Source organism: Streptomyces sp. SudanB5_2050 (genome assembly GCF_964272335.1).
GTDB classification, from domain to species: Bacteria; Actinomycetota; Actinomycetes; order Streptomycetales; family Streptomycetaceae; genus Streptomyces; species Streptomyces rochei.
In genome coordinates this window covers 7,833,319-7,874,837 of record NZ_OZ186760.1, presented here as the reverse complement: position 1 = coordinate 7,874,837, position 41,519 = coordinate 7,833,319, and the positions used below count along the sequence as shown (strand labels likewise).

General features: G+C 69.6%; 32 protein-coding genes, 5 pseudogenes and 1 CRISPR repeat array (1 of these 38 running past the window's edge). Of the genes and pseudogenes, 16 read left to right on the top strand and 21 right to left on the bottom strand.

Annotated elements, in window-relative coordinates:
- The first annotated feature begins 366 nt into the window (after positions 1-366).
- Complete coding sequence (locus tag ACFZP7_RS34545; RefSeq protein ID WP_046249269.1) at positions 367-603, top strand: DUF6059 family protein; 237 nt, start codon at positions 367-369, stop codon at positions 601-603.
- A gap of 407 nt (positions 604-1,010) precedes the next feature.
- On the opposite strand, the gene ACFZP7_RS34540 is transcribed toward ACFZP7_RS34545, so the two are convergent.
- From ACFZP7_RS34540 to ACFZP7_RS34525, 4 genes are all read right to left on the bottom strand, one after another.
- Positions 1,011-2,276, bottom strand: coding sequence for a beta-ketoacyl synthase N-terminal-like domain-containing protein (locus ACFZP7_RS34540; protein ID WP_385633381.1), 1,266 nt, complete (start codon positions 2,274-2,276; stop codon positions 1,011-1,013).
- A complete protein-coding gene (locus tag ACFZP7_RS34535; RefSeq protein ID WP_385633383.1) occupies positions 2,273-3,544 on the bottom strand; it encodes a beta-ketoacyl-[acyl-carrier-protein] synthase family protein in 1,272 nt (423 codons plus the stop codon). Before ACFZP7_RS34535 ends, ACFZP7_RS34540 begins: the two co-directional genes overlap by 4 nt.
- Positions 3,541-4,320, bottom strand: a complete 780-nt coding sequence (locus ACFZP7_RS34530) for a thioesterase II family protein (protein WP_019330961.1) — start codon at positions 4,318-4,320, stop codon at positions 3,541-3,543. Before ACFZP7_RS34530 ends, ACFZP7_RS34535 begins: the two co-directional genes overlap by 4 nt.
- A gap of 257 nt (positions 4,321-4,577) precedes the next feature.
- Entirely contained in the window at positions 4,578-5,399 is an 822-nt protein-coding gene (locus ACFZP7_RS34525; RefSeq protein ID WP_031022570.1) for an AfsR/SARP family transcriptional regulator, read from the bottom strand.
- A 766-nt stretch (positions 5,400-6,165) separates the two neighbouring features.
- Here ACFZP7_RS34525 and ACFZP7_RS34520 point away from each other — a divergent pair.
- The gene (locus ACFZP7_RS34520; RefSeq protein WP_308123184.1) at positions 6,166-7,080 is read left to right on the top strand and encodes an AfsR/SARP family transcriptional regulator; all 915 of its coding nucleotides are present in this window, start codon (positions 6,166-6,168) and stop codon (positions 7,078-7,080) included.
- A 15-nt stretch (positions 7,081-7,095) separates the two neighbouring features.
- On the opposite strand, the gene ACFZP7_RS34515 is transcribed toward ACFZP7_RS34520, so the two are convergent.
- The 4 genes from ACFZP7_RS34515 to ACFZP7_RS34500 all read right to left on the bottom strand — a co-directional run bounded on the left by ACFZP7_RS34515 (position 7,096) and on the right by ACFZP7_RS34500 (position 10,883).
- The gene (locus ACFZP7_RS34515) at positions 7,096-7,911 is read right to left on the bottom strand and encodes an AfsR/SARP family transcriptional regulator (protein ID WP_031022565.1); all 816 of its coding nucleotides are present in this window, start codon (positions 7,909-7,911) and stop codon (positions 7,096-7,098) included.
- A 401-nt stretch (positions 7,912-8,312) separates the two neighbouring features.
- The gene (locus ACFZP7_RS34510; RefSeq protein ID WP_234331695.1) at positions 8,313-8,924 is read right to left on the bottom strand and encodes a ScbR family autoregulator-binding transcription factor; all 612 of its coding nucleotides are present in this window, start codon (positions 8,922-8,924) and stop codon (positions 8,313-8,315) included.
- 32 nt (positions 8,925-8,956) lie between these two features.
- Positions 8,957-10,549 (bottom strand): acyl-CoA carboxylase subunit beta, encoded by a 1,593-nt coding sequence (locus ACFZP7_RS34505; protein ID WP_385638259.1) that lies wholly within the window; start codon positions 10,547-10,549, stop codon positions 8,957-8,959.
- A gap of 127 nt (positions 10,550-10,676) precedes the next feature.
- A complete protein-coding gene (locus ACFZP7_RS34500; protein ID WP_385633386.1) occupies positions 10,677-10,883 on the bottom strand; it encodes an acyl-CoA carboxylase epsilon subunit in 207 nt (68 codons plus the stop codon).
- Between the two features lie 296 nt (positions 10,884-11,179).
- Here ACFZP7_RS34500 and ACFZP7_RS34495 point away from each other — a divergent pair, with 296 nt between their 5' ends.
- Complete coding sequence (locus ACFZP7_RS34495; protein WP_385633388.1) at positions 11,180-12,175, top strand: ScbA/BarX family gamma-butyrolactone biosynthesis protein; 996 nt, start codon at positions 11,180-11,182, stop codon at positions 12,173-12,175.
- Between the two features lie 33 nt (positions 12,176-12,208).
- Here the strand turns inward: ACFZP7_RS34495 and ACFZP7_RS34490 are convergent, their stop codons facing one another.
- On the bottom strand, positions 12,209-13,054 hold the full coding sequence (locus tag ACFZP7_RS34490) for an NAD(P)H-binding protein (protein ID WP_385638262.1): 846 nt from the start codon (positions 13,052-13,054) through the stop codon (positions 12,209-12,211).
- Between the two features lie 157 nt (positions 13,055-13,211).
- Here ACFZP7_RS34490 and ACFZP7_RS34485 point away from each other — a divergent pair, with 157 nt between their 5' ends.
- The 4 genes and pseudogenes from ACFZP7_RS34485 to ACFZP7_RS34470 all read left to right on the top strand — a co-directional run bounded on the left by ACFZP7_RS34485 (position 13,212) and on the right by ACFZP7_RS34470 (position 17,202).
- A complete protein-coding gene (locus tag ACFZP7_RS34485) occupies positions 13,212-13,898 on the top strand; it encodes a ScbR family autoregulator-binding transcription factor (RefSeq protein WP_385638257.1) in 687 nt (228 codons plus the stop codon).
- A gap of 662 nt (positions 13,899-14,560) precedes the next feature.
- Positions 14,561-15,634 carry a Gfo/Idh/MocA family protein gene (locus tag ACFZP7_RS34480; protein WP_385638255.1) on the top strand — a complete coding sequence of 358 codons (1,074 nt, stop codon included), beginning with the start codon at positions 14,561-14,563 and terminating at the stop codon, positions 15,632-15,634.
- Positions 15,635-15,745: 111 nt separating this feature from the next.
- Positions 15,746-16,540, top strand: a pseudogene (locus tag ACFZP7_RS34475) (IS5 family transposase).
- A 62-nt stretch (positions 16,541-16,602) separates the two neighbouring features.
- Positions 16,603-17,202, top strand: a complete 600-nt coding sequence (locus ACFZP7_RS34470) for an SMI1/KNR4 family protein (RefSeq protein ID WP_385638252.1) — start codon at positions 16,603-16,605, stop codon at positions 17,200-17,202.
- Between the two features lie 34 nt (positions 17,203-17,236).
- On the opposite strand, the gene ACFZP7_RS34465 is transcribed toward ACFZP7_RS34470, so the two are convergent.
- The 3 genes from ACFZP7_RS34465 to ACFZP7_RS34455 form a co-directional block, all read right to left on the bottom strand.
- The gene (locus tag ACFZP7_RS34465; protein WP_385638583.1) at positions 17,237-17,992 is read right to left on the bottom strand and encodes a transposase family protein; all 756 of its coding nucleotides are present in this window, start codon (positions 17,990-17,992) and stop codon (positions 17,237-17,239) included.
- A 146-nt stretch (positions 17,993-18,138) separates the two neighbouring features.
- Positions 18,139-18,963, bottom strand: a complete 825-nt coding sequence (locus ACFZP7_RS34460) for an MBL fold metallo-hydrolase (protein WP_272590263.1) — start codon at positions 18,961-18,963, stop codon at positions 18,139-18,141.
- 113 nt (positions 18,964-19,076) lie between these two features.
- Complete coding sequence (locus tag ACFZP7_RS34455; protein ID WP_385638251.1) at positions 19,077-19,316, bottom strand: hypothetical protein; 240 nt, start codon at positions 19,314-19,316, stop codon at positions 19,077-19,079.
- 286 nt (positions 19,317-19,602) lie between these two features.
- On the opposite strand from ACFZP7_RS34455, the pseudogene ACFZP7_RS34450 reads away from it, so the two are divergent.
- Positions 19,603-19,719: pseudogene (locus ACFZP7_RS34450) on the top strand (SigE family RNA polymerase sigma factor); the annotation flags it as partial.
- A gap of 26 nt (positions 19,720-19,745) precedes the next feature.
- On the opposite strand, the pseudogene ACFZP7_RS34445 reads toward ACFZP7_RS34450, so the two are convergent.
- From ACFZP7_RS34445 to ACFZP7_RS34435, 3 genes and pseudogenes are all read right to left on the bottom strand, one after another.
- Positions 19,746-19,946, bottom strand: a pseudogene (locus tag ACFZP7_RS34445) (hypothetical protein); the annotation flags it as partial.
- A gap of 436 nt (positions 19,947-20,382) precedes the next feature.
- Positions 20,383-20,760, bottom strand: coding sequence for a hypothetical protein (locus tag ACFZP7_RS34440; RefSeq protein WP_385638249.1), 378 nt, complete (start codon positions 20,758-20,760; stop codon positions 20,383-20,385).
- 28 nt (positions 20,761-20,788) lie between these two features.
- Positions 20,789-21,190 carry a copper chaperone PCu(A)C gene (locus tag ACFZP7_RS34435; RefSeq protein WP_210952321.1) on the bottom strand — a complete coding sequence of 134 codons (402 nt, stop codon included), beginning with the start codon at positions 21,188-21,190 and terminating at the stop codon, positions 20,789-20,791.
- Positions 21,191-21,922: 732 nt separating this feature from the next.
- On the opposite strand from ACFZP7_RS34435, the gene ACFZP7_RS34430 reads away from it, so the two are divergent.
- Positions 21,923-22,105: a hypothetical protein gene (locus ACFZP7_RS34430; protein WP_385638247.1), complete on the top strand. Its 183-nt coding sequence runs from the start codon at positions 21,923-21,925 to the stop codon at positions 22,103-22,105.
- Between the two features lie 270 nt (positions 22,106-22,375).
- On the opposite strand, the gene ACFZP7_RS34425 is transcribed toward ACFZP7_RS34430, so the two are convergent.
- Positions 22,376-22,780, bottom strand: a complete 405-nt coding sequence (locus tag ACFZP7_RS34425) for an SgcJ/EcaC family oxidoreductase (protein WP_210952322.1) — start codon at positions 22,778-22,780, stop codon at positions 22,376-22,378.
- 245 nt (positions 22,781-23,025) lie between these two features.
- Between ACFZP7_RS34425 and ACFZP7_RS34420 the strand changes: the two genes are divergently transcribed.
- Together ACFZP7_RS34420 and ACFZP7_RS34415 are read left to right on the top strand one after the other, a co-directional pair.
- Entirely contained in the window at positions 23,026-23,448 is a 423-nt protein-coding gene (locus ACFZP7_RS34420) for a VOC family protein (RefSeq protein ID WP_385638244.1), read from the top strand.
- Between the two features lie 160 nt (positions 23,449-23,608).
- Positions 23,609-25,049: pseudogene (locus tag ACFZP7_RS34415) on the top strand (NF041680 family putative transposase).
- Between the two features lie 7 nt (positions 25,050-25,056).
- Here the strand turns inward: ACFZP7_RS34415 and ACFZP7_RS34410 are convergent.
- The 4 genes from ACFZP7_RS34410 to ACFZP7_RS34395 form a co-directional block, all read right to left on the bottom strand.
- Complete coding sequence (locus ACFZP7_RS34410) at positions 25,057-25,620, bottom strand: CbrC family protein (protein WP_385638242.1); 564 nt, start codon at positions 25,618-25,620, stop codon at positions 25,057-25,059.
- 165 nt (positions 25,621-25,785) lie between these two features.
- Positions 25,786-28,296 (bottom strand): Helicase associated domain protein, encoded by a 2,511-nt coding sequence (locus ACFZP7_RS34405; protein ID WP_385638239.1) that lies wholly within the window; start codon positions 28,294-28,296, stop codon positions 25,786-25,788.
- 168 nt (positions 28,297-28,464) lie between these two features.
- A complete protein-coding gene (locus ACFZP7_RS34400) occupies positions 28,465-28,836 on the bottom strand; it encodes a fic family toxin-antitoxin system, toxin component (RefSeq protein WP_125773931.1) in 372 nt (123 codons plus the stop codon).
- Complete coding sequence (locus ACFZP7_RS34395) at positions 28,833-29,090, bottom strand: hypothetical protein (RefSeq protein ID WP_223779431.1); 258 nt, start codon at positions 29,088-29,090, stop codon at positions 28,833-28,835. Before ACFZP7_RS34395 ends, ACFZP7_RS34400 begins: the two co-directional genes overlap by 4 nt.
- A 331-nt stretch (positions 29,091-29,421) precedes the next feature.
- On the opposite strand from ACFZP7_RS34395, the gene ACFZP7_RS34390 reads away from it, so the two are divergent.
- Complete coding sequence (locus tag ACFZP7_RS34390) at positions 29,422-30,843, top strand: hypothetical protein (RefSeq protein ID WP_385638235.1); 1,422 nt, start codon at positions 29,422-29,424, stop codon at positions 30,841-30,843.
- A 215-nt stretch (positions 30,844-31,058) separates the two neighbouring features.
- Positions 31,059-31,714, top strand: a pseudogene (locus ACFZP7_RS34385) (hypothetical protein).
- 79 nt (positions 31,715-31,793) lie between these two features.
- Here the strand turns inward: ACFZP7_RS34385 and ACFZP7_RS34380 are convergent.
- Positions 31,794-32,816: a hypothetical protein gene (locus ACFZP7_RS34380; RefSeq protein ID WP_385638232.1), complete on the bottom strand. Its 1,023-nt coding sequence runs from the start codon at positions 32,814-32,816 to the stop codon at positions 31,794-31,796.
- 554 nt (positions 32,817-33,370) lie between these two features.
- Between ACFZP7_RS34380 and ACFZP7_RS34375 the strand changes: the two genes are divergently transcribed.
- From ACFZP7_RS34375 to casA, 3 genes are all read left to right on the top strand, one after another.
- On the top strand, positions 33,371-35,233 hold the full coding sequence (locus ACFZP7_RS34375; protein ID WP_385638230.1) for a hypothetical protein: 1,863 nt from the start codon (positions 33,371-33,373) through the stop codon (positions 35,231-35,233).
- Positions 35,234-36,044: 811 nt separating this feature from the next.
- Positions 36,045-37,655: direct repeats of the CRISPR family, unit length 29 nt; unit sequence GGGACCATCCCCGCGGGTGCGGGGAGCAG.
- Positions 37,656-37,864: 209 nt separating this feature from the next.
- Entirely contained in the window at positions 37,865-40,795 is a 2,931-nt protein-coding gene (gene cas3, locus ACFZP7_RS34370) for a CRISPR-associated helicase Cas3' (RefSeq protein WP_385638227.1), read from the top strand.
- On the top strand, positions 40,779-41,519 hold the 5' portion of the coding sequence (casA, locus tag ACFZP7_RS34365) for a type I-E CRISPR-associated protein Cse1/CasA (protein WP_385638224.1). It continues 1,029 nt past the right edge of the window; the window shows 741 of its 1,770 coding nt (coding positions 1-741); it begins with the start codon at positions 40,779-40,781; its stop codon lies beyond the right edge, outside the window. The genes cas3 and casA overlap by 17 nt, the downstream gene beginning before the upstream one ends.

The following is a 41,519-nucleotide window of genomic DNA, read 5'->3' as shown; positions in this document are numbered from 1 at the left end:
GTGGCGTCCGCGATCAGGCCGTAGAGCACTCCGCTCGGGGCCGGGGCCGTCATCTCACAGGCAGTACGGTGCACTCGCGCATCCGGCATCGTCCACACCCTCCGTCGTCCAAGGCGTCGCCGCCGGGCCGGTCCCCGCTGGGCCGCACGCGTGCCGGGTCCACCGGGGCGGGCCGGTGCGGCCGGGCCCGTCGTACTGCGGCTTTTCTCGACCCTGTCCGGAACCGCTAGGGATGTGCCGGTAGCGCGCTCGTGTCGCGCTGGAGCGGCGCCCGGGGGCACGCGCTCCAGCGGGAACCGTCGGGTCCTCGAGCCCGGTGACCGACGGTGGCCTGCGGCCCCAGAAGCGATCCGGGAGGTGGCAGGGATGAGACGCTTCCGCCCGCGCCGATGCGTCCGTGGCCTGTGGGAGGGTCTGGTCGCCTACGGGCGGCTCTGCCTGGCCGGCGAGACGGACCGGTACGACCACCCTCCGCGCCCGCGCATCCGGTGGCACCGGCCGCCGCCGGGACACCCGGAACGGGTGCGCGACGACATGCCTCTGACCGACCTGGAGCGGCGCCTGGCCCGCGAACTGACCGACGAGGACCACGACGTCCGCTAGGCGGGGACGCCACCACGCGTGCCGCGGGCGGGACGGCGGAACGCCGGGCAACCGGGAGAGACGGACGGCCGAAAGGCCAGGAGCCGGAAGGCCGGGCAGCCAGGAGACCGGGAAGGCCGGGGAGCCAGGAGGGCCAAGAGCCCAGGAGCCCGGGAGGCCGGAAGGCCGGAAGGCCGGAAGGCCAGGAGACCGGAAGGCCGGAAGGCCAGGAGGGCCAAGAGCCCAGGAGCCCGGGAGGCCGGAAGGCCGGAAGGCCGGAAGGCCAGGAGACCGGAAGGCCGGAAGGCCAGGAGGGCCAGGAGGCCGGGGAGTCGGCGCCGGGGGTGTTTCCCTTTGCGCGGCCCGCGGGGCCGCGGGCCGTTCCTGGCCGCCCGTGTGTTCCGCTCCGTCTCGCTAGGGGCGGTCCGTCACTCCGTCTGAGGGGCCCGGAGCACCGCGGCGGAGTTGAAGCCGCCCCGTCCGCGGGCCAGCACCAGCGCCACCCGTAGCCGGGGCAGTTCCCGTGGGGCCCCGGTGACCAGGTCCAGCGGGCAGTCGTCGGCGACGCGTCCGGTTCCGGTGGTCGGGGGTACGACCTTCTCGCGCAGGGCGAGCAGCGCGGCTGCCACGTCCAGGGCCGAGCCGCCCGCGCCCAGCCGCCCGGTCATCGTCTTCGGCACGGTGACCGGTACTCCGTAGGGTCCGAACAGCGCGCACAGCGCCTGGCTCTCGACGAGGTCGGCGCGCCGCTCGGCGGCGCCGTCGGCGAAGACCACGTCCACGTGTTCGGGGGCCAGGCCGGCGTCGGCCAGGGCGAGTTCCGCGGCCTGGCGCAGTGTAGGGCGGTCGGGTCCGTCGAAGGTGGCGGCGCAGCCGGCGATGACGCCGTAGCCGGTGGCGCCCCGGCGGGCGGCGGCCCGGGCGTCCTCCAGGACGAGCAGGGCGCCGCCCTCGCCGACCGCGTGGCCGTCGGCCGTGGCCGCGAAGGGCCGGTAGGCCCGGGCGGGTTCGGTGGCCGGGCTGAGCCGGCCGTCCGCCAGGTGCGCGGCCCAGCCCCATGCGCACAGTGTGGAGTCGATCCCGCCGGTGACCATGAGGCATGCCCCGTCGCGGATCCGCCGCCGGGCGCGGGCGAGTGCGTCGATGCCGCCGGCCTGTTCGCTGACGACGGTCGAGCCGTGGCCGCGCAGTCGGTGCCGGATGGAGATCTGTGCGGGGGCTGCCGCGTGGAAGGACGCGAAGGACTGGTAGGCGCTGACGTGCTGGGCGCCTTTGCTCCACAGTGCGGCCAGTCCCCGTTCGCCGAATTCGGCGCCGCCCGCGGAGCTGGCGGTGATCACGCCGGCGCCGTATGCGGGCAGGTCGGCCGGGCTCACGTTAGCGTCGCGCAGGGCTTCTTCGGCCGCGACCAGGGCGATGCGGGTGCCGCGGTCGGTGGAGGGCAGCAGTCTGCTGGGGATGTGGTCCTCGTCGACGAAGCCGGGGATCTCGCCGGCGATGCGTACGGGGTAGCCGGAGGCGTCGAAGCGGGTGATGGGGCCCAGTCCGGTGCGCCCGCACAGCACGGCGTCCCACCAGGCTCTGGTGCCCAGGCCGTTGGGTGCGGCGACTCCGATGCCGGTGACCAGGGTCTGGCGGGGGCCTCCGGCGCCGGCGGGTCGGGCCGGTTCGGGGGCCTGGGTCGCCTTGGTCATGCGGCCTCCTTGAGCCGTGGCCGGGTGAGGACGGCGGCCGTGTGGAAGCCGCCGAAGCCGCTGGCGACGGTGAGGACGGTGCTGGTGCGCTGTTCCCGGGCGAACAGGGGGGTGTAGTCGAGGTCGCAGGTGGGGTCGGGTTCGTGGAGGTTGGCGGTGGGCGGGACGGTGTCGTGCCGGATGGCCAGGGCGCTGGCGGCCAGGTCCAGGGCGCCGGCGGCGCCCAGGGCGTGCCCGATCATCGACTTGATGGAGCTGACGGGCACGCGGTGGGCGCTGCCGCCCAGGCTTTCCTTGAGGGCGTGTGTCTCGTGCCGGTCGTTGTGCCGGGTTCCCGCGCCGTGGGCGCTGATGTAGTCGACGTCGGCGGGGTTCAGCCGTGCCTGGTCGAGGGCGGCGCGGATGGCGTCGGCCATCTCCAGTGCCCCGGGGCGCAGTCCCGTCATGTGGTGGGCGCTGCTGTGGGCGGCGATGGCGGACAGTTCCGCGTAGGGGCGGGCGCCGCGGCGGCGGGCGTGTTCGAGTTCTTCCAGGACCAGGACGGCGGCGCCCTCGCCGAGCACGAATCCGTCGCGGGTGCGGTCGAAGGGGCGGCTGGCGGTGGCGGGGTCGTCGTTGCGGGAGCTGGTGAGGCGCAGGCGGTCGAAGCAGGCCATGGCGATGGGCACGATGGGTGCTTCCGTTCCGCCGGCGACGACGATGTCGGCGCTGCCTTCCCGGATCAGGTCGGCGCCGTGGCCGACGGCGTCCAGGCCGGAGGTGCAGCCGCTGGAGACGAGGGCGACGGGGCCCTGTGCGCCCCGGTCGCGGGCGACGGTGGCGGCCAGGGAGCTGGGGACGAAGTAGTCGTAGAGGGATTCGGCGGCCTCGGTGTGGTCGAGGGTCCAGGTGGTGCCGCAGTCGCTGAGGATGGCGTACTGGGTGGCCAGGCTCGTGGTGCAGCCGATGGCGCTGCCCAGGCTGACGCCGGTGCGCAGGGGGTTGCGGCCGATGCGGTCCGCGACGCCGCTGTCGGCGACGGCTTCGCGTGCGGCGACCAGCGCGAACTGTGCCGCGCGGTCCAGGCGTTCGGTGTCGGCGAGGTCGAATCCGTGGGCGGCGGGGGTGAAGTCGACCTCGGCGGCGACGCGGGAGCGGTAGCCGCAGGCGTCGAAGAGGGTGACGCGGCGGGTGGCGGTGCGGCCGACGGTGAGCAGGTCCCAGAAGCCGGCGGTGCCCACCGCGCCGGGGGCGACGACGCCGATCCCGGTGATCACGACGCGGTTCACCGGCCGCCTCCCGTGGGCAGCGCGGTCACGTGGCCGCGGCAGGCCCGGCCGACGTGCTGGGCCAGGCTCGAGGAGCTTGCGAAGAAGTGTCCCCCGGCGACGGTGTGCAGTTCGATCAGGTTGGTGGTCCACTGCTGCCAGTGGCGCAGGGCGGCGGGTGCGGCGAGCGGGTCGTCGCGGCCCGCGAAGACCAGGACGGGCACGTCCAGCGGCCCTCCGGTGACCGGGTCCAGGGCGGCGTTGCGCAGCGATCGGGCCAGGCGCAGGTCGTCGCGCAGGACGGGCAGGAAGGTGCGCCGCCACAGTCCGCCGGGGGAGGCGGAGGCGCCCGGCGGCAGGGAGCCGATCTCGTCGAGCAGCGGCAGCAGGTCCTCGTCGGGCAGGTCCGCCGCGTCCGCCAGGACGGTGGTGGTGTGCGGGGGCGGGCAGGCGCCGACGGCCAGGAACAGCGGGGGCAGGCCGGAGTCGGCCAGGGCCCGGGTGAGCGTGTAGCCGACGAGGGCTCCCATGCTGTGTCCGTAGAGCGCGTAGGGGCCGCGGCGTGCCGTCTGAAGCAGGGTCGGCAGGAAGTCGGCGAGCAGGCCGGCGCGTTCGGTCAGGCGTGGTTCGCGGCGGCGGCTGTCGCGGCCCGGGAGCGGCAGGGCGGCCACGTCGATGCCGGGTCCGACCGCCGCGGACCAGCCGCGGTAGCTCGCCACGCCCGCTCCGGCGTGGGCGAGGCAGGTGAGTGTGATCCGTGCGGTGCCCGCCTCACGGTCCCTGGAGCGGGAAGCCATGCGTCGCCCTCCTTGTGAACGGTCCGGTCCGGCCCCATCCGGGCGGGCGCCGCCGGCGTGGCGCGTGCCACGCGGTGCCGTCCCGGCGCCGGTCCGGGGGGTGGGTGCCCCTGGGCACCGAGCGTCGCCCGCGCGGCTCGTGCGGCGCTCAACCCCGCGGCGAGGCGGGCGGCGGCCCCGGCCGGCGGCCGCGGCGGCCGCCGCCCCTGCGGGGGCCGGCGTGCCGGGTCCGGCCGGGCGGCGAGGGCACCGGCGCCTCATGCTGCGTACAGGTCGAACGTGGAGGTGCGCCGGGGGCCCGCCACGATGTCCAGGCGCGGGTCGACGGCGAGCATCGCCTGGTGCAGCCGCTGCAGTTGCGGGGAGGGTTCGACGCCGAGTTCGTCGATGAGCCGCTGGCGGAGCCTGCGGTAGACGTCGAGGGCGGCGGCCTGCCTGCCGGAGCGGTAGAGCGCCACCATGGCCTGGGAGTGCAGCCCTTCGTGCTGGGGGTGGCGGGCGATCAGGTCGGTGAGTTCGGCGATGAGTTCGACGTGCCGGCCCAGCCGCAGGTCGGCGTCGATGCGGCGCTCGCGGGCCACCAGCCGGCTCTGCTCCAGGCGCATCGCCTCGATCTCCAGGACGGGCCCGACCCGCACGTCGACCAGGGCGGGGCCGTCCCACAGGTCGAGCGCCCGGCGCAGCACCGTGGCCGCCCGCTCGTCCTCGCCGTCCTCGTAGGCCTGTCGTCCTTCGGTCACGAGCCGCTCGTAGGTGAACGCGTCGACCGCCTCGGCGGGTATCTGCAGCAGGTACCCGCCGTAGCGGGTGGCCAGGACGTCCTTGGCCGAGCCCGGCACGTCGGGGCCCATGGCCGTGCCCAGCAGGCGGCGCAGCTGGAGGATGTACGTCTGCAGCGTGGTCATCGAACTCTGCGGCAGGTCGGTGCCCCAGATCTCCTCCATGAGGGTGGGCACCGGCACCACCCGGCCGGGGTACAGGGCGAGCAGCGCCAGGATCTGCCGGGGCTTGCCCGCACTGGGGACGACCGAGATTCCCTCGAATTCGGCGTTCAACGCACCCAGGACTTTTATTTCCATAATTCCCTCCGCAATGTTTCGGGGCGACTGGTTCTGAGCCGTTGACGGAGCTACTTGATACTGCCTCCTTGCGCCTGTCCGCGTCATTCCCGCCACTCCGCGGCAAGAGGAACCGGACGGTTCTCTGATCGGCGCGCGAGGGCGGCTCTAGTTATTCTTGACCCGTCCCTGGAAGACAGGAGGCTGCGGCTTTGTCCGGGCTGTCTCCGGGTTACCGCTCACGGGTGGTGATTTTGCGCCCGGTACGGTCGGGGGCGTATTCGTTTCGGTTGTTTTTCCGGCCACGGCGAGAGCCGCGGCGAGGGCCGCGGTGACGGCGCCGGGCGGCGCGTGCGGGGGCCGGGGAGCGGTGCCGGCCGTCCGGGGACGGTCGTGGCCGGCCGTCCGGCAGCGGAGGATGCCCTGTCCCGGCCGGTGACGGAGGGTCCCCTGTCCTGGCCGGCGGTACCGGGTTTCCTGTCCTGGCCGGCGGCGGCGGGCGTGTGTCACCGGCTGTCCGGGCGGGGCGGGCTTTTCGGTCGCGGTGTCCTGTCCTTTTCGGGCGGGCCGGGGCCGCGGGGGCTGAAGAACTCTCGAGGAATCGCCCACGCCGGTACGGGGCCGGCTGGAGAATAGCGTGCCGGAAACCATGGGCGGCTAGAGTCCGTGCGGAAGGAAGTGCACCTGCTATTCGTGAGGGAATACCGGGGCCGTGATCCGGGCCGGCGGATGCGGAATCGGGTGCTTCCCGGGCAAGGGCGAGATGGAGTTCCGGATTCTTGGTTCCGTGCAGATCCACGACGAGCGTTTCGGCGTACGGATCGTTCCCGCGGGTGCGAAGCAGCGTGCGCTGCTGGGCGCGCTGCTGGTGAGGGCCGGGCAGGCGGTGCCCGCCGAGTGCCTCGTGGAGGAGCTGTGGGGCGGGCACCCTCCGGTCAACGCCGCCAACGCGCTGCAGGCCCATGTGGCCCGGCTGCGGCGGCTGCTGCCGGCCCCGGGCCCGGGCGGGCCGCGCCACGTGTGGCTGCGGACCTCCCCGCTGGGCTACACCCTGAGCCTGGGGCCGGCGGCGACGGACGCGCAGCGCTTCCACCGTCTGGTGGGCCAGGGGCGCGAGCTGGCCGCCACCGCCCCGGGCCGGGCGGTGGAGGTGCTGCGCGAGGGTCTGGCGCTGTGGCGCGGGCCCGCTCTGCAGGGCAGCGGCCAGGGGCCCATCTGTTCGGCCGAGGCGGCGCTGCTGGAGGAGAGCCGGCTGCGTGCCCTGGAGGTGCTCTACGACGTCTGTCTGCGGGCGGACCGCTGTGCGGAGATCACCGGTGAGCTGGAGGAGCTGGTCGCCGTGCACCCGCTGCGTGAGCGGTTCCACGAGCAGCTGATGACGGCGCTGCACCGCTGCGGCCGCCGGGCCGAGGCGCTGAGCACCTACGACAGGGCGCGCCGGCGGCTGGCCCGTGATCTGGGTATCGGGCCGGGCCAGGTGCTCAGCCGTCGCAGGGAAGCGATTCTGCGCTCCTGTGAGCCGGCGGCGGACTCCGCCGACCGGGCGGGGGCCGGGACGGCCGGGCAGGGCGGGGACGAACTCGGGGTGCTCCGGGAGGAGCTGGTGCGGCTGCGCGGCCACGTGGAGCTGCTGCGCCGGCAGCAGCGGGAGCTGTCCGAGCAGGTCGCCCGGCTCACGGCACACCATCCGTGCGGCCCGTGAGGAACGGCGGCCGGGTCAGCGGGTGACGAGGCGGCCGCTGCCGCCGGCGGCGGCGGGCGTCTCGGGGCGGGCCATGAGGATGGAGCGCTGCAGGCGGCTGAGCGCGGCGGAGGGTTCCAGGCCCAGTTCGTGCACGAGTGTGCTGCGCAGCCGCTGGTAGACGTTGAGGGCCTCACCGCGCCGGCCCGAGCGGTGCAGGGCCAGCATGAACTGGCCGTGCAGGCTCTCGTGCATGCGGTACTGGTTGACCAGGACCGTCAGTTCCGACAGCAGTTCCCGGTGGCGTCCGAGCCGCAGGTCGGCCTCGATGCGCTGGTCGAGCGCGCACAGCCGGGCCTCCTCCAGCCGCTTGACCTCCGTGTCGATGCGCAGGCCGGCCTGGATGTCGGTCAGGGCCTGCCCGTTCCACAGCGCGAGCGCGTCGGCCAGCCGGCGGGCCGCGCCGGCGTAGTCCTCGGCGTCCATGGCCCGGTAGCCGAGGCCGGCGCGCTGGTCGAACTCGCGGTAGTCGACGTGGCCGCCGCGTGTCTGCAGGCGGTAGCCGCCGGGAACCGTGGCGAGGATGTCCTTGGCGGTGCAGCGTTCGTCGGGGCCGTGGGCCAGCGCCTGGGCCATCAGCTCGCGCAGCTGCAGGACGTAGGTCTGCAGGGTGGTCCGCGCGCTGCGCGGCGGGTTCTCCCCCCACAGTTCGTCGACGAGCGCGGCCACCGGGACCACCTGGTCGGCGTTGAGCGCGAGCAGGGCCAGGACCTGGCGCGGCTTGGGCGCGGTCGGCACGACCGACACCCCGTGCTCGCGCACCGACAGCGCACCCAGCACTTCGATGTCCACGTTTCCCCCATGTTTTCAAGGCCGCAGGCCGGTGGCCGGCCTGCGCGTCTCCCGCTGACCGGGACCCGGCGCGGCTGCAGTCCCGATAAAAAAACAGCTCAGTCGGTTTGTCAATGTGGACTCGACGCGCCGCCCCGGCATCGCCCAGATCCAGTCAAACCCTGATCGAACATCTGCCCACAACCCGGCTCCGAACAGGCCCTTCACCACTCAACCCGCCCATGATTCGCCAGGGTTGCGCGAAACCGCGCCCTGTACAGCACCGGAGCGATTGACTGGAAACCATCGGCGCGGATCGCGCGGCACGGGGAAGCCCCGCACAGGGAAAAGGGGCGCCGTTTCCCGAATGCCCGATTCGGGCGTCCGGTCGGCGCCCCCAAAGGAGACCGTACGGTCTTTAATTATCCGGTGGCGGTCCCGGTCCAGGAGCCCTCGGCCTGCCAGAGCCCGGCGTGCGGCGCCGGCGCGAGCGCGGGCAGGAGCAGCAGCCAGAACTGGGCGACCGTACTGCGTGACAGCCACGCCTGGTTGCGCATGCCGAGCACCTCGAAGCCGCTGGTGGCGGCGACCACGGCGGCCACGGCGCTCTCCGGCGCCACGCTCTCGCGCAGCTCGCCGCCGCGCCCGGCCCGGCCGACCATGTCGGTGACCCAGTTCTGCCAGCACAGCCGCAGGTCGGTCCGCGGCTGCCGGCCGGCCTCCCGGCTCAGCTCGAAACCCGCCCGCAGCACCACGTCGTTCTGCAGGGCGCAGGCCAGCTCATGGGTGGCGTTCACCAGGCACTGCAGAACCCCGGGCGGTCCCCCGTCCCACCGGCCGACGACGGCCCGCAGCACGTCTGCGGCCGCTTCCTCCACCGCGTCCGCCAGCGCCGCCTTGCTGGCGAAGTGGAAGTGCAGTGCGCCGTTGCTCACCCCCGCCCTGGAGCTGATCGTGGTGAGCGCCGCGGCGTGGAAGCCCTCGTCGTGGAAGATCTCGGCCGCAGACCTGATCAGGGCTTCCCGCGTACGCACCGCACGTTCCTGTCTGACCATCGATCACTCCGTCACTGCGGGGGGTTGCCGTGCTTGCGGGAGGGCACGTCGGCGTCCTTGGTGCGCAGCATCGCCAGGGACTCGATCAGCACCTCGCGGGTCCCGGCGGGGTCGATGACGTCGTCGACCAGGCCGCGTTCGGCCGCGTAGTAGGGGTGCATCAGCTCGGCCCTGTACTCCTTGACCATGCGGGCGCGCACCGCGTCGGGGTCCTCGGCCTCGGCGATCTGCCGGCGGAAGATGACGTTGGCGGCGCCCTCGGCGCCCATCACGGCGATCTCGTTGGTCGGCCAGGCGTAGGTGAGGTCGGCGCCGATGGACTGGGAGTCCATCACGATGTAGGCGCCGCCGTAGGCCTTGCGCAGGATCAGGGAGATCCGCGGGACGGTGGCGTTGCAGTACGCGTACAGCAGCTTGGCGCCGTGACGGATGATCCCGCCGTGCTCCTGGTCGACGCCCGGCAGGAAGCCGGGGACGTCCAGGAAGGTGACGAGGGGAATGTTGAAGGCGTCGCACATCTGGACGAAGCGGGCGGCCTTCTCGGAGGCCTCGATGTCCAGGACGCCGGCCAGGGCCTGCGGCTGGTTGGCGACGATGCCCACGACCTGCCCGTTCAGCCGCGCCAGAGCGCAGATGATGTTGCGGGCCCAGCGCTCGTGGACCTCCAGGTACTCGCCGTCGTCGACGATCTCCTCGATGACCCTGGCCATGTCGTAGGGACGGTTGCCGTCCGCCGGCACCAGGTCCAGCAGCGCCTCGGAACGCCGGGACTGCGGGTCCGAGCAGGGCGTGCAGGGCGGGAACTCCCGGTTGTTCTGCGGCAGCATCGACAGCAGGTAGCGGACCTCGGCGAGGCAGGTCTCCTCGTCGTCGTAGGCGAAGTGCGCCACCCCCGAGGTCTCGGCGTGGACGTCGGCCCCGCCCAGACCGTTCTGGGTGATCTCCTCACCGGTGACCGCCTTGACCACGTCGGGACCGGTGATGAACATCTGCGAGGTGTCGCGGACCATGAACACGAAGTCGGTGAGGGCGGGGCTGTAGGCCGCGCCGCCCGCGCACGGGCCGAGCATCACGCTGATCTGCGGGATGACCCCCGACGCCCGGGTGTTGCGCTGGAAGATGCCGCCGTAGCCGGCGAGCGCCGAGACGCCCTCCTGGATCCGGGCGCCCGCGCCGTCGTTGAGGGAGACCAGCGGAGCGCCGGCCGCGATGGCCATGTCCATGATCTTGTGGATCTTCGTGGCGTGCGCCTCGCCCAGCGCACCGCCGAAGATCCGGAAGTCGTGCGCGTAGACGAAGACCGTCCGGCCCTCCACCGTCCCCCAGCCGGTGATCACACCGTCCGTGTACGGCTTCTTGGCCTCCAGCCCGAACCCGGTCGCCCGGTGCCGCCGCAACTGCTCGACCTCCCGGAACGACCCCGCATCCAGCAGCAGCTCGATCCGCTCCCGCGCGGTCAGCTTGCCCTTGGCGTGCTGCGCCGCCGTCGCCTTCTCACCCGGCCCGGCCAGCGCCTGCGCACGCACACCGTGCAGCTCGGCCACCCGCCCGCGCGCGTCCGCCGGCTCCGCGGGAAGCGCCACCCGAGGAATGTCATTGAGTATCGTCACGATCTGTCCCTCCCTCATGGCGCGGCCCGGTCGTCGCTTCACCGTAACAAACCATCTATGCGGTTTTGGTTCGGGGAGCTCGGCGCGCACAGGAATCAGCCATGGAAGATGCGGTGCCGGCCTACCGCCAGCAATAGGGGGACCGGTAGGCCCCGGCCCGGCGTCCGGGCCGCCACGGGGCGACCCCCGACCGCTCCCGCCCGCCCGGCCCCTCGTCCCGGCGGGCCATCAGCGCGTACAGCACGACGGTGAGCGCGGCCAGTTCCTCGGCACCGGCACGTCCGCGCTCGATGCGCACAGCGGGCACGGCCCGCTCCGGTTCGGCCATGTCCCCTCCTCTCGGCGTGCGGCCACCGTCCGCCCGCGCACTACAGGAGCGCTGCACTTCCGCTCGAGAGGACGGGCGCCGGCCCCGCCGCCCCGCAGGCGCCCGCAGGGGCCCGCCTTCGGCAACAGAGCAGGGTGCCGGGCGGAGCGACGGCTTCCGGAAGGGCGGCCTCCAAGAGCGGCTCGTCGGAGGGACCGGTTCCCCTAGAAATCAAACCGGACGGTCCCTATCTTTCATCACGTCCGTCACCGACGGCGGACGGAGCGCTTTCGATACGTCCATTAGCAGGGGGAAAAATGGCTACCAGCGCGTTCCCCGCAACACACCCGGCCCTCGGCCAGGAGCCCGTACTGCCCGCCGGCACCCCGCGGTTGCGGCCCAGCCTCTTCCGCTACCCGAACCTGACGACGACCGTCCCCAAGGAACTGGTCCACCGCGCCGCCGTCGCCGAGGTCATGCTCACCGACTGGGAGCGCGTGGACGACACACGCTTCAAAGTCGCCGCCCAGTGGCCGCGCGGCCACAGCTTCTTCACCCCGATCGACGGCCGCTACCACGACCCCCTCATCGCCGCCGAAACGATCCGCCAGGTCGGATCCCTCCTCGGCCACGCCGAATTCGGCGTCCCCTTCGGCCACCACTACCTGCTGCACGACCTCAGCCTGCGCGTCGACCCGCACCACCTGATGATCCACCAGGCCCCCGCCTCCCTCGACCTCGACGTGACCTGCGAGGACCTCAAGATGCGCGGCGGCCGCCTCGCCGCCCTGCGCTACCAGGCCGTCGTACGCCGCGACGGCCACACCGCGGCGACCGGCGTCTTCTCCTTCTCCTGCGTCTCCCCCACCGTCTACCGGCGGCTGCGCCCGCCCCACGTGTTCGCCGACGGCCACCGCCCCCTGCCGCTGACCGCACCCGCCGCCCCGCAGAGCGTGGGACGCATGTCCCCCGCCGACGTGGTCCTCTCCCCCACCGAGGACCCCCACCGCTGGCAGCTGCGGCTGGACACCCAGCACCCCGTCCTCTTCGACCACCCCGGCGACCACGTCCCCGGCATGGTCCTCCTCGAAGCGGCCCGGCAGGCAGCAGCAGGAGCCCTGGGAAGAACCTCCCTGCTCCCCCTCGGCCTGACCAGCGAACTGGTGCAGTACGCCGAACTCGACATCCCCTGCATCATCGAGGCCGCCCCCCACCCCACCCACAGCCCCGGCCTCACCACCGTCCACATCACCGGACACCAGCGCGGCCAGACCGTCTTCACCTGCACCGTCACAGCAGCAGACGCCGCCTGACACCCGCCACCCCCGCGCCACCCCGCCGCCCGGTCAGCGGCCGGAAAAACCCGCCACATGGTCGGCCGCCCACTGACCGAACGACCGCGCAGGCCTGCCCACCAGGCGGGCGAACGTCCCGTCCACCCCGGCCTTGGCCCCCTCCCGCTGCCGCACAGCACTCCGCAGCAGCGCCTCCACCACCGCCGGCGGATACCGCCGGCCCCACCGGGCCCGGGCCTCCTCCCACCCCAGCTCCTCGAAACGCAGCGGACGGCCCAGCACACACGACAGCCGGGCCGTCCGCTGAACCGCCGAGACCGCCTCCGGACCCGTCAGCACATACGCACGCCCCGCATGCCCCGGCCCCGTCAGCGCCCGCACCGCCACCTCCGCCACATCCCCCGGATCCACACACGCGTTCAACGACGCCCCGAACAGATCACGCACCACACCCTCGGCCCGGACCTCCGCCGCCCACCCGAGACTGTTCGACATGAACGAACGGGGCCGCAACAACGTCCAGGCCAGACCCGAGGAACGCAGCAGCTCCTCACTCTCCCGCTGCCAGCACGTGATCAGATCATCCGCCCCCGCATCCTCCACAGCGGCCGCCGACAGCTTCACCACATGCTCCACACCCGCATCCGCCGCCGCCCGCACAAAACACGCATCCTGATCCCCCCCGACCACCGTCGTCACCAAAAACGCCCGCCTCACCCCCCGCAGAGCCGCCCGCAACGACGCCGCATCACCGTAATCCCCACGCACCACCCTCACCCGCCCCCCGGCCGCCACCCGAGCCGGATCACGCACCAGAACCCGCACCTCCACACCGGCCGGCAACCGCCGCACCACCTCCCCGCCCACCGTCCCCGACCCACCCGTCACCAAAACCACCACAACGCCCCCCACCCCGAACGGCCGATCCCCACCTGTCGCCACCGAAGTTACCCACCCGCACGTCTTGGCCACACGCCCACCGACGTTAAAATACGAACTAGACGGTTTGTAAGCGAAGCCTTCCACAGGGCTCATCGCACAACGGGAGGGCAACGTGCCGGCACAAGAACGAGCGATCCGCACACGCCAGAACATCATGCTGGCCGCCGCCACAGTCTTCAACGAACGCGGCTACAAAGCCGCCACCATCGCCGACATCCTCACCACCGCAGGCGTCACCAAAGGCGCCCTCTACTTCCACTTCCCCTCCAAAGACGACCTCGCCCAAGAAGTCCTCGCCACACAGAACCGCAACCTCACCATCCCCGAACGCCCCTCCAAAACCCAAGAACTCATCGACGTCGTCATGCTCCACACCCACCGACTCCAGACCGACCCCATGGTCCGCGCAGCCGTCCGCCTCACCATGGACCAACTCTCCACAGAATTCGACCGCACCGGCCCCTTCCGCCAATGGGCCGACCTCACCCGCCAACGCCTCGAAAAAGCCCGCGACCAAGGCGAACTCCTCCCCCACGTCAACCCCACAGAAACCGCCGACGTCCTCGTCGGCGCCTACGCCGGCATCCAATCCATGTCCCACGCCCTCAGCGACTACACCGACCTCACCACCCGCGCCAACGCCCTCCTCCGCCACCTCCTCCCCACCATCACCCTCCCCTCCATCCTCACCTCCCTCGACCTCAACGAAAACCGCGGCGCCCACGTCTACACCGAAATCCACACCACCACCCAAAAGAGCCGTAAGGGCGACTCGGCGGAAGAACCTGACGAGCCCTGAGAAGATGAATCGCACGGAAACGGTCGTGCTCCTACAGCAGACCACGGACGCAAACCACGCCTCGAACGACGAGATACACGACCGGGCTGAACAAACCGGACAGAGCCCTGGCATACCCATCCGGACACGCCAGTAACTTGATCTTCCGGCCGCCGGCGGAGGAACTTTTCAGCTGACGAGGTCACCAATCAGGCCCTGGCACATCGGCCAGTCGCATCGTGAACCCGGAACCCGACTCCGAAGCCCGGACCACGTAAGACTGCGCGCAGGCGGACAGCCCGACTGTCGCACTTCTCCAGGATCGAGCGCCGCACACCAGGCACCACCGGTACCCGCAGCACAGACTGTTACTGAAAGCCTTCTCGGCCGCGAGGCTGTCGGAACCCGCACACAACCCGCCCCGACCGACCCACAGCACACGGAACCCTTCGCCCTCAGATCACCCAGCTTCTCCAGCGGGTGTCGAAGGTGCGAATCCTGCCGGGGCACAGGAAGAAGAGCCTCACGAGGGATCTCCTCCCAGGCCGGCCTACGTCGTATTCCGGGACGGGTGCTCCGGTCAGTCCCTTCACCTGCTGCGCTTTCACGGTGGGAAACCAGCTGTGCGGAAAGGGGATTCGGAAGAGGATGTCTGTATGCGGGTAGGAGTGATCGGACTCAGGATGGGGCTTCACCTGGCGGACTGGTGCCGCAAGGTGGGCTTGGAGGTCGTGGCGGCATGCGACCGCGACCCCGAACGCCGTGCCGTGGCGCGGGCGCAGTTACCAGAAGCGGTGCTCGTGGAACAGTGGCAGGAGTTACTGGAGCACCGTCTAGACGGGGTCGTCCTGGCCAACGATTTCGACGAACACGCGCCATTGGCCATCGCGTTCCTGGACCGTGGGGTGCATGTGCTGTCCGAGTCGGCGGCGTGCGTGGACGCCGCGGAAGGCGAGCGGCTCATCGCGGCGGCGGACAGGTCCTCCGCGACCTATTCCTTCGCCGAGAACTACGTGGCCCATCCGCATGTCCGTCTCCTCCGGCAGGCGATCGAAGCCGGAGAGCTGGGCCGGATCAGCCTCATCGAAGCCGACTATCTGCACGGCATGTCCCCGGACGAGGTCGCGGGCCTGATCGGTGATCCGGCGCACTGGCGCGGGCGCATCGCTCCCACGGCGTACTGCACGCACACCGTTTCACCGATACTGGCCCTCACGAAGGCCTGGCCGGTGGAGGTGTCGGCGTTCTCGGTGGACGAGGCGGATCCACGCGCCGCGGTCGTCATGGCTGTGCGGCTGTCCACCGGCGCACTGGCCCTCACTCGGCACGGGTTCCTCCAAGGCGAGGCCGACAGCCACTGGAGCTGGATCTCCGTACGCGGCACCAAGGCGCTGGCCGAGTCCGTCCGGACCACCGGCGAACGGTCCTGGTCCATCCGCGTCAGGACGGAAAGCTGGGCGGCCCCGGAGGGCCACGCACACGAGGAGGAACGCACCCCTCCGCCCTTCACCCTCGCCGGGGAACCCGTAGCACGCGGGGCCGAGGGCACCGTACGGATACTGCGCGCCTTCCGAGCCACGATGGCACACGCAGAGCCGCCCCTGGTACCGGTACGACCCGCCGTGGCCGCGTCACTGGTCGGCGTGGCCGGCGCGGAGTCCCTCGCCAACGGTTCTCGCCCGGTCCCGGTACCCGTCATGACAACCGGCCGGACGGACGACAGACCGCCGACCCTGGACAGCGATGCACACAAGTAGCGCAACACCATCGAGCGGTCCATCAACCACCTGAAGCAATGGTGCGACATCACCACCCGCTACGAGGTCGTCTCAACTGGCTGGAGAACTAGGCTGACCGTCGTGATGGCCATGGTGGAACGGCTGGTGCCGGACGCGTTGTGGGAGTTGTTCCAGCGGGTGGTTCCGGCGGCACCGGTGCGACCCTAAGGCGGAGGGTAACGTCGTTACGGGACCGACAGGTGCTGGCTGCCATCGTGTTCGTGGTCAAGACCGGTTGCACGTGGCGGGCAGCTGCCGCCAGGCTTCGGTCCATCCGGATCGACCGCGCACCGTCGTTTCACTGAGTGAAGCAGAGCTCGAGTGTGGGGCAAGCTGCACCGCCTGGTCTTGGACGAGCTCGGCGCGCGGGGTGAACTGGACTGGTCGCGGTGCGCAATCGACTCAGTGAACATGAGGGCCCTCAAAGGGGGGATCTAACGGGTCCGAATCCCGTAGATCGCGGGAAGAAGGGATCAGAGATCCACTTGATCACCGAGCGGACCGGTGTGCCCCCTCCATCGGAATCTCGGCTGCGAACACCCACGACAGCCAAGGGCTGGAGTCCTTGGTGCGGGGCCTCCCACCCATCCGATCCCGTCGCGGTCCGCGCCGCCGTCGACCAGCCAAGCTCCATGGTGACAAAGGCTCGACTTCGACCGGCTACGCGCCTGGCTCCGCTCCCGCAACATCACACCGCGCATCGCACGCCGGGGCTTCGAGTCCTCCCAGCGCCTTGGCCGGCACCGTTGGACCGTGGAGCGCACCGTGACGTGGCTGTCCGGCTGCCGCTGCCTGCACCGCCGCTACGAGCGCAAGGCCGACCATTTTCTAGCATTCGCCGGCATCACCGCTGCCCTGATCTGCTATCGCAGGCTGACAGCCTGACCGGTGACACCTCCGAACTGGGATGATCCTGCTGCAGAGACGAGACAGTAGCGAGGAGCGTCATGACCGACTACCTGCCCGCAGTCATGGCGATGCTCGGCCCGGCCCAGAACCGCTACGCGGACCCATCCGCCTGGGACCGCCTCCACGCAGAACTTGGCGTCCGGCTGCCGACCGACTACCAGACCCTCGTGGACGCGTACGCTCCCATCCAGCTCAACGGCCACCTGTCCTTGCACCATCCCGCGACCGCAAGGTGGAATCTGGGCGACTGGATACGGGACACGGCCCGTGCCTGGTCTCAGGTTCCCTGGGAGGACCTTGACCCGGAGGAGGACCCTCGCTTGCTCTTCGGACTCACAGAGTTGAGCTTCGCTACCCGTGACGGACTGTGGCCGATTGCCAGCACCGATCGAGGCGAAACGCTGTTTCTCATGGCTGCGGACGGCACGCTCTCAGGGATCCTGGTCGAAGACGGCGAAGGTGGGTGGGCGCAGTACAAGATGAATTTCGCCGAATGGCTCTACCGCTACCTCAGCGGCGAAGACATGGCCGGCCCCAACACCTCAGCCTTCTATCCTGGCCCGGTACAACTGCGCCGCCTTCCGATGACCGCCGACGAACGGCCAGAGCCGTGGAGTGGGCCCGACCGCGGCATGTAACTCTGCCTGCCACAACAGTGAGCGTTTTCCAACCTCACGCTGATGCCTGGTAAAGGACGACTACTGCCTTCACGACGTTGGTGATGCGGTTGGTGCTGCATCGAAGTTTCCGCAGGAGTCGCCAGCCCTTGAGGGTTGCTATGGCCTGCTCGCCAAGGCAACGGATCATGGCATGGGTGGTGTTGTGGCGGCGCTTCCACTGCTTGAGGCGACGGCCCCGAAACGGGATGCGGACGTGCCCACCGGCTCCTTGGTACGCCTTGTCCGCCCAGCACCTGAGCCCCGCTGCGGCGAGGGCGTCGATGATCCCGTGCTGCCGGGCGGCGGTCAGATCGTGGGCCGAGCCGGGCAGTGCCGGTGAGGCCCAGAGCAGCCGTCCGAACGGATCGGTGAGGATCTGAACATTCATGCCGTGGGGTTTGTGTTTCCCGGAGTAGTACGGGGTGTCGGCGGCGATGCGGTCGATGGGCAGCAGGGTGCCGTCGAGGATGACGAACGCCTTGGTCCGTATGGTCTTCATCGCTTGGGTCAAGGTCGGGGCGAGGGTGGCCAGAACCTCGATGGCTTCACGTATGTAGCGGTAGACGGTGGCGATCCCGATGCCGAACCCCGCTGCGAGCTGGGCGTAGGTGTCACCGCACCGCAGGTGGGCCAGGGCGAGCAGGGCCTGACGTGCCACGGGAAGCCGCCGCCACCGCGTCCCGATGTTCCGGCGCCTGGCCCTCAGTTCTCTGGCCAAGAACCGCAAGGTGCTGGTGGACAAGTCGATAGAGGACGGATAGACAAGCACGCGAAGCTCTTGGCGAACACGGGTGATCTTGGTCGAGAATCCATCTACCAGGAACTTCGTCGTTGCGCACGACAGTCCGAGACGTTCAGCGCTGCCAGCTCTGAAGAGGCTCACAGACAGGGGCGTCTTGCGGCGGAAGCAGCTTGCTAGCCAGGCGTCCCGTCGCGCTGGCTTCGTCGGGCGAGGTTTCGGGCCTGCCCTTCGTGGATGTCGCTTGCCCACTCCCAGCCGGGTTTGGGCGATACGACCCGCGGGTCGCTGGACACCCGGGCGTCACGTAGGTCCTCCACGTACGCGCGATCCAGTTTGATCCTGGCGCGTACCTCCTCATCCCTGGCGAGGGAGCCATGTCCGGGGATGACGACATCGACGTCGTCCGCTACGCCCTCGAGCAGCTCCAGCCCGACCAGGTAGTCCTCAATCGGCTCAACGGTGTCGTCGAGCATGGGAACGAAGACGTCGGAGAGCATGTCGCCGGCGATGAGAACTCGGCGTTCTTCGATCAACAGGGCCGCATGGCCCTGGGCATGCGCCGGATGCTCGATGATCCGCACCTTGGGGCCGTCCCAGGGAAGCTGCGCAGTTTCAGCAGGCAGACCAGTGATCAGGCCGTACAGGTCGAGCGGTGTGTCCTCGGCGATTTCCGGCGGCAACCCCTCAGCGACGCCGGCCTTCCAGTCCGCGTTCGACAACACATCCTGCATGAAGTCCGCGCAGCGGGCTGTGCCGTAACGAGGTGCTTCGCCGAGTTCGGCGTGCCAGAGCACGTGATCCCAATCAGGATGCGTCGAGAACCCTGCCACCACGGGCCGGCCCAGCTGTCGAAGGTCGTTTGCCAGGCAGGTCATTTCGGCACCGGTAATCCCGGCATCTACGAGTAGCACGCCGTCCCTGCCCTGTACGACAACGGTATTGTTCTCGAGCAACTCACTCTGGTGGATCAGCACGCCGTCGACGACTTGCTTCAGCATGGGTCCCTCCCCGTTTGATGTCCGCACCCTGCCAGAGGGTCTGGCGCACATCAACACAACCGGCCGGGGCGCGTGATGGCGACTCCGCGGCGAGACCGTCCACGGAGGCTTCTTCAGGGGCCAGCCCGAGTCAACTGAGGACCCGAAGATGGAACTTCAGGTTTGAAGAGACTCAATGTCATTCGACAGATCGACTCCCTGGCCACGCAGTTATTCCATCCGAAGATGTTCGGCAACGAACAGGTCATCACCTCGCCGTCGATGTAGCGGTCGTACAGCTCGCGGAAGAACTGGCGGGCGGTCTTGTCATCCGCCGGCCTCTCGCCCTCCCAGACAGCAAGGTCGTAACTCATGCCCGGAGACTCCCATGACGCTCTGGCAGCCACAGGAAGCGACGTCGTAGAGCAGTAAGGCGATCGGGGAACGTGACGACGCACCCCTGATCCGTTGGCCCGCTGCGCCACCACAGCGCGACACCGGTGGGAGCTGCGTCGCTGCGGACCACGTATGGCGTGGACGCCGAGACAGGGAGGGACCGCCGCCGGTTGCAGGGCGTACGGGAGGATCTTCGCGAAGCCTGTGTCCTGAGGCAACGGTCCCGTCGGCTCGTGGACTCCTTCAGGTATTCAGGAGGTGCCCATGGGGGATGGCAAGCAGATACGGGACGAGGAGTTCCGCAGATTCGTGATCGGTCGGTGGCCGGGGCTGATGCGCACGGCTTTTCTCCTCACCGGCGACAGGTACGCCGCCGAGGACCCCCGCGGGGCCTCAAAGGAGTTGTAGGTGCGGGTCAGCTGAAGTTTCTGGCCGACGCCGGCGACGTCGAAGTCGGTCGCGGCGAGCATCAGGTTGCCGTTGGAGACGTTCACCCGCGCGACCAGGGCGTCGTTCAGGCGGGTGTCGAGGATCTGGTGCCAGGGCACCTCGCCCTGGCCCTCGGGCAGGTAGTCGGCTGCAGCGGCGGCCGAGCGGGACACGGACATCTTGGCGGGCTCTTCACCGCTGGCGCGGGCCTTCTGCGCCACCCGCCAGGCCGCGACCTCGGCCGACGGCTTGACCTCCGCCTCCGAGGCGGGTGCCTTGACCGTGCCGGCCGGTGTCGCCAGCGCCTCCACCTTGGTCAGCTTCGTCCACGGACTCTCCGGCTCCGGCAGTGCTGGCTACGGGTAAACCGCTGATCGACGTGCGCCGGGCTCAACACGCGGCCTGCCCGGACCAGGAGCGGTTCGGACCATGGCAACCGCCCCTACACCGCCACCCTCCGCAACCGCCACGGCAGCCGCCACTGACGTCCGGCAGCCGGTGACCAGAAACCCGGCTCAGCCTGAACCACGGCGGCACGCCACCCACCGGGTGGTGTGCCGCTCCTGTGTCCGCCGGGTGCGTTGACGCACGGCGCTCCTGGCCGTTGCGGACCCGCTACTTCTCGAGGGTGATGTCGGTGAAGCTGATGGCGAAGGCGTCGGGGTCGTCGTCTTCGTCGAGGTGGTAGCTGACGCTGGCCCAGGCGTCGGTGAGGCGGATGCGGCGGGAGTCGGGGTCGGCGGGGTCTCCGGCAATGAGGACGACGTCCTGGTGGGTGTCGGTGTTCTCGACGTCCTCGACCCAGGCCGTGGTGGCCGGGTTACGGACGTCGCCGCGAGTGAGGATCACGTTGCCGTACAGAGGCACGGGCGCGTTGGGGTTGGAGGTGATGAAGGTTTCGATGTCGAGCGGGGTGTCGACGAGGGTGAGCTTGGTGACGGAGTCGAGCGCCTCGGTCTGGTTGTCGCCGAGGTCGAGGTGAAAGGCGGTCATGTCCGGGCTCCTGGCAGGTGCGAGGGGGTCAGTTCAGCTCAGGCGAGGTACGGACGGGCATCCGGACCTTGAAGACCTTGCCGTCGTCCAGGAAGAAGATGACGCGGGCGTTGTCGCCGGGCGTGATCAGGTGGGTGGGCTTCTCGAACATGATGTGGTAGCCACCCGGTGTCATCGTGAGCCTTCCCTCGGCGGGGATGGTGAGGGTTTTGAAGTCCACCTTCTCGTACTTCGAGCTCTCGGAGTCGGTCACGAGCCGGTACACCGTGATCCTCTGGTAGTCCGGGCTGGTGATCTTGGTGATCGTGTAGCGTTGCTGAGCGGAGTTCCTCAGCGTGATGTAGCCCGCGGCCGGCAGAGCGTTGGGCAGCCAGCGGACCCAAACGGAATTCTCGACGGTCGTGATGTCGGTGGTGACCGGCGTCTTCATACGGCGTTCTTCCTCCCGGGGGCGCCCGTCGCCCCTGTCACGGACAAGCACACGATGCGCCCCGTGCACCGCGCAAGCGACTGCCGAGGAAAGTCATCCGATCCAGTGGCAAGATCAGCTACGCGTCACGCAACCACGTTCACCGTGCATGCCCGCACCGGTGCTTCAACGGTCTGGACACCCTGCCACCAGCCGGTTTACCGACGACCCCGTCTATGCTGCCGGCATGTGGACGACGTTCGGTGTCCTCGGGCGCACCGCTCCGTAGACCGCGCTCGCCGGGGCAGCGGCGACTGCCCCGGCGGCCCGGCGGCAAGCTGCACGTCGGGACCGGGGTGCTCCCGCCCCGAGCCATCAGCCGGTCAAGCCGATGAAGGTAGACGGCCGGCAGAGCACTGTGATCAGGGCCCACGGGGCCATGGGGCAGGGGAGTTCGCCGTCGGACAGTTGCCGGGGCGCTCAGGCACCCGATAGAACGCACGCGCTGACTCCGGATACGCTGATTACGCCCACCCTGGGCCGGGCCGAAGGCCCACAGGGACGCTCTTCTGCAGAGAGCCGCAGCAGGAACGCCGACCGCGAGGCGCGCACCACCCTCACGGGGACGACACCACCACGGTGTCCGCCGTCTCTGTTCCTCCGCCTCGTAGGAGACTCCCGATGTCTCGGGACCCGCACCCGCACTCCCCCATACCCGCCTGCCCCGAACCTCCCGGCCCGGCCGGCGCCGGGATGCCTTCGGAGTCCCCGCTGCTGTCGGTGCACGCCGCCGTGGTGTTCCTGGCAGCCGTCCTCATCGGCCTCGTCATGGGCGGCCTCATGTTCTTCCACGACAAATCCGTGCCCGCGGCCGTCGCGGCTGGCGTGGTGGCCGCTGGAGGCAGCGTTCCCGTGCTGCACAAGCTGATCGGCTGACCAGCGGTGGGGCCGGGCACACGTGCTTGCGCCCGGCCCGTTGGCCGGGATCAGGGCTCGCTGCTGCGTTCCATGGACCGCTGGGGCCAGCTTCCCGATAGGCTGGGGCGTGTCCTCCTTGTGAGGTTTCTGGTTCGCCGGTGCCCGTGCCACCCGCTTCGGCGGACTGAAGACACCGGCCGCTTTACGTCCGAGTTGATCGATTCTGTCTTCACACACCGATGTCGGACGCCCTCGGCCTCATGCGTGCAGCCAGGCCGTCCGAAGAGATCAGTCGGTGACGACCTGCGTGTTCTGGCAGGCGGTCAGCAGCCAGCGGCCGTCGTCCTGCTTGGTCATCACGTACAGCGGAGCACCCTCGCTCTCGTCATCCGGGGACAGGTAGCGCTGCCGAACCTTGACCGCCGCGACGTCCGGGCGGATGAAGAGCACGTGGATCACCTCGTAGCTGACCTTGCCGTCCCAGCTGGCCGCGGGGAGTACCTTCCGGGTGAACTCCGAGATCGCTTCGAGGCCGAGGAGAACCTTGCCGTGGGCCGTTGTCCAGACCGCATCGGGGTGAAAGAGGGCGAGGAATTCATCAGGGTCCTTGTGCTGCTGGGAGTGCTCGACGGTGGCAACGACCTGCTTGACGGCTTCGATGTCTGCGGCGTGCGCCGTGGAATCCGTGTTCATGCGGACGATGGTGCTACCTCAAGCATGGTTGAGATCAAGAGAGGTGACCGGCCCACACTGCCAACGGCCACTGCCCCCGTGGAATCGAGCGGCCTCCTCAGGAACGAGGAGTCGCGACACGCTACGAGCGACTTGCCGTCCGCTACGAGGCCACGATCCAACTCACCTTGATACGTCAGGCGCTGTGACCACATTTCAACCGCGACCCAGGTGCCCTCCAGCGGCTGCACTACAGTTTGCCCACCATGCCCGAACTCTTCGGAATCAACCATCTGACTCTGTCCACGACCGACCTTGACCGGCTCGTGGCGTACTACACGGAGTTGCTCGGAGCCGTGCTCGCATTCGAGCGTGCCGCAACCCCGTCTGATCCTCGGATCGCAGTCATCGACGTCGGCGGCGATGACCACCTGATGATCATGGAAACCACTACCGCCCCCACCACTGATCTCGACCCCCTCAGCAAGACCGGATGGGGGCTGCGCGTGGGAACACACGCGCAACTGTGTGAGGTCCGCGAACAGATCCTGGGCGCCGGATGGCCGGTCAGCCAGATCGAAACACTGCCCACGCAGTGGACGATGACAGCTCGCGATCCCGATGGACGCCCTGTGGACGTTCGAGCCCATCGCCCACGCACCTCATCGCCGTCACCAAGCACCGGCTAACGGCCACCCGAACTCTCAAGACACGCCCTAAGCTTGTCGTTTATCCACCGACCGTCGAACTGTGCTCGAACTTGTTCGGGGTTTTCCCAGTTCATCGGACGTGCGTGAGGCCGACCCCCGATCCTGTGGTCAGGGATGATGCAGCACGGAGGCCGGGATCGTGGAACTGGTCGAGCACGGGGTTCAACGAGATGCGTTCACCACTGTGTCGGACTTCCGGTCAGAGTTGTACGCGTGCCTGACGTCGAGAGCGGACGCCCTGTTCGAGCTGTGCGACGCGCTGTTGTGCACTGACGGCCCGGTCCGCACGCTCGTGGACTTGGTTCTCGCGCCGGAACACCGACGCGGGCATGGAGCCCTGTACTCCGGAATCAACCGGGGCCGAATCGACGTCGCCCGCCTTCGCCGCGCGCTGGCGGGTGTGTCGCTGCCCCGGGAGAGCGACGGCCGGCTGGCGCTGGCCGTGGACGTCTCCCCATGGCTTCGGCCGGACGCCGACACCTGCTCTGACCGCTCCTTCTGCCACACCTTTGGCCGCGGCGGCCTGGGCAAGCACCAGATGGTGCCCGGCTGGCCCTACTCGGTCGTCGCCGCCCTGGAGACCGGCCGCACCTCATGGACGGCCTTGTTGGACGCGATCCGACTGGAGCCCGGCGCCGACTTGGCTGCGGTCACCGCCGACCAGGTACGCGACGTCGTCGGACGCCTCATGGAAGTCGGCCAGTGGCAGCCGGGGTCCCCCGATATCTTGGTTGTGCTGGACGCCGGCTATGACCCTCCTCGCATCGCCCACCTCCTAGCTGACCTGCCGGTCGAAGTGCTGGGCCGACTTCGATCGGACAGGGTGATGCGTAAGCCCGTCCCAGTGCCGTGGATCTGCCCGCCGCAGGGCGGCCGCCCGCCCAAACATGGCGGTGAGTTCGTCTTCGGCCGACCCGAGACCTGGGCGAGGCCACCGCGGTGACCTTCACCAACACCGACCGGTACGGGGTGGCTACCGCGCAGGCGTGGGACCGGCTCCATCCCCAGCTGACCCGGCGGGCCGCATGGATCGACCATGAGGGGCCCGCTTCCGATCATTGAAGGCACCGCGGTCCGCCTGACGGTCAAGAAGCTGCCCAGCGGCGGGGTAAACAAGCCCGTCTGGCTGTGGTGGTCGGGCACCGGCGCCAGCACAGGCGACGTTGACCGATGCTGGCAGGCGTTCCTCCGCCGCTTCGACGTGGAACACACATTCAGGCTCCTAAAGCAGACCCTCGGCTGGACCAAGCCGAAGCTGCGGGACTCACGGGCCGCCGATCGCTGGACCTGGATCGTTCCGGCCGCACACGCTCAGCTTCGCCTCGCCCGCCCCCTTGCACGGGATCTGCGTAGGCCATGGGAGCGGCCGGCGGAACCGAACAGACTCACCCCCGCGCGGGTCCACCCACCCGCCCCGGCCCCGGCCGCCCACTCGGCTCAAGAACCGGCGCCCGGCTATCCGGTACGACGTCGGGCGGGTGCTCGCCACCGGCGAGTCCTACACCCGCCCCGCACACCACAAGAAGAGAACGAAGCCCCGGCGAACGTCCGACGATGGCCGTGAGTACAGCACGGAATAAGCGGCCGTCAGCCGATGTCCCAAGATGCCAGGCTTGTGTCGCAGTGCAAGCAGCGGAACAGATAGGCGGTGGGCTCGCCAGTCCGGTCTAGCCCCCGCAAGAACTGTTCGGTTTCTGCCGGGGCCCACCCGTAACGCTGGTGATCTTTACGGAGCATGGCGAGGGCGGCTGGGTGGTCCTCAAGCTCGCGATATCCGGCAGGGCCGAGAAAGGCCGCGCCATCGCCGCAGTGGTACAGCCAGGCCTCCTGCTGCCAACCGGCAAAGCCGGGAGTGCGGCGGGTTATTTCTTCGACGACCGACAGAGGCACGTCGTCGGGGACGTCGACGGCATCGCTGAACACTGCAGACATGTCGAAGTCCTCATCGCCTCCGGCTGAGATGCTCAGGGCCCGTGACGCTGCCCCGGAATGGATGCAGTGAAGGCAGAGGGAATCAGGCTGCTGACCGTAGACAGGGCCTTGATAGCGGATCTGTCGATCCATGCCGCAGACACTGCAGACATGGTCGGTGAGCACCGCGGACCCCGTTGCCAGCGGGTCAGGGTGATATCGAAAGGTCGGCTCTGCCACGGGACCATCATGCCAACCAGCAACGAACGCCCGCGAAGGGGGAAAACGTCTGCCGCAGTCCGCGATGTAGCGCAGCCTCACCTCACGCGGAGATCAGAGGTTAAATGGCAAGCTAAGGCCGGCTATGGAGCCGGGCATCGTGCGCTGTCGCCTCGCGCAGTGCTGCTACGCCCACCGCATCCCGATCGCGGACAGCTGCTCCACCCGCTCCGGGGACAGCGTCGCCGCCCGGCTGCGCTGGTTGCCGATCCACGCTCCGAGCTTGAGTTCCCGCTCCTCCTGGTCCTCCCCGACGGTCCGCTCGACGTGCTTGCGGGGGACCTGGAGGTGCCCCTCTCGCTCGTAGAACTGCTTGGCGGCCAGATAGTGCATCGCCCACTTGTCGGCCTGCGTGCGGCGCGGCTTCGGCTTCTCGTCCTCGCCGGCGGGCTCGATACCGAGGACCTGCTCGCACATCCACTGCTGCACGGTCGTCAGCTGGTCCCACCCGAGCCGGACCGAGCGGACCCACCGTCCGAGGTCTTCGCCCTGGCGCACGACGTCGCCCGGCGACGTCGGCAGCGGGAGGCCGGCATCCAGGTGGAGCCGGACGAAGTGGAACGCGCGCTGCCACTCCACCGGCCAGGCCGGGCACCAGGAGGGGTCGATGTCCTCCAGCTGCTCGCGCCGCACCTCCGCCAGCGCCCCGGCCGCCGACTGGACGGGCAGTCCCTCGGCACGCCGCTGCTCGACCTCCTGCGCCTTCCGGGCGGCGGCCCGCTGGTTCTTCAGCCAGATACCCACCCGGCAGCCCTGGTAGGTGGCGTCCAGCGGGGCCAGGAGGTGCCCGTGCCCGGCCGCCCACCCACGCGCCGCCGCGAGACCTTCCTCCCACGCGACGTCGAAGTGCGACCACACCATGCCCAGCTTCTCCAGCTGCGCGACGCGGTCCTCGCCGAGGTCGCCGCGGGCGTAGAACCGGCGGGCGTCGGCGATCCACTGCCCCAGCGGAAAACCGGCGAGCGAGGCCGGCCACCCTTGGGCCTGTGCCTCCTGGTCGTCGGCGGCGGGGACCCGGTAGGTGAAGGGCACCTTCAGGTCGCTGTGGGTGCGGGCGTAGAGGGCGGCGGCCTCGATGCCGCGCCGCCAGTGCGCGTGCTCGGGGTTGAGGACGCGCAGGTTGATGAACGCGGCCAGCTGCCCGGGATCACGCGGTGTGGAGAATTTCAGCAGGGCCCGGGCCGGCACCGACAGGCCACCGTCGCTTCGCTCGCTCTCGCCTCCCTCGCTCTCCTCACCGCTCAAACGGCTCTGCACGCCCCTCACACGGCTCTGCACCTGCTGCTCGGCAAGCTGCTCCACCACGCGGGCGTCATGTGCCCGGAGGGCGGTCAGCAGCTTGGCCAGCCCGCCGAACGCCCGGGAGGTGAGCATGCTGTCGGCCGTCTCCCCGGGCCCCAGCAGGACCGGCACCACGAGGGAGGCGACCTTGCCCTCGCCCGGCTGCATCCGCAGCGCGCGGCCGACGGCCTGGACCAGATCCGGCATGGACCCGCGCACGTCCGCGAAGTACACGGAGTCACATTCCCGGGTGTCCACGCCCTCCCCGAGAACCTTCACCGAGCCCAGGAACCCCTTCTCCACGATCGTGCCGTCGGCGGCGATCCCGGACGCGAACTCGCCGAGCACCCGCCGCCGGTAGGCGGGCCTGTGCTCGCCGCACAGCCAGTCAGCCCAGACCGTGCGCGGATACAGGACGGGGTCCTCAGCGCGCAGCTTCGCGGCGACGTCGGGCAGGCCGGCCGCGAACGCCTCGGCCTCCTTGACCTGATGGTGGAAGGTAAGGGTGCGCCTGAAGCCTTCCTCGGACGACGCCTTGAGCAGTGCGGTCTGGAGGGCTGCGAGCCGGGCCCCGCGGACCTCGTCCGAGCGGGCCTCGGCGCCCAGGAGCTGCGCGGCCTGGAGCTGGGTGTCGGTGATGTCCACACACACCACCTGGTAGGGGGCGCAGATTCCCCGGTCGATGGCCTCGGAGAGCGTGAGGGTGAAGCAGCGGGCGCCGAACGGGCCGGCGGGGTCGTCGTCCATGCTCGCGACCAGCTCGCCCGGGGCGCCGGCCGCCTCGTCGTCCCCGAGCTGCCACAGGCGCGGCGTGGCGGTCATGTACAGGCGCCGTAGCGCCGGGATGCGGGTGGTGTCGTGGACGACCGCCCAGGGCTTCCCGATCCCGCCCGACGTCCTGTGGGCTTCGTCCACGACGATCAGGTCCCAGCCCGGCAGGCCCCCCTGGTGCGCCCGCTCCAGGGTGCCCAGTCCCAGGGAGGCGTAGGTGGCGAAGACGGTGACCGTGTCGAACGGCCGCACCCAGTCGATCAGCTCCCGCACATCGGTGGTGCTGGGGAAAGCCGCGCTCTCCCCGCGCAGCGAGGAGACGCCGATCATCGGGCCGGTGCGACCGGCCTCGCGCCAGGCCGCCTCGGTCTGCGCCAGCAGGTCCAGCGAGGGAACCAGCACCAGCACGCGGCCCGCCCGCAGTTCGTGCGCGCTCTGCGCGGCCACCAGGGTCTTGCCCGAGCCGGTCGCCATGACGACCTGCGTACGCAGCCCACGCTCGGGGACGGTACCGGCCGCAGGCACCTCAAGGGCAGCCCGTACCGCGTCGACAGCCTCACGCTGGTGAGGGCGGAGTTTCGTCATCAGCAGTCCTTTGCGGTGCCCAGAGGCCAGAGCAGCTGGCCGGCGTTACGCCTGGCCGTTGGACTTCGAAGTGCTGGATGGCGGGCATCACACGCAGCACACGAGAGGGCGGCGGGCCGCACTGCCGAGCCGGGTCTGCGCCCGACCGGTCGGTTGCGGCGGCGTGGGTCAGGGCTTCCAGGTGCGCAGGAAGGAAGCAATGCGGGCGGTGGTACAGCGGGGATTGTTCAGTTCGTAGGCAAGCGCAGTGAGCTGCTCGCGGGTGGGGTTGACCGGGATGTTGCTCGCTTCGAGGTACATGACGGCGGCGGCACAGGCGACGGCGAGGTTGGAGCGTTCCAGCCAGCGGCAGCGTCCCAGGGTGTGCACCAAAGCGGCGGCGCGGGCGTAGGCGCCGTCGTAGACCGGGGTATCGAGCAGCTCGCCACGGTGGCGAGCGACGGCTGCGATGGGTACGCCGTAGTCGTCGGCGGCCGGATCGCGGTGGCCGGCCCGTTCTGCCACCTCGAGGATCCAGGACTCGTCGACGTGCAGGATCACGCGGCGGCACCCGGCTGAGAGTCGGCGTACGGGGCGTCGAGCTGCTGCTCCAGGTCGTCGAGGTACGAGCCGTGCTCGTCGATGAGCCGCTGTGCCGCGGCCATGCCGGCGGCACGGGCGCCGGTGGTGTCCTCGATGATGAGTCGCTCCACGTACCTGTTGAAGTCCAGCCCGCGGGCGCGCGCGGCCGCCTTACCGGCCTCCAGGGTGTCCTCTTCCAACCGGATCTGCGTCTGCTTCTTCGCGGAAGTCACCCACGCATGGTAGCAGGGTGGTAGCAGGCGTGGGAAGGTGACGGTCGGCCCCGCCTGCCGCCGCTCTGCCGGTCGCCGGCAGCCCGCCCGCCCCCTGACCAACCCCAGATGCCGACGAGGTGTATCGAATAAGGCAAAGCATGGTGGTTGTCACCGATGCGGCGCGCTATCTGATACCAGCTGCAAGCGAAGCAGAGGCAATGTCACCGCGTGCGGCTTCTGGTGAGCAGGGGTGCCGAGCGGCGGCTCCCGACGTTCACGGGCCATATTTCCCGCGTCCTACGCGACCCATCCGCCTACGATCACTGGCACCACTGCTGGAGGGGCGGGAATGCTCGAGAACATCGAGGACGGGACAGCAGCAGCAACACGGCTCGCGGGTGGTGCGCCGCTTCACAGCACGCTTGATGTCGCCGACCCCGCTGACTGGCTCGCGCTGGACGCAGGAGTACGTGAGGTGGCCTGGCACCGCCCACAGTTCCTGCCGGAGTGGGAGCATTCCGCCCCACTGCCCGCCGACCTGACTCAGCTGAGCGAGTCCCGACTGGCACTCGCTCTCTGCCACCGCGACGGGCGGACCCGTCAGGAGGCGGTGCGTCGGTCGGTCCGGTTCCCCGCTCTGCTGCCGTTGGTTGTGGTCCGTTGCGCCGACTGGGTCGGCCCGGTGCGCGAGCAAGCACGGCAGCTGCTGTGCAAGGCCTTGAACGTCGGCTCTGCCCTCGATCTTGCGCCACTCATCCTCCGCGTCGGCCGCCGTGACAGAGGTGCCTTCGGCGTCGATGCGCTCAGCCAGATCCTGCGCCAGGCATCCCACGGGCAGCTCGCTGTTCTCTTCGCTGACCCCGACCGCATCGTTCGGCGGTTCGCCTACCAGCTGGCCATCGAGGGCCGACTGCTCCATCCCGCTGAGCTGGCCCGCGCGGCTGCCGGGGACCAGGACACCGTCGTCCAGGACCTGTGTGCCACAGCGGCGCTCACGACACTGCGGGACGAGGACCTTCACGAGAGTGTGCTGCCTCCACTGCTGTCCGCACGCAACCCGCGTGTACGTTCGGCCGGCGTCACCGCGCTGAGACGGGCAGGGCGCTCGAAGCAGGCGGAGCCGTTCCTCAGCGACCGTTCCGCGCTCGTGCGCGCTTGTGCCCGGTATGTCGTACGGCAACAGGGTGGTGACCCGGCGGCTTGGTACCGGAAGTGGTGCACGGCACCCGACGACCCCCAACTGCCGCCCGGGGCGGTCATCGGACTGGCCGAGTGCGGGAACCGTACGGACGCCGGCCTGCTGCGGCCGCTGCTCGCGCACCCGACGGCCGGGGTACGGGCACGAGCGGTAGCCGGGTTGCGGGCGCTGGACTGCGCGGATGCGAAGCACATGCGGCCGCTCCTCGACGACCCTGCCGCCGGGGTCGTCCGCGAGACCACCACCGCCCTGCTGCCCTCGGCCAAGGAACTGCCCACCGACTGGCTACTGGAGCGCACCAGCTCCGAGCGGCCGCGGCACGTCCGCGTCGGCGCTTTCCGGCTGCTCGACGCGCACGGCGGCATCGTGGCGCTACGGGCGGCGGTCGGTCTGCTCAAGGACCCCGATGTGAAGCTGCGCACCTGGGCCGCGCAGTCAGTGCAGCGCTGGCATCCGTCCCCGGACGGCCAGCGCGGCGACGCGGAGGTGGGTGAACTGCTCGACCGGGGCAGGCACCTCTTCAGCGATCACGTGCTGCGCCGTCGCAAGTGGGAAGCCGGAGTGGACAGCTGAGACGGCACCGCGGTTCAGAACTGCGCTCAGCACTCGCCGCTCGGTGGTCCTGGTGACAACACACCTGCCTGTGCGACAACCAGCGTGCTGCGGCCCATCACCACGCTGCGACTGAGCGCTTCAGTTGGCCGGTCGAGCGTGAGGCTCGTGCGAACCTGGCCCGATTCACGTCATCGCCGTGGGGCGGTCAACGTCCAGCCGAGGCGAGAGGGACTTTGATCTCTGACTACCAGCGACGTCTGCGAGAGCAGTTTCTGTCCGTCCCTGTCGTTGCGCCGCCTGTCCTGTGGGACCCGGTCCCGGCCGGGCTCATCCCTATCGGTGGCCTGCTCGGCATCGGGTTCGCTCTCGCTCCCGACGATGGCCGCGACCTGGTCATGGTTGTCTCCGTCAACGGCCACGGGCTCTTCGACACCGTCACCGGAGAGAAGATCGCCCGGGACCGTGACCCTGACCCCGACGGCAGCACCCCGGACGCAGTGCCAGATCTCTCCTGTCCAGGGCTTGGCCCCATCGCCTCGGCCCGAGTACGCATCGCGGGACTCTTCGGAGGCGGCCTGCACACACCACCACCCAGGACGGCTGGACCCTGGAGGTCGTCAGCCCCGGGTGGCCGCACGACCGCGTCCTGTTGTCCGCAGACGGAGGCATCCCTCACAACGGACCGCACGGCGAAAACTGGTGGCACATCTTCGACTCCAACTACTCCGAACTGCGAGCCGCCGGCTTCTCGCCGTCCGGACGCACCCTCGCCGTCGCCACCAGCAGCGACGAAACCCTCTGGTCCCACCAGGCGCCCGACATCGAACGCTCGGCCGGCCAATTCGGCCGCTCACCGGCCAACTGCAGTACTCAGTCACAACTCGTGTGACTGAGCACTCCAGTTGGCGAGTTGAGCTTGACGGGTCCTCGTTACGGTGCGAGTCGCCACTCGGAGTGCTCGGCCTGGGCTACTGCATGATCGTGCGCGGCAGGTGCGAGGGCGTGCTGACGCAGCTGTATACCTGCAAGGTGTAGCCTCGACCGATGGTCATCATGGTGGGATTACGCAGGCTCCGGTAGGGATCCCCAACGAGCTTCGAAACCGTCTCGGCCGGCCGCCAACTGCCGCTGTTCCCGTCCCACTCACTGCTGTCGATAGTGAGCAGCGCCTCCAGGCGCCCGCCGCACTCGCCGCATTGCCACTCCTCATCCTCGTCGGAGTCGGCTGGGTCGCGGAAGGTGAAGGGGGCCGGCCACCCGCCAGCCTTCCAACCGGGAGCGACGGACAGATCGCTCTGATAGCTCACCGACTTCTGTTCACACCAGTCGTACACGCGCTCTTTAAGGGCCTGGTCCAGCAGATGGCCGGGCGGACATTCCTGCACTGATTCAGGCTGGAGCAGGCATGGCTCCGGTACGTGGTCATCGCACTCGACATATGCGGGCTCGGGAGGAGTGCGTAGGACCTCCTGAACGTCCGAGGCCCGACGCCATCGCAGTTGCACGTTGGCCGAGCACCCTTCGATGCCAGAGCCCGGCGCCCACAGCACCTGCAGCAGATCCGCACCTTCCGGGAAGGTCAGCGCGGGCACATCGCGCGCGTAGAGCTGCACGAGCGGGATCAGCGGCTGCGGGCCCGTGGGCAGCAGCGCGGGGTCATGCCCCGCACGCAACCGCTCCACCGTCTCGCTCTCCTGCGCGGACAACAGGTTCTCCTGCGCACCTCGCGGTCGCGCCCACGCTTGGGTCAGCAGGGCCCGCTCCTGGTGGACGTCTGCCAGCGTCTGCAGGGGCTTAACCGGCGGGTACCCCGACTCGTCCTCTGGCCAGGGTTCGTCAGCCGGCCACAGCAGGGGCCCGCCCACCGAGCTGTCGTGGACAGTCGGCGTTCCAGGCGTCGGGTGCAGACGGGTGACCATCCTGGTCAGGCCGGCCAGCTCCGGAAACACTGCAGTGATGTCCAGCGGCCGCGATGGTGTCGTGCGCGTCATGTCCTCTTCCTCCCGCCCATGGGGGCAATGCCGCATCCAAGCACGGCGCGCCGACAGCCCTGGCGGCGCGGTCGTTCCTGACGCATGCCGACGTCGGGTCATCCCTGGCGCGTGGCGCGATCAGCTCCGAGCGGAAGTGCTGTTGCATCGCGTGAACACCCCGCAGAATTGTGCATGCCGGACTGGCGAGGCCAACTGCACCACCGACGAGTTGCACGGCTACCAACCGACTCCGCGGGCCTCCTGGGCCATCCTGCTCAACTCGCCAACTCTCGGTCGTGACCTCTACAAGGCGGCACCCACAGGCGCTGACCCCTCATCCCTCGACCCCCTGCCCTGACCGCTCGCGCGTGGTCGCTTCAACTCGTCGAATGCGAACCCCGCCTGGCCACGATGACCCTGCTCAAGCCGCCTCACTGAGGCAGCCTCACGTTGACTACATTTCCCGCATTTCGGCGATACTCTCCGTGACGCCCGTTAGGCTGAACGACTGAAGGTGCTCTACCTCTCCTCTCGCCCACAGGACACCTCTCCGCAGGCGGAAGAGGTCGGCTGTGCTGGCGAAGGGGCTGGCGTTGGGCGTTGACAACCGGCAGATCCAGACGGCCGTTCTTGCGGATCCCGAGTCCGACGATCCAGTGGTCTGCCCGACAGATGCCAACGAACTCGACGCTTTCCGCGAGGAGTTCGCCGGGACGACGTTATGGTGCGGGATCCTGCTGGGCGGGCGTGGCGGCCAGCTCCTGACGAGACGGGGCAACATCCGCGTCAGCCACTTTGCCCACTTCCCCGACCCCGAGGGGCTGCTGCCCGAATGCGGGCGTCGTTCCCGAGGCGTCGCGAGCGCGGACCACCTGTACGTGCGGGCGGCCACCCAGACGTGGCTACGCCGCCAGGGCCACACCCCGCGCTACCGCTACATCGACCACGACGACGTCCCTGTCGGGTCCGTCGTGGAGATCGAACTGGACGGGCGCACGCTGCTGCTCCACATGGACCCCACGACGACGCCCGACTGGGACGCAGCCCAGGCCAGCGACATCATCCTCGGCCCCGGCGTCCAAGTCGACTACCGCACCCTGGTACGCCGGGGCTACGTCAACCGCATCAAGTTCGTCAGCGAGGGCAACCAGCGGGTCATGATGCTCGGCACCGAGCTCCCGATGATGGGCACCGACTGGGACTTCGAACTGGCGGACTGCACCATCGACGAGCACGGCCGACTCATCACCCCCGTCGTCACCCGCCTCAAGGCCGCGCGTGCCGCCGCAGAACGGGCCCCAGTGCCCCGGCCGCGCAGCGAAAAGCCGGAAGCGCCGGTGCAGATCGGCACACTGATCCGGCTCATCAACAACGCCGTACAGAAGGAGGAGACCACCACAGTCCGCGAACTGCGGGACACGGCGCAGCTCCAGGTGCCGCGCTGCGAAGGGCAGGCGCTCGAGCACCTGCAACACGCGATCGACCATGCGAACGACCTGCTCGCTGAGCAGGACCGTGTCCGCCGACGGCTTTTCGCCAGCCTCGACGAAACGGTCCGGAACGGCCACGTCTACAAGGTCACGACGCTCACCCCGCAGGTCAGAAGATTCCTTCAGGGCGACCCGGTGACCACACCGCAGGAGGCGTGCATCCTCAAGGCGGCCGACACACTCCTTCGAGAAGCACGTCAGCAGGCTGCCCAGAAACGGCGGGCTGCAGACGAACGCCGTGCGTCAGCGGCCCGGGAATGGGAAAGACGCCGTGCGGCAGAGGCTCAGGAACAGCAAGCGCAGCGTGTGACGCAAGTCCAGGAGCGCAAAGCACGCAACAGGGCGCGGGGACAGGTCCAGAGCATCACTGGCCGTCTACGCCGTGAAACGTTGTCCGCTCAACAGCAGAAGCATCTCGTCGAAGAGCTGGTTCTTGCGGCGAAGGAGGCCGGAGACCACCTGTCCGAGGCTGAGCAGCACAAGGTGAACGAGTGGGGGAAACGGATCACCGCCCTCGAAGAACCGGACACGGCCGAGAAGACCTCTCCGGCCGCGCAACCACTACGGGACGCGATCACGGGTCCCGTCCGGCTGCCAGATCGTCTCGTTCCCGCCGTGGCGGCTGTCCGCGGAGCCTTGAAGAAGGCAGCGCGGACACGGACCGCGACCAGCTGGAACCGACTGGAGCAGCAGCTCGGCTCCGCGCTCCCCACTCTCACCAGCAACGAACGCGTCCAGGTGCTCGTCCAGGTCGATCGGTCTACGGCTGGCGACGAGCCGCTCCTGTCCTCCCTGCTGGCAGCGGGCGACCCGCACTTCGCCTACCAGTACTACCGACACGTCCTCACCGCGCTCGGCCTTGATGCCCCGGATAACGACGAAGACCTGCGGGACGTCATCGAAGCCGATGCCGAGCAGGTCTTCACCGACTGGCGCTTCCGCTAGCAACGGCCCGACGAAGCTCACGGACCCGGCCTGCCCAGGCCGTACGCTTTAGCCAGCCCTGCGCAGGGCAGCGGCCTGATGGCCGCGCGCTGTGCCCGGGTCCCCTCAACCGACGCCGGAGCATCGGCCGCGACGACCTCCGGCTGGGGAAACGCGTGGCGGCTCGACGTCCGGACGCCCTGGCGTCGCGCTTCGATGACACGACGGTAGCCATCCGTCGTTGCACCGGCGAGATGGACACGATCAGCGAACACAGCCCGGTGTTCCCTCTGCTGCGGCGGCGTGTTGGGCTGCGAACTTCCATGGAACGGCTCCCGCCGGCCCGTGCGAAGAAGGTAATGTTCCGGCAGGCCCTTTCCCAAGCTTCATCCGCCCAGCCAGGCGAACGGGGACGCAGCGCGCCGCGGTCTGCCGCGGCGGAGTCGCCCCCGGCGCACGGTGGGGCGGGCCGGTTTGAGAAGGGAATCCCTTTGAAGAACACCCGTAAGAAGATGCGTGCCCACCTGCTGCGTGGTCTCGTTCAGGTCAGCTCAAGTGTGACGGCGGCTGTACTCGCCAAGGTCCTCTTGGCGTGGCTGGACCTGTAAAACGGGGAGGGGGCCAGGGACGTCGGGAGTACACCGGCGTCCCGCCTGTAGAACAGCGAAGGGCTTCGCTGTTGCGCTGCGCTTGCGCGATGACTGTGACTCAAGGCCATCACCCAGCACAGGGCGGCGGCCTTCGTCGTGAACGAGGTTCATCCGAACTTGGCGACCATGGCGTCCGGGGAGGAGCTAGAGGAAGCCGTCGACATTACCGAGCAGCAGCGCCAGGGACCATCCCCGCGGGTGCGGGGAGCAGGCATCCGGCACAGGATCGGCTACGTCGGCATGGGGACCATCCCTGCGGGTGCGGGGAGCAGCCCTTCGCCGCGCGCTTCCACGCTCGCTGGATGGGACCATCCCCGCAGGTGCGGGGAGCAGAGCGCGTCGTACGGCGCCCGGCGCTCCGGCTTGGGACCATCCCCGCGGGTGCGGGGAGCAGGTCAACGGACGGCTGCGGGACACCCGCGGCCGGGGACCATCCCCGCGGGTGCGGGGAGCAGGTCCGGCAGCTGCAGCCGTTCCTTGAGGGCCCGGGACCATCCCCGCGGGTGCGGGGAGCAGGGAGCCGTCGACGCGCTCCCGAAGGGCGAGGAGGGACCATCCCCGCGGGTGCGGGGAGCAGCGATCGGCGGCGGAACAGAGCGGCCGACGGACGGGACTATCCCCGCGGGTGCGGGGAGCAGGGAGCCGTCGACGCGCTCCCGAAGGGCGAGGAGGGACCATCCCCGCGGGTGCGGGGAGCAGCGATCGGCGGCGGAACAGAGCGGCCGACGGACGGGACTATCCCCGCGGGTGCGGGGAGCAGTGGGAAGACCTCTTCTGCCTCAACCTCGTCTCGGGACCATCCCCGCGGGTGCGTGGAGCAGGCCGGATCGTCTGGTCTTCGTCCTGCAGTCCCAGGACCATCCCCGCGGGTGCGGGGAGCAGGGCGTGTACGCCCGGTACCGGCTGGTCGTCTCGGGACCATCCCCGCGGGTGCGGGGAGCAGGCCCCCCCGGGACTGGTGCGCGGCAGTTCGGGACCATCCCCGCGGGTGCGGGGAGCAGTGCGCGGCGGTCATGAACTCATCGCCGTAGACGGGACCATCCCCGCGGGTGCGGGGAGCAGTAGGGGATGGAGCCTGCGGGTCGCTTCCGGAGGGGACCATCCCCGCGGGTGCGGGGAGCAGACGACCTCCGGCTCCCCGGCGAGGACCGGCAGGGGACCATCCCCGCGGGTGCGGGGAGCAGATCGGGGTGCCGTCCTTCCAGCCGGCGAACTTGGGACCATCCCCGCGGGTGCGGGGAGCAGGCCATCATCTACGCCTACAACCGGTTCTCGTGGGGACCATCCCCGCGGGTGCGGGGAGCAGGACTCACCGTGCAGCCATCGATCGGACGATCGGGACCATCCCCGCGGGTGCGGGGAGCAGGAGTGGCCCAAGTCCCGGAACCGTCGGGCGTAGGGACCATCCCCGCGGGTGCGGGGAGCAGGGAGCGATGCCCCGGCATTGCCAGACGCCACGGGGACCATCCCCGCGGGTGCGGGGAGCAGCTCGTACCGATCACCTCCGCGAAGCTGATCGAGGGACCATCCCCGCGGGTGCGGGGAGCAGTGAGCGAGCCGATCCGCGACCTGGAGACCGCAGGGACCATCCCCGCGGGTGCGGGGAGCAGATGCGGGTGGCCTACGGCACCACCGGGGCCGTGGGACCATCCCCGCGGGTGCGGGGAGCAGAGGATGCGTTCGGCTGGTTCGTAGAAGACCGGGGGACCATCCCCGCGGGTGCGGGGAGCAGACGATTCCGGCCCGGCAGACGCGCCGGTAGGAGGGACCATCCCCGCGGGTGCGGGGAGCAGACTGCTTGACCTGCGAGTTTATGGCCGCAGAGGTGTACTTTCCGTGACTTTCATAGATTCCGGCAAGTGGGACACTAGGTAACAATTGGTCCGTAGGTACTTCCAGGATCGGCCGATGATCATACGACTTGAGGATGCCGTCTTCCTGTGAATCCTTCTGTTTTCTCATTTCGGCGTGTGAGACCGGGTTCTCCCTGTATTAATCCCTCATGAGGGATGGGGGGAACGCCTGTTCCGGCCTGCTGTGTCGGCTTGGGGAGCCGGCCAGGTCGGTGTGGGCCAAACACGACTATGACACCGATGGCTGGCTGCCGTTGTGGCGGCATATGGAGGACAGTGCCGCAGTAGCCGGCCTGTTGTGGGACCGGTGGCTGCCCGTGGGGGTGCGGAAGCTGATCGCCGAGGCATTGCCGCAGGGGGAACTGGACGCACGCGCCCTTGCAGTGTGGCTTGCCGGTGTGCACGACGTCGGCAAGGCCACCCCGGCGTTCGCGTGTCAGGTCGATCAGCTCGCCGACGCGATGCGCGATCAGGGTCTGGAGATGCGTTCCAGGCGCGCGTTGGGGCCGGATCGTCGGATCGCGCCGCACGGTCTGGCTGGACAGGTACTGCTGGGGGAATGGCTGGAGGAACGGCACGGGTGGGCGTCCGCACGGACCGGGCAGTTCACGGTCGCTGTGGGTGGGCATCACGGTGTGCCTCCCGAGCATGGTCAGATCAAGGCTCTCTACGAGCATGAGGAGTTGCTGCGCTCTCCCGGTGCGAGCAGCGAAATCTGGCGGGCGGTGCAGACCGAGCTGCTCGACGCCTGTGCCGAGCGATTCGGTGTGGTCGAACGACTGAGTGACTGGCAGCGGGTCAGGCTGCCGCAGCCGGTGCAGGTGCTGCTCACCGCGTTGGTCATCGTCTCCGACTGGATCGCCAGCAATCCGGACCTCTTCCCGTACTTCCCCGACGGCGCATCCCGCACCGACCAGGAGCGGCTCGCCGCGGCATGGCGGGGCCTCGACCTGCCGGAACCGTGGCAGGCCCAGGAACCGGGCCGCAGCGCTCAGGAACTGCTCGCCTCCCGGTTCGAACTGCCGACGGGAGCCGAGATCCGCCCTGTCCAGGAAGCGGCCGTGGAACTTGCCCGGGAGATGGAGACGCCCGGTCTGCTGGTCCTCGAGGCGCCGATGGGTGAAGGAAAGACTGAGGCCGCACTCGCCGTGGCCGAAATTCTCGCGGCGCGTTCGGGTGCGGGCGGGGTGTTCTTCGCCCTGCCCACCATGGCCACCGGCAACGCCATGTTCCCCCGGCTGCTCAACTGGCTGGATCGGCTGCCAGGGGTGGCCGGCTCGCGCCGTTCGGTGCACCTGGCCCATTCCAAAGCGGCGCTCAATGAGGACTTCGCCGGTTTGATGGCCCGCACGGGACAGGTCGAAGCAGTTGGCGTGGACGAAGCGGAGACCGCGCCCCGGCCGAAGCCGGATGAACAGCGCCGCGCGGGGGCCGAGCTCGTGGCTCATGCCTGGCTGCGGGGCCGTAAGAAGGCCATGCTGGCCTCGTTCGTCGCGGGCACCATCGACCAGTTGCTGTTCGCCGGGCTGAAGAGCAGGCACCTGGCGCTGCGGCACCTCGCTGTGGCCGGGAAGGTCGTCGTCATCGACGAGGCGCACGCCTACGACACGTACATGAGCGTGTACCTGGACCGGGTGCTGGCCTGGTTGGGTGCGTACCGGGTGCCGGTGGTTGTGCTGTCCGCGACGCTGCCGGCCTCACGCAGGCGTGAGCTGGTCGCGGCGTACTCCGGTCGGGACGGAGGAGTAACTCCCGGAGTAACGGAAGCGGCGGTGCCGGACCCGTACCCGCTGCTGACCGCCGTCGCTCCGGGCGGTGTTCCGATGGTCCGCCGCCCGCAGGCGTCCGCTCGGTCGTCGGAGGTGCAGGTGGAACGGCTCGCCGACAGCCTGGACGTCCTCGCCGACCGGCTGGAGAGCGAGCTGGCCGAGGGCGGGTGTGCCCTGGTGATCCGGAACACGGTCAAACGGGTGCTAGAAGCGGCGCGCGCGCTGCGCGACAGGTTCGGCGCCGAGAACGTGACCGTCACCCACTCGTGCTTCGTCGACCTCGACCGAGCGGGCAAGGACAAGGAGCTGCTCCGCCTCTTTGGGCCACCGGAGAAGACGGACGCCAGGCCATCGAGCCGACACATCGTGGTGGCCAGCCAGGTCGCTGAGCAGTCCCTGGATGTCGACTTCGACCTGCTGGTCAGCGACCTGTGCCCGGTCGACCTGCTCCTGCAGCGTATGGGCCGGCTACACCGCCACCGGCGCGGACCGGCCCAGCGGGAGCGGCCGGAACGTCTGCGCAACGCGCGCTGCCTGGTGACGGGGGCCGACTGGACCGGGGACGTACCCGCTCCCGTGAGGGGGTCTGTCGCGGTGTACGGGCGGCACGCCCTGCTGCGGTCGGCCGCGGTGCTCCTCCCGCACCTGGACGGCGGGTCACGGCACCCCGTACGGCTACCGACGGACATCAGCACGCTCGTACAGAACGCGTACGGGGAGGACCCGGTCGGGCCGGACCACTGGCAGGAAGCCATGAAGACGGCGGGCGAGCGGTTCGAGCGCCACCGCGACGACCAGGCCGAACGCGCCGCCGTGTTCCGTCTGGGGGACGTCGGCAAACCGGGACGGCCGTTGTTCGGCTGGGTCGCCGCCGGCGTCGGAGATACCGATGACTCCCCCGCTGGACGTGCGCAGGTCCGCGACAGCCGGGACAGCCTCGAGGTCGTGGTGGTCCAGCGGCGCGGTGACGGCAGTCTCGCCACCCTGCCGCGGCTCGAACCGGACAGCAAGGGACGTCGGCGCGCAGGCATCGAACTGCCGCGGGACGCGACGCCGACACCGTTCGCGGCCCGTACGGCGGCGAGCTGCGGACTACGGCTCCCCCTGCAGTTCTCCGGCGAGACGATGGACCGTGCCATCGAGGAACTGGAGCAGCTGTACCTGCCCAACTGGCAGGGGAAGAACAGCCCTTGGCTCTCCGATCAGCTCATTCTCGCTCTCGACGAGGACTGTCAGACCCACCTGGCAGGGTTCGTACTCCGCTACAGCCCGAGCGACGGTCTTGAGGTGACCCGTGACGCAGACGACTGAGCCCACCGGTGTCGACGTGGGTGGGGGTGAAGCGTCGTCCTTCGATCTGACCAGCCAACCGTGGATCCGTGTGCTGCGGCGTGACGGCTCCCAGGACGAGCTGTCGCTCGATCAGGTCTTCGCTCAAGCCGATGATCTTCGGTGTGTCGTGGGTGAGTTGGCCACCCACGAGTTCTCCCTGGTCCGCCTCCTCCTGGCCGTCGCGCACGATGCGCTGGACGGCCCCGATGACGTCGAGGACTGGGCGGATCTGTGGGAGGACCGTGACTGTTTCGCTCCGGTCCAGGCATACCTGGAGGAGCAGCGCGAGCGGTTCGACCTCCTGCATCCCGTCACACCGTTCATGCAGACCGCCGGGCTGCGCACGGCGAAGGGCGAGGTGTTCTCCCTCAACCGGATCGTGGCCGACGTACCGGCCGGGGAACCGTTCTTCAGCGCGCGGATGCCGAACGTCAAGCGGCTGTCCTTTGCCGAGGCCGCGCGCTGGATCGTTCACGTCCACGCCTACGACACCTCTGGCATCAAGACCGGCATGGTCGGCGACGACCGGGTCAAGGGCGGCAAAGTGTACCCGCTCGGTACCGGCTGGGCAGGCGGGCTGGGCGGCGTGTTCGTGGAGGGCGACACCCTGCGCGAAACCCTGCTGCTTAACCTGGTGGCGGCGGACACCGAGGAACTGGACTTCTCCGCCGCCGACCGGCCGGCCTGGCGCCGTGAGCCCTGC

Excerpts from the sequence above, each read along its gene's own strand:
- ACFZP7_RS34545 (WP_046249269.1), top strand. The coding sequence starts at position 367 with ATGAGACGCTTCCGCCCGCGCCGATGCGTCCGTGGCCTGTGGGAGGGT.
- ACFZP7_RS34540 (WP_385633381.1), bottom strand. The coding sequence starts at position 2,276 with ATGACCAAGGCGACCCAGGCCCCCGAACCGGCCCGACCCGCCGGCGCC.
- ACFZP7_RS34530 (WP_019330961.1), bottom strand. The coding sequence starts at position 4,320 with ATGGCTTCCCGCTCCAGGGACCGTGAGGCGGGCACCGCACGGATCACA.
- ACFZP7_RS34525 (WP_031022570.1), bottom strand. The coding sequence starts at position 5,399 with ATGGAAATAAAAGTCCTGGGTGCGTTGAACGCCGAATTCGAGGGAATC.
- ACFZP7_RS34500 (WP_385633386.1), bottom strand. The coding sequence starts at position 10,883 with ATGGCCGAACCGGAGCGGGCCGTGCCCGCTGTGCGCATCGAGCGCGGA.
- ACFZP7_RS34495 (WP_385633388.1), top strand. The coding sequence starts at position 11,180 with ATGGCTACCAGCGCGTTCCCCGCAACACACCCGGCCCTCGGCCAGGAG.
- ACFZP7_RS34480 (WP_385638255.1), top strand. The coding sequence starts at position 14,561 with ATGGGGCTTCACCTGGCGGACTGGTGCCGCAAGGTGGGCTTGGAGGTC.
- ACFZP7_RS34470 (WP_385638252.1), top strand. The coding sequence starts at position 16,603 with ATGACCGACTACCTGCCCGCAGTCATGGCGATGCTCGGCCCGGCCCAG.
- ACFZP7_RS34460 (WP_272590263.1), bottom strand. The coding sequence starts at position 18,963 with ATGCTGAAGCAAGTCGTCGACGGCGTGCTGATCCACCAGAGTGAGTTG.
- ACFZP7_RS34455 (WP_385638251.1), bottom strand. The coding sequence starts at position 19,316 with ATGAGTTACGACCTTGCTGTCTGGGAGGGCGAGAGGCCGGCGGATGAC.
- ACFZP7_RS34440 (WP_385638249.1), bottom strand. The coding sequence starts at position 20,760 with ATGACCGCCTTTCACCTCGACCTCGGCGACAACCAGACCGAGGCGCTC.
- ACFZP7_RS34435 (WP_210952321.1), bottom strand. The coding sequence starts at position 21,190 with ATGAAGACGCCGGTCACCACCGACATCACGACCGTCGAGAATTCCGTT.
- ACFZP7_RS34430 (WP_385638247.1), top strand. The coding sequence starts at position 21,923 with ATGCCTTCGGAGTCCCCGCTGCTGTCGGTGCACGCCGCCGTGGTGTTC.
- ACFZP7_RS34425 (WP_210952322.1), bottom strand. The coding sequence starts at position 22,780 with ATGAACACGGATTCCACGGCGCACGCCGCAGACATCGAAGCCGTCAAG.
- ACFZP7_RS34420 (WP_385638244.1), top strand. The coding sequence starts at position 23,026 with ATGCCCGAACTCTTCGGAATCAACCATCTGACTCTGTCCACGACCGAC.
- ACFZP7_RS34405 (WP_385638239.1), bottom strand. The coding sequence starts at position 28,296 with ATGACGAAACTCCGCCCTCACCAGCGTGAGGCTGTCGACGCGGTACGG.
- ACFZP7_RS34390 (WP_385638235.1), top strand. The coding sequence starts at position 29,422 with ATGCTCGAGAACATCGAGGACGGGACAGCAGCAGCAACACGGCTCGCG.
- ACFZP7_RS34380 (WP_385638232.1), bottom strand. The coding sequence starts at position 32,816 with ATGACGCGCACGACACCATCGCGGCCGCTGGACATCACTGCAGTGTTT.
- cas3 (WP_385638227.1), top strand. The coding sequence starts at position 37,865 with ATGAGGGATGGGGGGAACGCCTGTTCCGGCCTGCTGTGTCGGCTTGGG.